Here is a 57,478-nt window from a genome sequence, read left to right as displayed (position 1 = left end):
AAGAGCGTCACGATAATCCCAACCGCTGCAATGCTAGGCATCGAAAATGAAACGCGCGCATCCATAAATTGAAGCAGCAGGGTAAAAACCGGCAACGTCAGCAACACAAACGCCACATTGATTGCGCTGAGATGAAAGATGGTTTTTTGAATCAGATAGATGGGCAAAAGGTGACCGACAACGACCAGCACCAACATAGGCAACACCCACTCTACGGTGAGGCTGTACGACACATCACTTAACGTAACAAATAGACTGCAGATCACAACTATCAACACGTTCCTGACCGCCAGGATTTCGTAAACCTGCCAATGGTGCTTAAATAATTTTTTGGACACAATCGTATAAAGCACCGTGCCCAATGCACACAATACGACACTGATAATACCGATAACTCTTTGCTCGACTGACATGGATGAAATACCACTTTCCCCGAGAAATGAGTTGAAAAGCATGATAGCGACCGACAACAATACAAGGATGGCGATAATTATTTCTACACTACGAGCCCTGCCCATGCCTTTTATAAATGAAGAAACAATCAAGGTTAATGCCGGCCCACACGCCACTGATGCAACCCCAACGACTGCCGGCTCCAGAAAGCGTAATGCATAAAACAGGCCTCCCCAATTCAACAGCACCGAGATGTTTGCCACTACGATTAATGGCCAATGCTGTTGACACTTGATTAATAACGAGTGCCTGCCCCGCCACAGGCTACACCCAAGAAACACCAGCATGGATGAGACAAAGCAATATAAAATCACCACCAGAGTATCGAGAGTTTGCGTCACAAAGGCGACGTACACATCAAACGCAGCACTGATAAAACAGAATAACAACCCGAGCAGCACACCTGTTTTTATTGGATGCATAACCAATACCACTATGATAACTGGTTAACCGATATCAACCCAACACATTGACTCGATTTTCCATCAATGTGATCTTCATCAGTGTTTTAACTGTAATACCGGTCTTATCGAGCACATGACGACACCCCATATTTTGAACCTTTTCCACCGCACAAACTACGTCAACAACTTCAGCACCACTTTTCCTTACAGCATTTACCAGTGAAATGACGGCACCACCCGTACTTAGCGTATCATCAACAATAGCTACCTTATCGCCAGGCTCAATACCATTGAGATAGAGTTTTCCTTCATAATATTCGGAGCGAATATCCACACAGACATCATTCACTTCGTCAAGGCTGTATGAGTACCATCGCGCCATTGCCAAGGGAATACCCGTCAAAATGGATATCGCCGTTGCCAGCGGAGCACCTTTGTCCTCTTCCGTTACGATTTTATCGACACTCAGATCCATCAGCCTTATCACAGCATGAGCAACGTCCAAAAGTACCTTTGGACGCAAGGCGGGCAATTGATCCGTGAATTCATTTACCGTTATCAAAATACCCTTCGCACTCACAACTTTGGCGTTTTCGTATACTTCTTTAAGGAGCATCATTTTATCTCCACGTACTCAGGATACACTCCACCCCAACGACTTTTGTACTTCCAGGCATTATCAAAAAAAACAGTAACTATGTTTTTACCCTGATTTAATTGCGCAAGATGCTCGCACACTATCAGATTGGCTCCACAGGTGGGACCAATATCAAACTCATCTTCGACTACAAACGCTTTCATCCTATCCCAAGCAGCATCGCCTGCAACTACCACTACATCATCAATTAATTCAGTCACCGTATTGATGGACACCTCCCCTGCACCCAACCCCATTAAATTATGAGGACAGTGCTCGAATTCCAACCCTCGCCTGGCGGAATACAACGGTGCAGAACTGTCAACCTCAATGCCGACAGTCTTGATCATTGGGTAATCCCGCTTCAACACCTCAGCAATACCACAAAACGTCCCGCCCGTGCCGATTGAACAAATAAAATAATCGGGCGTCATAGAGACTCTATTCAAGGCACTGACAATTTCTTCACCACAGGCATGCCAAGCAAATTTGTTTAGCAACGTACTGGATTGATCTAGAAAGAACATATGCCCGTCAGAATGACGCTGGACATACTCCCGAGCAGCATCGGCAGCTCCGATTAAAAAAGTTTCTTTCGGCGTTTCAATAAAGCTTGCGCCATAAGCATGTATTTGATCCTTACGCTCCTGCGTCATCCCTTCAGGCATGAATATTTTAACCTTATACCCTTTCTCCCTACCTATCCAGGCAAGTGCGGCACCACCGTTCCCAGTGGAGCAATCAACAAGGGTCATACCTTTATGAATAGCCCCTTCACCTTCCAACACCGTGACAATATTTAAGTACGTCCTGTCCTTATGACTACCTGAGGGATTCATATGTTCACACTTGGCAAACAAGCGACCTCCGTTTAAGGCAAGCTTCGTTAGCTCCACCAGCGGTGTATTACCGATACTGGCCAAATTCATTTCAACCTCCGAGCACCTAGCAGAAGATCGATATAGAACATTCAAACCACAACCAATCATTACAATCAGCGCACCAAAACCTACCCCAGCACAATAATTAATACAATAATAAATATATAGAAACGCCCTACACCAGACTACACACCTAGCCTTAAGACACACTTAAATCACTGTTCAGACGAAATATTTAATCAAGAACATTTAGTTTAATTTTAAACACAGGAAACAATCCGTAAAACTTATTCATCAGCAATCAAAGTATTAATAGAGTGTTGGGCATAAATCGCCTCCTATCACTGAGTCGCCTCTAAGGAAGGTCTGAAGTAGTCAGCGATTTTTGATGCCCTCCTTGGTTGAGGTTCAAAAAACGCTGGCTTGGTCAGAAATCAGACCTTTCCTGTTCTTAACTCATCGTTTCACCCTTGAACAACGCCTTTTCAAGGCGCTTTTCCCGCATTACAGGCGCACCTCTCCCGCAGCCAGCAGCCGTTTTCGCATCATCCACAGGTTCGACAGGGCAAATAGCGTGGCCTGTTGCGCGGTGTTTTTCATCAGGCCGCGAAAGCGCACTTTCGTATAGCCAAACTGACGCTTGATGACCCGAAACGGATGTTCAACCTTGGCGCGTACTTGGGCCTTGGCGTATTCGATCTTGCGCCGCAGACTACCGATCAAACTCTGTTTTCCGTGCTTTTTGTAGCTGCTGGGCCGCGCCGCAATCGACCAGATCATCTTGCGATTCTGATGCTCAGGACGCTTGTCCACGCCGGTGTAACCGGCATCGCCAGACACGTAAGACTCCTCGCCATGCAGCAACTGATCGACCTGCGTCACGTCCGCCACATTGGCCGCCGTGCCCACCAGGCTATGCACTAAGCCGGATTCGGCATCAACGCCGATATGCGCTTTCATCCCGAAGAAATACTGATTTCCTTTCTTCGTCTGGTGCATTTCGGGATCGCGCTTACCGTCCTTGTTCTTGGTCGAACTTGGCGCATGAATGATCGTCGCATCGACCACCGTACCTTGGCGCAGCATCAAACCACGGTCGCCCAGATAGCCGTTGATGACCTGCAAAATCCCGCCGGCCAGCTCATGTTTTTCCAACAGACGTCGGAAGTTAAGGATCGTGGTTTCGTCAGGAATCCGATCCAGATGCAGCCCCGAAAACTGGCGCAAAATCGTCGTCTCGTAAAGTGCTTCTTCCATCGCCGGATCGCTGTAGCCGAACCAGTTCTGCATCAGATGAACCCGCAGCATGGCCATCAACGGATACGCCGGACGACCACCGTCGCCCTTCGGATAATGCGGCTCGATCAAGGCAATCAAACCCTTCCAGGGCACGACCTGATCCATCTCGATCAGGAAACGCTCGCGGCGGGTCTGCTTACGTTTGCCGGCGTACTCGGCATCGGCGAAGGACATCTGTTTCATCGGGGCTCAGCCGTTCAGTTCGTGTGAGGCGTGTATTTCACCAGAGATGGAAGTCTTTTTCAGAGTTTCCCTAAGGAAGGTCTGAAGTAGTCAGCGATTTTTGATGCCCTCCTTGGTTGAGGTTCAAAAAACGCTGGCTTGGTCAGAAATCAGACCTTTCCTGTTCTTAACTCATCGTTTCACCCTTGAACAACGCCTTTTCAAGGCGCTTTTCCCGCATTACAGGCGCACCTCTCCCGCAGCCAGCAGCCGTTTTCGCATCATCCACAGGTTCGACAGGGCAAATAGCGTGGCCTGTTGCGCGGTGTTTTTCATCAGGCCGCGAAAGCGCACTTTCGTATAGCCAAACTGACGCTTGATGACCCGAAACGGATGTTCAACCTTGGCGCGTACTTGGGCCTTGGCGTATTCGATCTTGCGCCGCAGACTACCGATCAAACTCTGTTTTCCGTGCTTTTTGTAGCTGCTGGGCCGCGCCGCAATCGACCAGATCATCTTGCGATTCTGATGCTCAGGACGCTTGTCCACGCCGGTGTAACCGGCATCGCCAGACACGTAAGACTCCTCGCCATGCAGCAACTGATCGACCTGCGTCACGTCCGCCACATTGGCCGCCGTGCCCACCAGGCTATGCACTAAGCCGGATTCGGCATCAACGCCGATATGCGCTTTCATCCCGAAGAAATACTGATTTCCTTTCTTCGTCTGGTGCATTTCGGGATCGCGCTTACCGTCCTTGTTCTTGGTCGAACTTGGCGCATGAATGATCGTCGCATCGACCACCGTACCTTGGCGCAGCATCAAACCACGGTCGCCCAGATAGCCGTTGATGACCTGCAAAATCCCGCCGGCCAGCTCATGTTTTTCCAACAGACGTCGGAAGTTAAGGATCGTGGTTTCGTCAGGAATCCGATCCAGATGCAGCCCCGAAAACTGGCGCAAAATCGTCGTCTCGTAAAGTGCTTCTTCCATCGCCGGATCGCTGTAGCCGAACCAGTTCTGCATCAGATGAACCCGCAGCATGGCCATCAACGGATACGCCGGACGACCACCGTCGCCCTTCGGATAATGCGGCTCGATCAAGGCAATCAAACCCTTCCAGGGCACGACCTGATCCATCTCGATCAGGAAACGCTCGCGGCGGGTCTGCTTACGTTTGCCGGCGTACTCGGCATCGGCGAAGGACATCTGTTTCATCGGGGCTCAGCCGTTCAGTTCGTGTGAGGCGTGTATTTCACCAGAGATGGAAGTCTTTTTCAGAGTTTCCCTAACAGAAACTGCCGAGCACACCCAAACAGTTGCCCTCAACCGGGTGATTGGGATCAGTCATCACCAAACCTGTAACCGCTGCCGCAGGGCCTTCGCTTTTGGTCAAGGAGAAGGGTTCTGCGCAACCCGTCGCAGCCTCGCTACGCTCCTGAGCGGCTACACAAGATGGCGCAGTAGATGCGCACCAAACAGGTCGGCCGCCTCGGCGGGATTTTGATCTACCCGCCCCTCGGGAGGCCGAGAGGAGGTGCTGCGTAGTGGGTCGACCGGCATGGATGCCGGGAGAGCCGTGTTGGGCCATGGATGGCCCGTCACGGCGGGCCCACGGAGCGGGGCCGGAACGAGGGAACCTGAGCGCAGCGAGGGCCGTACGCCAGGGCAAGGCCTTTTTGGTTCCTTTTGTGGCTGTTTGACAAATCGGCATAGGGGACGGCCATCTGGCCGCGCCCCTGCCACACCACCCGGCATGCGGGTCCGCACCGGGCGGTTCGAGAAGTTGAGGTCAGCAGAGTCGAGGTAGACCCAACCGGTCGGACCACGCCACCGTAAGCACTCCATGGATCAGACCGACACTGTTGTGCCAGAACCTGTGGCTGTTGCTGGCTATCGCCGCTGCCAAGTCAGGTCCTGCTCCAAGTTTGCGTAGCTCACGGTACGTCCTCCTTCCGGTTCTCCATTGTTTGAGCTGGATAGCCCTGAGTCGTCGGCGGATCCATTCATCGAACCGGTGCCAGAGGCGAGGCGTTTGCGATAAACCGAAGTACGCTTTCCAACCCAGCAGGTACAGTCTCAGACCTTCCACCACCTGCGACATGCTTCGTCCTCCATTACGAGAAGTCAGCTGACGGATGCGGCTTTTGAACGCCTGTAGCGCTTTGCTTGCCACCCAGCGTTTGACCTCGCCTTGAGCAGACAGCCAAAAGCCGTAGCCCAGAAACTTGCGGCCAAACGCACTGGCAATCGCACTCTTGCTCTCGTTCACTTGCAGTCTAAGTCGATCATAAAGGCGACGGAGCACTGCCATTACCCGTTGACCGGCCTTCAGGCTGCGTACGTAAACGTTCGCATCGTCCGCGTACCTGACGAAGCAATGGCCTCGTCGCTCCAGCTCCTTGTCCACCTCGTCCAGCAATACATTGGCCAGTAATGGTGAGAGTGGGCCGCCTTGCGGCGTCCCTCGTTTACTGGCTACCACTATGCCGTCGATCAACGTCCCGCTGTTCAGGTAGGCCCGGACCAGACGCAGAACGCCTCGGTCGGTTACCCTTCTGCTCAGTCGAGCGATCAACAGGTCATGATCAACGCGATCAAAGAACTGCTCCAGATCAACGTCCACCACAGTGTCCCGCCCCGAATCAATATATTGCTGCGCTGCCAATACCGCTTGATGAGCGCTGCGACCGGGACGAAAACCATAGCTATGATCACTGAATACCGGGTCCAACAGAGGCTGCAAAACTTGTAATAGCGCCTGTTGAATCAATCTGTCCGTCACCGTTGGGATGCCCAGCTTGCGCTCGCCTCCGTCGGGTTTGGGAATCAGAACTCTACGCACCGGACTTGGCCGGTACGTTCCCGCCAGCAACTGCGCCCGTATCACGGGCCAGGCCGTTAACAGATGCTCGACCGTCTCATCGATCCCAAGACCGTCGACGCCCGCAGCACCTTTATTTGACCGGACTCGCTTGAGCGCTAATTGCAGGTTTTCTCTGGTCAGGGCTTCTTGCAGAAGTCCTGACCCCATGTGGTTCGGGTCATGACGCGGACCGCCGGCTTCATCGCTGGACGCTTCGCGTCGGGTTTCACCCGTCGCAGCTCCGTCCCGCCCCGGTTTCCCGGGCATCTGATGCAAGGCCTGCTGTATCGCCATGGTGAACCTCACTCCTTCTCGTTTGGCCCTTCACTGCAACGCAGCTACTACGGCCTCTGCTGACTTCTCGCTCCGGCTTGCGCCGTCGCCCTTTCAGGCATGAGGCGAGATCTCCCCAGGTAAGAACGCCATCCTTCACCGCACAACCGCCGCATTTACATCCCCGGTGCTTTGGCCACAAGAGCTTCGCAGTCACTTGCCTGCTCGCCCTGACCAGAGATGCCTCAGATGCGGTTTGTGTACCTCGGCTCGCGGTTTATGCTCCACGCTTCCTTCCCACACTTGGTCACCCTCATGCAGTTGCGCTTCGCTTCATTCGCTGTGGCCAGCTCAAGAGAGGACTTTCACCTCTAGGATGGCGCCCATGCTGGGCGCACAAGGGCCTCGCCGTAAGGGCGAAACCATCATTTCAGTTAACCGCGAATGCCGGATATGTACCCCGTGTGCCAGTTGTTTTGCGATGCCCCACACCTATGCCGAGTACATATCCATTCGATGTGTCACGACTTTCTACGGGGTTCGCCCTTACGGCGAAGCACTTGTTCCAGACGCGAAAATGCACCCAAAAAGGCTTGCCCCTCGAAGATTGCGCACCGAGGCGGCCGACCGGCCTGGTGGGTGCTACTCGCGATCCGTAGCAGCTGACGACGAAACCAAGCCGCTGCGACAAGGGCCGCAGGGCCTTCTCTTTTGGTCAAGGAAAAGGGTTGCTGCGCAACCCGTCGCAGCCTCGCTACGCTCCTCAGCGACTACAAAAAACTATTTGTTCGAAGCCGCCAACATGGCTTTAAGCAGGACCGCGCACCCCGCTGCCAGATCCCCGGGGTCGGCGTTTTCGATTTCGTTGTGGCTGATGCCACCTTCGCATGGCACAAAAATCATGCCCGCTGGCCCAAGTTCGGCAAGGAATATGGCGTCATGCCCTGCCCCACTGACAATATCCATGTTGGACAAGCCCAGTTCGTTGGCCGCCTCACGCACGGCGTTGACGCAATCAGGGTTGAAGTACAGCGGCGGGAAATCCGCCGTAGGGGTGAGCTCGAAGCTCAGGCCATGTTGCTGGCACGTGGCTTCAATCACCCCGCGAACCTGTTCAATCATCGAGTCCAGTCGCTCAGGCAGCAGATGCCTGAAGTCCAGGGTCATGCGCACTTCTCCGGGGATCACGTTTCGCGATCCCGGGTATGCCTGCAGGCAGCCTACCGTGCCGCAGGCGTGGGGTTGATGGCCAAGAGCGGCGTGATTGACCGCTGCAACCACGGCAGCCGCACCGACCAGTGCGTCTTTACGCAAGTGCATGGGGGTCGGCCCGGCGTGGGCCTCGACGCCGCGCAGGTTGAGGTCGAACCATTTCTGCCCCAGGGCGCCCAGCACTACACCAATGGTTTTGCGCTCGTCCTCAAGAATCGGACCCTGCTCGATATGGGCTTCGAAGTAAGCCCCCACCGGATGACCGCTGACTTTGCGGCTGCCCGCATAACCAATGGCAGTCAAGGCTTCGCCGACGGTCACTCCCTGGGCATCGGTTTTGGCCAGGGTTTCTTCAAGGGTGAATTTCTCTGCAAAGACCCCCGAACCCATCATGCACGGCGCAAAACGCGAGCCTTCTTCGTTGGTCCAGACCACGACCTCCAAGGGGGCCTGGGTCTGGATATTGAGGTCGTTGAGCGTTCGCATCACTTCTACCCCGGCAAGTACGCCGAAGCAGCCGTCGAACTTGCCACCCGTGGGTTGGGTGTCGATATGGCTGCCGGTCATCACGGGCGGCAAGTCGGGATTGAGGCCGGGGCGGCGGGCAAAAATATTGCCCACCCCATCCACGCTGACGGTGCAGCCCGCGTCTTCGCACCAGCGAACGAACAGGTCACGTGCCTGACGGTCCAGGTCAGTCAGGGCCAGGCGACACACGCCGCCTTTTACCGTAGCGCCAAGCTGTGCCATTTCCATCAGCGAAGCCCACAGGCGGTCGCCGTTGATCGATTGCAAGGGTTGCTGCTGAAGGTCGTGCGATGCGTTCATGGTGTTTTCCCCAGGCAGTTTTATAAGAGTCGTTTTTAAACCGTGCCTTTGACGGTCTCTGTTTGCTGGCTGCCCAAGCGATGCAGCCCGTAATAAATGCCGGCGCCGAGCAATGACCCGGTGAACCAGCCAAAGTCGTAGAACCAGCTGAAGGCGCTGCTACCCAACGACAGCAAGGTCAGCACCACCGGCACGCCAAACGCGATAAAGCCGTTCCAGTGCCACGCCGGGTACACCCCGTCCTGGTAAAGCCCTGCAAGATCGAGTTTTTGCCGACGGATAATGAAATAGTCGACCACCATGATCCCGGCAATCGGCCCCAGCAGGCTGGAGTAGCCCAGCAGCCAGTTGGAGTACACGGTTTCCAGGCTCACATCCGACACCAGCAAACCCAGTTTTTTGAGCAGTTCGTGGGCCATCAGCGCAAGCCCCACGAGGCCGGTCAGCATCACCGCCTTGGTGCGGTTGATCAGCTTGGGCGCTATGTTCTGGAAGTCATTGGTAGGCGACACGATGTTGGCGGCGGTATTGGTCGACAGGGTTGCGATGATGATCAGCGCCATCGCCAGCGCCACCCAGCCCGGGCTTTGAATATGACCGATCAGGCTGACCGGATCGGACACCGTGACACCCACCAGTTTTTCCGACGCGGCGGTCATCACCACACCCAGGGCCGCAAACAGGAACATGGTCAGCGGCAGGCCAAAAATCTGCCCCTGTATCTGGTCCTTCTGGCTTTTTGCGTAGCGGCTGAAGTCAGGAATGTTCAGGGACAAGGTGGCCCAGAATCCGACCATCGCGGTCAAACCGGCAAAGAAGTAGCCATACACGCTGGCGCCTTCGGGACGCTTGGGTGGCTGGGCCAGCAGTTCGGTCATCGACACATTGGGCAATGCCCACACCAGGAGGCCCAGGCCGACCAGTACCAGCAAGGGAGCAGACAGGGTTTCAAGCCATTTGATCGACTCGGCACCGCGCAATACCACCCACAGGTTCAGTGCCCAGAACACCATAAAGCCGATGACTTCTCCGGTGCCGCCCAGGCTTTTCCAGCCCTCGAACACAGAGCCCAGAAACAGGTGAATCGCCAGGCCGCCAAACAGCGTCTGGATACCGAACCAGCCGCAGGCCACCAGGGCACGGATCAGGCAGGGGACGTTTGAGCCGATGATGCCGAAGGAAGACCGCAGTAAAACAGGAAAGGGAATGCCGTACTTGGTGCCCGCAAACGCGTTGAGGGTCAGCGGGATCAGCACCACGATATTGGCCAGCAAAATCGCCAGCAGCGCCTCGCCGACCGAAAGTCCGAAGTAGGCGGTCAGTACCCCGCCCAAGGTGTAAGTGGGTACACAAATGGACATACCGACCCACAAGGCCGTGATATGCCATTTGTTCCAGGTGCGTTCGTGAACTTTGGTGGGGGCAATATCGTGGTTGTACCGGGGGCTATCGAGGACCTCAGGACCAGCGTCCAATTCGTACAAACCGTTACGTTCGGTGACTCGGGATCTGCTCGGTTGCATATTCGATCACTCTCTTGTTGTGGTGCTCTTGGTTGCGCTTTGAGGCCCTGCGTTTAGACGCAGAGCGGCTCCCTTGCCTGGACACTGCTGTATGGATCGGCCCGTCCGGTTGTGGCAGCGACAATCAAGAACTGTGCCGTGTTACTTGCCTCGCCCCCGCACACTGGCTGTTACTACTTGCAACGCCCTGGTTTAAAGCTGTTTTAAATAACGAACCGAATGACTCTCATTCCTATTGGGGGCGTTCACCGCTCACTTACTGTTTTTTGATATAGCAAAACGAAACAACACGGTGCACGCTTATTTATTTTTATTGCGTTACCTCCTCTCCCCTACAGGCTCAAGCGCCTGATTTAGCATAAGAAACTTCGCCTATATTTGAATCCTGTCAAGTGCGTCAAAATGGTGAGGCCGTGCCACATTTTGGTGATGTTTAAATAATTTATATATAAATCAATTAGTTACACTAATAACAACTCAACAAAAATAAAGTTTGATCATTTTTCAACAACCCTCTAGATTTCATTCCTGACACCAGTGACAGGAACCAACCTGTGCGCTAACTTTAATAACAACATTTAGAACCGGTTATAGCCGGTCAGCCTGCGAGGAACTCGGTATGTCACTGTTAATCCGTGGCGCTACGCTTGTGACCCATGATGAAAGTTATTGTGCTGATGTTTATTGTGCGGACGGTCTGGTCCGAGCGATTGGTACTGATCTTGATGTTCCGCCCGGCTGCGAAGTTCTCGATGGCAGCGGTCAATATTTAATACCCGGCGGAATTGATCCGCACACTCATATGCAACTCCCCTTTATGGGCACCGTGGCCAGCGAAGACTTTTTCAGTGGTACGGCCGCCGGTTTGGCGGGTGGCACAACTTCCATTATCGATTTCGTCATTCCCAATCCTCAGCAGTCCTTGCTGGAGGCTTTTCATCAATGGCGCGGCTGGGCCGAGAAGTCGGCGTCGGACTATGGTTTTCATGTCGCCATCACCTGGTGGAGCGAACAGGTCCGAGAGGAAATGGCCGAGTTGGTCAGCCAGCATGGCATCAACAGCTTCAAACACTTCATGGCTTACAAAAACGCGATCATGGCCGCTGATGACACCCTGGTGGCGAGTTTCGAGCGCTGCCTGGAACTGGGCGCTGTACCCACAGTGCATGCCGAAAACGGCGAACTGGTGTACCACCTGCAACGCAAGCTCATGGCCCAGGGCATGACGGGGCCGGAAGCTCATCCGCTTTCACGCCCTTCCCAGGTTGAGGGCGAGGCTGCAAGCCGGGCAATCCGCATCGCCCAGACCATTGGCACACCGTTGTATCTGGTGCATGTGTCGACCCGTGAAGCACTGGATGAAATCACCTACGCCCGCAGTCAGGGGCAGCCGGTGTATGGCGAAGTGCTGGCCGGTCACCTGCTGCTCGATGACAGCGTGTATCAACATCCGGACTGGCAAACAGCCGCCGGTTACGTGATGAGCCCGCCCTTCCGTCCGCGCGGGCATCAGGAGGCGCTCTGGCATGGTCTGCAGTCGGGCAATCTGCACACCACAGCCACTGACCATTGCTGCTTCTGTGCCGAGCAAAAAGCCGCCGGGCGCGACGATTTCAGCAAGATCCCCAACGGAACCGCAGGCATCGAAGACCGCATGGCAGTGCTCTGGGATGAGGGCGTGAATACGGGACGCCTGTCGATGCAGGAGTTCGTCGCACTGACCTCTACCAACACTGCCAAAATATTCAATCTGTACCCGCGCAAAGGCACGATCCGGGTCGGCGCCGATGCCGATCTGGTGCTATGGGACCCGACAGGGACACGCACCATCAGCGCCAAGACCCACCATCAAAAAGTCGATTTCAATATTTTTGAAGGCAAGACCGTGCGTGGTGTCCCCAGCCACACCATCAGCCAGGGCCGTGTGGTGTGGGCCGATGGCGATCTGCGGGCAGAACGCGGTGCAGGCCGTTATATCGAACGCCCGGCCTATCCAGCCGTGTTCGATTTGCTGAAAAAGCGCGCTGAGCATCAACAGCCCGTGGCCGTTAAACGCTGAGTTGCAAACCACTGCCCGACAGAGGCAGGACGCCCCCCACAACCGTGAGGCAATCACCGTGATCAAGTCCCTGAATCATTTACCGCACCCCCATGAAAATGCGCAGGTGCTGGCGAGTCACTTTACCGATCTGGCGCCCCCCCTGAGTGCCCGCCAAGCCATACTGGAGAGCTCGCGCTGCCTGTATTGCTACGACGCACCCTGTGTCAATGCGTGCCCCAGCGACATCGATATCCCGTCGTTTATTCGCAACATCCAGCAGGAAAACGTCCAGGGTGCTGCGCAGAAGATTCTCTCGGCCAACATCCTCGGCGGCAGTTGTGCCCGGGTTTGCCCTACCGAGGTGCTGTGCCAGCAAGCCTGCGTGCGCAATAACAGCCAGGAATGCGCCCCGGTGCTGATCGGTTTGTTACAGCGTTATGCGGTCGACAACGGGCAGTTCAGCGAGCACCCCTTCACGCGGGCTGCACCCACGGGCAAGCGCATCGCCGTGGTCGGTGCAGGCCCAGCCGGTCTGGCCTGCGCCCATCGCCTGGCGCTGCACGGCCATGAGGTGGTGATTTTCGAAGCTCGGGAAAAATCCGGCGGGCTCAATGAGTACGGGATTGCCAAGTACAAACTGGTGGATGACTTCGCCCAGCGCGAAGTGGAATTCGTCTTGCAGATCGGCGGCATCGAGGTGCGCCACGGTCAGCGCCTGGGCGACAACCTGACCTTGAGCGAACTGCATCAGCAATTTGATTCGGTGTTTCTGGGGTTGGGCCTGGCCGCCAGCCGGTTGCTCGGCCTGCCCAACGAAGATGCACCTGGACTGCTGGCCGCCACTGACTACATCCGCGAGCTGCGCCAAAGCGATGACCTGACCCAACTCCCCCTGGCCGAACGTTGCATTGTGCTGGGCGCGGGCAATACCGCGATCGACATGGCCGTGCAGATGGCCCGCCTGGGTGCCCGCGAGGTCAGTCTGGTGTATCGCCGGGGGCTCGAAGACATGGGCGCCACCGGGCACGAACAGGACATTGCCAAGGCCAATCAAGTGCGACTGATGACCTGGGCCCAACCACAAGAGGTGTTGCTGGATGAGCAGGGCCGCGTACGCGGTATGCGCCTTGCCCGCACCCGCCTCGAGGAAGGGCGCCTGGTGAGTACCGGTGAAAGCTTCGAACTGGCGGCTGACGCGGTGTTCAAGGCTATCGGCCAGACCTTTGATGATGGGGCCCTGGGCGATCCCCTGGCGCAGAAGCTTAAACGGGTGGGCGACCGGATTGAGGTGGACGAGCACCTGCGCACCAGCATTCCCGGAGTCTATGCCGGGGGCGATTGCACCTCCCTGGGGCAGGACCTGACCGTACAGGCCGTGCAACACGGCAAGCTGGCCGCAGAAGCCATGCATGCCCAACTCATGCTTGATCAGGAGGCTGCGTAAATGGCCGATCTCTCGATTGTTTTCGCCGGTATCAAAGCGCCCAACCCTTTTTGGCTGGCGTCTGCGCCACCCACCGACAAGGCCTACAACGTAGTGCGCGCCTATGAGGCCGGCTGGGGTGGGGTGGTCTGGAAAACCCTGGGGGAAGACCCGGCGGCGGTCAACGTATCGTCGCGCTACTCGGCGCATTTCGGGCCTAACCGTGAAGTCATGGGCATCAACAATATCGAGTTGATCACCGACCGCTCCCTCGAAATCAACTTGCGGGAAATCACTCAGGTCAAAAAGGACTGGCCGGACCGTGCCTTGATCGTGTCCCTGATGGTGCCCTGCGAAGAGGCGTCATGGAAGTTCATCCTGCCGCTGGTGGAAGCCACGGGGGCCGATGGTATTGAGCTGAATTTCGGCTGCCCCCACGGCATGCCGGAGCGCGGCATGGGCGCGGCGGTGGGCCAGGTTCCCGAGTACGTAGAAATGGTCACGCGCTGGTGCAAGACCTATTGCTCGCTGCCGGTCATCGTCAAGCTGACGCCCAACATTACCGACGTGCGCCTCAGCGCCCGCGCAGCCCATCGCGGTGGTGCCGATGCGGTGTCGTTGATCAACACCATCAACTCGATCACCAGCGTCGACCTGGAGCGTATGGTCGCCTTGCCGATGGTGGGCAACCAAAGCACACACGGGGGTTATTGCGGTTCGGCGGTCAAGCCGATTGCTCTGAATATGGTGGCAGAAATTGCTCGCGACCCGCTGACCAAGGGCTTGCCTATTTGTGGGATCGGCGGCATTGGCAGTTGGCGTGATGCAGCAGAGTTTATTGCTCTGGGCTGTGGGGCGGTTCAAGTCTGTACTGCGGCAATGCTCCACGGTTTTCGGATTGTGGACGAGATGAAAGATGGTTTGTCGCGCTGGATGGACAGCCAAGGCTACACAAGCCTGGACGATTTCTCTGGACGCGCTGTAGGCAATACCACCGACTGGAAGTATCTGGACATAAATTATCAGGTCATTGCCAAAATCGATCAGGACGCCTGTATCGGCTGCGGGCGCTGCCATATTGCGTGCGAAGACACCTCGCACCAGGCCATCGCCAGCTTGAAACAGCCTGACGGGACACACCGTTATGAAGTGATCGAGGATGAGTGCGTAGGCTGCAACCTGTGTCAGATCACCTGCCCGGTCGAGGCATGTATCGAGATGGTCCAGCACAACAACGGCCTGCCGTTTCTGGACTGGAACCATGACCCGCGTAACCCGTACTGCGTGGCTTCATAGTTAGCTCGTAGTCGCTGCCGAGGCACGAAGGCTGCGAGCTCTTGTCTTGCAAAAGGCTCGCAGCCTTCGTGCCTCGGCAGCGACTACGAACCAGGTGTTTCAAGGCTCCAGCCCGATCCCCCTAAGGATCACGCTGGTAACGGTCTGCAGCGCCCGCTCAAACTGAATGTCGGACAATGGCTGGTGATCGTTGATGATCATCACTTGATGGTCGAAGTCGGCGTAATGCTGGGTGGAAGCCCAGATCATGTACAGCAGGCTGGACGGTTCCACAGGCAGGATTCGCTTGTCCTGCACCCATTGACGGATTTTGGCTTCTTTCATCTTCGCCCAGTCATACAGACTGGCATCCAGCGCCAGGCCCAGAGTCGGAGCACCGTGGATCATTTCATTGGCCCAGACCTTCGAGCCATGGGGCCGTGTGCGCGAGTGGTTCATTTTGGCGCGGATATAGCTGCTGAGCACAAGCCGAGGGTCGTCGTAGGTTTCAAAACACAGCGCATCCTGCTTCCACACCTCGAGCAACCCCAGCAATACGGCACTGTAGAGCTCGGTTTTAGTACTGAAGTAGTAGTGCAGGTTTGAGCGTGGCAGCTGGACTTGCGCCGCGATGTCCGCCATTGCCGTTCCGGCAAATCCTTTTTCGGCAAAAATCTTTTCGGCCCCGAGGAGGATTTTTTCGACATTGCTACGCCGAATTTCGATCTTGTGATTGCTCATGCCTGGTGCCCTTGCCGTCGTGCTTCTTTGATGTACGCCGAATGAGCAAATATTTCCTGCACAAAGCGTCGAATAACGCCTACGGCAGCTACGCTTAGGCGAATACGCGACGCTGAACCCGTTTATTGGGCAGCGGGCAACTCGATCACATTGGTTTCAATACCGTCGAGTTTGGGCTTGAGTTTCATTTTTTCCTGGGCTTCAAGTGCTTGAGCCTCAGAAGTAAACGGCCCGATGAGGAAGTGCTGAACACCGCCATTCTCGAAAATGTAAGGAGTAAAACCGTTGTCAAGAAGCCTTCCAGTGGTGTCGGGAATTGTCGCTCTCTGGCCTTCAGTGATCTCGAGCGCCCATTGCGCAACAGGCGCCTGGACCACTGTTGCTTCAGAAGCTGCTTTAGCCCGCTGGATTTTATCGTTAGACTCCTGACCGCAAGCCGTCAAGGCCAATATTGCTGTCATCACGATGACTTTACGCACTGCGTTTCCCCTGTCTGTTTGAATGGGTAGATTTTATCACTGGGACAGCGGCCTTTGCTCTCCTTGAACAAATCCAAAACGCCCCAATTTATGGTACATGCGCAAGAATTTTCCCCTTATAGGGAATCAAACATCTGGCCATGTCGTCTGTAATGAGCGGCGCATTTATACGCACTAAGCAGTATTCTGTAGTCATGACCGAAGCCGCACCGTCTCAGAGACGGGCCTTACAAAGCCATCAAGGAGAAAAAAATGCTGATACTCACCCGTAAAGTTGGTGAAAGCATAAACATCGGTGACGATATTACGATCACTATTTTAGGTGTCAGCGGACAACAGGTCAGAATCGGCATCAACGCGCCGAAAGATGTGGCCGTTCACCGTGAAGAAATTTACCAACGTATCCAGGCTGGATTGAATGCCCCTGAAAAGAACGATCAGCCGTAAGCCTGTGAGGTTTCAGCCCTAGGCTTGAGTGTCAGGGCTGCTCAGCCAGCCCTCCTCAAATCATCCGATACGTGCGCCTGCCAAAGCATCACCCCTCTTCCCTGCAGACCTCTCTCATTGCCAAGAGATATGTCCTGTCGACTTGACCGTTTCAAGGTTAGCGACCACGCTCACTCCTCGCAGAAGGCTCACATCTGAACCACTGCGCGCCAGGGCGTTTGCGTTGTGACGCCTTGAGAAACTCCTCCTCAATTCAGCCCGTCACCGGGCTGGACCTGTACCGTCAAGGAATGAAAGACATGTCCGATTTAATCGTAGTGGGATTTTCAGACACCGAAAAAGCAGATCGCGCCCTCACCAAGATGGTCTCGCTGAGTAAAGAGCACCTGGTAGAGCTGGAAGATGCGGTCATTGTTGTGCGCAATGCCGAAGGCAAAATCCACATCAAGCAAAGCGTGAACCTGACAGCCATTGGGGCGACATCCGGCCTGGTCACCGGCGGCCTGTGGGGCGCATTGGTAGGTCTGCTGTTTCTAAACCCGCTGGCAGGCTTTGCCATCGGTGGCGCGCTGGGCGCTGGCACCGGTGCCCTCTCGGGCTCGCTGAGCGATTACGGGATTGATGACGATTTTATCAAGTCGCTGAGCGAAACGATCCCCAACGATTCCTCGGCCCTGTTCGTCCTGCTGCGCAAGTTCCAGCCTGAAAAAGTCCTGAAGGAACTGGAAGACTCGGACTTCAAGGGCAAGGTATTGCGCACTTCCCTGTCTCCTGAACAAGAGCAGAAGTTGCAGGACGCACTGTCCAAAACCACTTCCGGCGCCACTTTGACCAAAACGATTTAAACCTGCACCGCCCCATTCGACCGCGTTGCGCGGTCGAATGCTTGCCCCTCAGTTCAAGCGCACTGCGGTGCCAGTGGCAAACACCACCAGCATCCCGCCTCGACCTGACGGCATGCTGATTTCAAAATCCAGTCCCACAATGGCATCGGCCCCCATGGCTCTTGCCCTGTCACGGATTTCATCCGTGACCTCTGCCCGCGCTTCCTTCAGGGCTCGCTCCAGCGTCTGAGAGCGCCCGCCAAAAAAGTCGCGCACACCGGTAAAAAAATCTCGCACCACGTTGATCCCGTGAACCGACTCGGCGCTGACAACGCCCACGTATTCCGTAATTTTTCGGCCATCAATGCTATGAGTGGTGGTAATAATCATCAGCCCGCCCTTTTCCTTTTCTGTTTCAGTGACTTGAAAGGTTACCTTATCGCTGTCCCGATCACTGCTGCTACTGTAGCCAGGGTGAACGGCAGGCTCTTCTAAATACATGACCAAAGGCTACTATGCTTAAAGCAGATGAATCTAAAGACGTAAGAGTTGGGACGCCTCGCTCGGCAAATCTGCACTGCTGACATGAACTCAATGGCTGCGCCAAGCAACTTTTCGACCCCGCTCAAGGAAGCCCGCAATGGTCCAAAGACAAGTCATCAACGCTTCAGTCAGCCCTAAGGGCAGCCTGGAAACACTCTCTCAACGCGAAGTACAACAGCTGAGCGAAGTTGGCTCAGGCACCAGCTACACGCTGTTTCGCCAGTGCGTTCTGGCTATTCTGAACACCGGCGCTCACGTCGATAACGCAAAAACCATCCTTGAAGCCTACCTGGACTTCGAGGTTCGAATTCATCAGCAAGACCGTGGCGTGCGCCTTGAACTGTTAAACGCTCCCGCCGATGCGTTCGTCGATGGCGAAATGATCGCCAGTACACGTGAAATGCTGTTCAGCGCCCTGCGCGATATCGTCTATACCCAGAGCGGCCTCGACAGCCCGCGTATCGACCTGAGCAGTTCGGCCGGCATCACCGATTACGTGTTCCACCTGCTGCGCAACGCCCGCACGCTGCGTCCGGGCGTCGAGCCAAAAATCGTGGTGTGCTGGGGTGGTCACTCGATCAACACCGAAGAGTACAAGTACACCAAGAAGGTGGGCCACGAACTGGGGCTGCGCAGCCTGGATATCTGTACCGGCTGCGGTCCCGGCGTGATGAAGGGCCCGATGAAGGGCGCCACTATTTCCCACGCCAAACAACGCCTGACCGGTGGCCGTTATTTGGGGCTTACCGAGCCGGGCATCATTGCAGCCGAAGCGCCGAACCCTATCGTCAACGAACTGGTGATCCTGCCGGATATCGAAAAGCGTCTTGAAGCCTTTGTCCGTGTTGGCCACGGCGTGATCATTTTCCCGGGCGGAGCCGGGACCGCCGAAGAGTTCCTGTACCTGCTCGGGATTCTGATGCACCCGGAAAACAGCGATGTGCCGTTCCCGGTGATTTTGACCGGCCCCAAAGAAGCCGCACCCTACCTGCAGCAACTCCATGAGTTTGTCGGGGCTACCCTGGGTGAAGAAGCCCAAGAGCACTACCAGATCATCATCGACAACCCGGCCGAAGTTGCGCGGCAAATGACTGCCGGGCTCAAGGCAGTGAAGCAGTTCCGTCGCGAGCGCAATGACGCATTCCACTTCAACTGGCTACTGAAAATCGATGAAGGATTTCAGCGTCCGTTCGACCCGACCCACGCCAACATGGCCAGCCTGCAACTGCGCCGCGACATGCCGCCCCACGAACTGGCAATCAATCTGCGCCAGGCTTTTTCCGGGATTGTGTCGGGTAACGTAAAAGAGAAAGGTATCCACCTGATCGAGCAGTATGGCCCGTACGAAATCCACGGCGACGCGGCCATCATGAAGCCGCTGGACAAACTGCTGCAGGCATTTGTCGAGCAACACCGCATGAAACTGCCAGGCGGTGCGGCCTATGAGCCGTGCTATCGAGTCGTAAGCTAACACCCATCCTCAAGGGCCTGCCAAGCGAACGCGTAGCGTCATCACGCACATCGCCTGGCATGCCCGCAGAGGAATCACGTCAAGGGTGCATGTTTTTTCACGGCCTCAATCCAGGCAGGATCCAGCCGGGTCTGCTCGGGGTCGATACCCAGCGCTTCAAGGCGCGCCTTGTGCAGATCCATCTCGAGAACCATCTGGCTCAACGCACTGGAGTTGGCGTCCAGTTGGTACATCTGGCTCACCCCAAGATGATAAAAACGCAGCAACTTCATCGCCGCACTATCCCCAGCCATCACCCCTGCCGTTACGTGATGCATGACGTTGGTCACTTTCATCAGGCTGCGCTTGAGCTGCCAGCCGTACGCGGCAGGCCGCATCCAGGGCTGTGACCAGAAGAGGTAGCGCACCAGCACAATGGTCGTGATCAGGGCCACAATGACTCCCGCCAGGTTCAAGCGAAAATTATCGCCGCCTGCAACGCCCAGCACCATGACCGCCAGCCCGGACAACAGCAACGACAGCGCGACAAACGTCAGCACGATGTACAGGGTGCTACGCCGGGTTTGCTGACGATAAATCTCGGGGTTCATCGGCTGTAATTCAAACATCACTGATCTATGACTCCAACATGGCTAAGGGCAAAGTGCGCGGGCATTATGGACCGATATCGCTGTCTGGCTGACTGAAATAAAACCGGTCAGGCCGTCTGCAATAAACTCAGTGCCTGGCGGTACAGCGCAACACGATGCACCTGGCCATTGAGCCCGCCATTGATAGCCTTCGTGACCCGCTCGAAGTCATCCCCGTCCGCCAGGGCATTCACGTTGCGCGAGTTCCAGTACCAGCCTGCGGACTCAACTGCCCAGTGCCACTCCTGCAATTGTTGCGGGGTGGCCAGTAATCGTTCATCGCCGAACAGTCCAAGGCTGCATTGTTGATAGTTGCTCTTGCCCGTGACCTGGATCAGCCCCCGACCACGATACCGCCAACCATCTCCCGACGCCTCGGAGCCATTGCCCAGGCGGTCACTGTAGACCCGGTTGGCGATTGCTTCTGGCCTGCGATGCAGCTTCTGCGCGTCACTATTGGGCAGCCGCCGTGCACGGCCGCCGTCCATCACGGTGAGGTATTGGCCAGCCGAATTTTTCTGCGCGAAACGTGAACCCCAGGTCGCGGCCAGACCATCAGCGCTGTAATTGAGGTTTTCGACAAGGACGGTGAAACCTGCACTTTCATGCCCGACCTGAGCTAAAAAGGCGGCCATGCGCCTGGGAGTATTGATCTGCCGCTGGCGAGTCATCGCCTGTAAAAAAGGCATATACACATCAACAAATGCAGCGCTTTTTGGAAAAACCTGCAACATGATTTCACGGGTCAACATGGCTACTTACTCTTAATAAATGAAATTAAAAGTGAACCATTTAAAACTTTTACCGCCTGCCAAATAACTACCACAAGACCAGGGCTACACCTTTTTCAGAACACATCTACAGCTCCATAATATGGCGGATGAAAAGTTCGCATACTTCACAGTTTTACACTCAATAACCGTCCTCAACCAATGACGGGGACCACTCGCCGCGGCTTGACCGACTTATAGGAAAAGCTCGAATAAATCTCCTTGACCGCAGGCAAGGCTTGCAGGACCTCACGGGCAAATTCGCCGAAGGACTCCAGGTCTTTGGCCACAACTTCCAACAAAAAGTCATAACGCCCCGAAACGTTATGACAGGCAATGATTTCAGGGATTTCCAGCAAGCGCTGCTCAAAATTCCTGGCCACCTCTTGTGAATGGGACTCCATCATCACGCTGACAAAAGCCGTGACTCCGTAACCCAGTTCCTTGGGCGAAAGAACAGCCTGATAACCCGTAATAATCCCGCTTTCTTCCAGTATTTTTACCCGACGCCAACAGGGCGAAGTCGTCAGCGAAACGCTCTCGGCCAACTCGGCGACGGTGAGTCGAGCATTACCTTGCAGTGCCGCGAGAAGGGCTTTATCCGTTCGATCCAGAGTTGTTGGCATGTTGTGCCTCTAAATATAACTTTGACTGGGTTTTGTTCTAATCCATTCAGTATTTGCAGGTAAATTTGGAATTTTTCACGTCTATTTAAAGCATAGCATTGTAGGAAATATCGGAGAGTTCAGCATGAACGATAAAAACAACAACTTCGGCTTTTCTACCCGCGCAATCCATCACGGGTACAACGCACTGGAGAACCACGGTGCACTGATCCCCCCTGTTTACCTGACGTCGACCTTTGCTTTTGCATCGGTGGAATACGGCGCGGCCTGTTTTGCCGGTGAAGAGAACGGGCATTTCTATACCCGTATTTCCAACCCGACCCTGGCCCTGCTTGAGTCGCGCATGGCGGCGCTGGAAAACGGCGAAGCGGGCGTGGCATTCAGCTCCGGCATGGGGGCGATTGCGGCAACGTTCTGGACCTTGCTCAGGCCTGGCGATGAAATCATCGTCAACCGCACGCTGTATGGCTGCACGTTTGCGCTGCTGCATCACGGCATCGGAGAGTTCGGGATCGTGGTCAAGCACGTGGACATGTCCAACCCGGCCGACCTCGAAGCGGCCATCAGCCCTGCAACGCGCATGATCTACTTCGAAACCCCGGCCAACCCGAACATGCAGCTGGTGGACATTGCTGCGATTTCAACCATCGCCCATGCACACAACGACCTGCTCGTGGTGATCGACAACACCTACTGCACCCCGTACTTGCAGCGCCCCCTGGAAATGGGGGCAGACGTAGTGGTGCACTCGGCCACCAAGTACCTGAGCGGGCATAGCGATATCACTGCAGGGATGGTGGTCACCCGCCAACACCTGGCCGACCGGATTCGCCTGCAGGGACTGAAGGACCTGACGGGCGCGGTCCTGTCGCCCAATGATGCGCACCTGCTGATGCGAGGCATCAAAACCCTGGCGTTGCGCATGGAGCGCCATTGCAGCAGTGCCCGGATCATCGCGCAGATGTTGGAGGATCACCCCGCCGTGGAATGGGTTGCCTACCCCGGCCTGCCCTCTTTCCCACAATACGCCCTGGCATCCCGGCAAATGAAACTGCCGGGGGGCATGATTGCCTTTGAACTCAAAGGCGGTATGGCCGCAGGTCAGCGGTTCATGAATGCCCTGCAACTGTTCAGCCGTGCAGTCAGCCTGGGAGGTGCCGAATCACTGGCGCAGCACCCTGCGAGCATGACCCACTCCACTTACACCCTTGAAGAGCGGGCACGACACGGTATTTCCGAGGGGCTGGTACGACTGGCCGTGGGGCTTGAGGATGTTGCCGATCTGCTGGCGGATATAGAGCAGGCGCTGAAAATCAATGCTTGAGCTCGCACAATGTAATCAGACGCCAGCAAGGTACATTCGAGATGAGCACCCCATTAACCCGGCGGAATCGTCGCCAAAATGCCAATACCGATGGTCAGCACCAGAAAGCCGCCCAAAAACCATGCCATTTTGTTCATGAAATTCCCCGTCAAACGTTCGTAATAAAACAGGCGCAGAACATCAGCCGACCACACGCGAGTGTTGCTGTGTACTCACGTCCTCGTCTGTCTCGAAAGGTTGACGGGAATTTTGCGCCGCAAACTGCATACATAACAGTCGCAGATAACGCAAAAAAATACGGATCAGATGCCGGGTAAAACAAAGTGTTCAGGGACAACGCTGCGCTGATACTCGGCCACCACAGCCTGACTGAGGCTCACCACCGCTTCATTCAATTCCAGCCCCGCCCCTGCCCGCCAGCTGGCGTACACCGCAAAGCCCGGTGCAGTTTCGATCCCCAGGGCGATCATCGCGCCGCTTTGCAGCTCGCGGCTGACCAGCACCGGTGGCAAGGCACCGATGCCGAACCCGTCGGCCACCAGTTTGATAATGGCCGCCACCGAGTTGATGCAACTGATGCGCGGGGCCACAATGTCGTGCTGATGCAAAAAATTGAGCATGTCCTGATGTGGCCGTGACAGGCGAGAGAAGGTCAGCAGCCGCTCCTGACACAAATCAGCCAGGCTCTCGTAATTGCGATCCAGGGCAGCATCCTTGGCAACGATCCAGCTCAGGGGATAACTGGCCAACTTCACATTGCGTACGCCATCGGCGCGCAGCAGGTCTGTTTGAAAGATCAGATCCAGCTGCCCCTTGAGCAGTTGCTCATTCAGGTTCAGCGCCGTATCGGCCGTCAATTCGACCTCGACCTGCGGGTAATCGCGGCTCAGCGCGCTGATCAGATCCCCCAGCCAACTGTGGATGACGGTGTCCATCACCCCGATACGCAAGCGCCCGGCGAAGCTGTCTGCCTGTCCCAGGGATTGAAACAGGCGCTGCTGGGTGGCCAGCATTTCCTCGGCATAACCCAGCACTTGATGGCCTTCACGGGTCAGATTGACCCCACGGGAATCGCGCTGAAACAACTGCACGCCAAGCTCGGTTTCGAGGACTGAAATGCGACTCGATATGGCCGCCTGAGTGCTTGAGAGTTTTTCGGCCGTGAGTCGAAAGCTGCCAAGGCGCGCCACCCAGACGAATGTCAGAAGAAATCGCATGTTCATTTAGGACGCCTCACCCAATCAAAACCAGGGCCGTACTGTAAACCCTTGCCGCAGCCGCAAGCCAGTCGGCTTAAGTCGGTGATTGGTAAAACTTTTTTGTTCAGCGGTGACAACTTTTATTGACTGGACGCACAACCCAAAGCCACCAACCATATCGGCCAATGACGCTCATCGGGCGTCAAAAATAAAAAAACACGCTGAGTCCGGCAGCGTACCGATTTTTCGAAAGTGTGCCTGACCGCTTTCGACTTGCTCTCACCAGCCTGCCCTGGTGCAGCGGCAATCAGCTAAAGGGATTCCCCCCTCATGCAAACCGTCGTAAATCTATGGCCCTTGATTGGCGTGTTCGTCATCATCATTGGCTTTGTGCTGCGCTTCAATCCACTGCTGGTGGTCAGCGCGGCAGCCATCGTCACCGGCCTTGCCGCCAACTTCCCGCTGGAAAAAATCATCAGCGAAATGGGTGAAGGCTTCCTGCAAACCCGCGCCCTGCAATTGATTCTGCTGTTGCCTCTGGCCGTGATCGGCCTGCTCGAACGCCACGGGTTGCGCCTGCATGCGCAAAACTGGATCGCCAGCTTCCAGCGTGCCACCGTCGGGCGTCTGCTGATCATGTATCTGTTTGTGCGCGAGACCACGGCAGCAGTAGGCCTGACCAGTCTGGGCGGGCATCCGCAAATGGTCCGTCCGCTGCTGGCACCGATGGCCGAGGGCGCCGCTGAAAACAAGTACGGAAAGCTACCTGCCCCGGTACGGCAAAAAGTCCTGGCCATGTGCGCGGCCACCGACAACATCGGCTTGTTCTTTGGCGAAGACGTGTTCGTCGCCTTTGGTGCAATCGCACTGATGCACACCTTCCTGCTGGGTTCGGGGCTTGATGTCGAGCCGCTGCACATTGCGTTCTGGGGCATCCCGACCGCCATTTGTGCCTTTATCGTGCACGCACTGCGCCTGTACCGCTTCGACCTGATGCTGTCACGCAGCATGGACGAAGTTGCCCGCGAAGAAGCTGACGCAACCCGGGAGCTGGCACGATGATTATCTCTATCGAGTACTTCTACTGGCTGGCCGGTGTGCTGTTGATGATCACTGCGGGCATGATCGTGTGTGACCGTACCCATCCGAAACGCTGGACCAGCGGCCTGTTCTGGGCGTTGTTCGCCTTGGTGTTCCTGATTGGCGATCGTCTGTCACCGTTTGTGGTCGGCGTTGGCGTTCTGGTCATGGCCGCCATTGCAGGCATCGGTGGCGTAGGCCGTGGCACTCACGCCGAGTTGCATATCAAGGCTGCGCGGGCCAGTGCCGGGCGCCTGGGCCACAAACTGTTCATTCCGGCCCTGTCGATTCCGCTGGTGACGGTGATTGGTTCCATCCTGCTGAAAAACACCCAGATCGGTGGCGTGCCGCTGCTCGACCCAAAAAACACCACGTTCGTGTCACTGGGCATCGGCTGCGTGGTGGCACTGGTCCTGGCGTGCATCCTGACCCGCGACACTCCGCTGCAAGGCTTGCGTGAATCACGACGCCTGACCGAAACCCTGGGCTGGACCATGGTGTTGCCGCAAATGCTGGCCATGCTTGGTCTGTTATTTAACGACGCAGGTGTGGGCACCGCTGTTGCCCATGTCACCACCGCGTACATCAACATGGATTATCGCCTGGTTGCGGTGATGGTCTACGTCCTGGGCATGGCGCTGTTTACCGTGATCATGGGCAACGGTTTTGCCGCATTCCCGGTGATGACCGGCGGTGTCGGCGTACCGGTACTGGTGGGCATCTACGATGCAAACCCGGCGGTCATGGCTGCAATCGGCATGTTTTCCGGCTACTGCGGTACCCTGATGACGCCGATGGCGGCCAACTTCAATATCGTGCCCGTTGCCCTGCTGGAACTGCCGGACAAATACGCCGTGATCAAGGCGCAAATGCCCACCGCGCTGATGATGCTGGTGGTCAATATCGTGCTTCTTTACGTGCTGATGTGAGGACTGTATGCGCACTGTACTGCTGACCGGCTTCGAACCGTTCGACCAAGACACCGTAAACCCGTCCTGGGAGGCCGTGCGCCTTCTGGACGGCACCTCCCATGGCGATGTGCGCATCGTCGGCCGCCAGTTGCCCTGCGCGTTTGCCCTGGCACCCGCACGGCTGCACCAGTTACTGGAAGAGTTTGAGCCAGAGCTGGTGATCGCAGTCGGGCTGGGGCCCGGCCGCGCTGACATCTGCATCGAGCGGGTGGCAATCAACATCAACGACGCCCGCATTCCCGATAACCTGGGCGCGCAGCCAATCGACACACCCGTGGTACCGGACGGCCCGGCCGCCTACTTCAGCACCCTGCCCATCAAGGCAATGGTTCGGGCGTTAAAGGAGGCTGGCATTGCGTCTTCGGTGTCGCACACGGCGGGCACCTTTGTCTGCAATCAGGTGTTCTATTGCCTGCAACATGCACTGGCCGGGTCTGCGGTGCGCGCAGGGTTTATCCATGTGCCTGCACTGCCGGAACAGGCGGAGCAATGCGGCGGACCATCCATGGCACTCTCAATCCAGACCGAGGGGCTGCGCATCGCGGTGATCACGGCGCTGGACACCTTCCACGATGTACGGGAAAGCGGCGGTCAGATCAGCTGACAACCCTCAAAACCCCGGCACGATCTGGCCTTTGTAACGGGTCAGGATGAACTCGCGCACTTGCGGCGAGTTCAGTGCCCGGGCCAGTTTCTGGATGGCCGGGCTTTGAATGTTGTCCGGGCGTGCGACCAGATACTCGACGTACAGATCCTTGCCCTTCTCCACAATCAACGCACTGTTGGTATCGATGCCCGCTTCCAGGGCGTAGTTGGCAAACACAAACGCCAGATCAACCTGATTCACCGACCTCGCCAGCAACGCGCCTTCCAGTTCGCGGATTTTCAGGTGCTTGGGATTCTCGGCAATATCCCGGGTCGTCGACAGAGAGTTGCCCGGATCCTTGAGTTTGATCAGCCCCGCATCATCCAGCAGCACCAGGGCACGGCCCGCATTGACCGGGTCATTGGGGATGGCCACCGACGCACCATCCTTCAACTCGGAGATCTGTTTGATCTTCGTCGAGTAAGCGCCGAAAGGCTCGATGTGCACACCAATCACTGGTACCAGATCGGTGTGACGGGTCTTGTTGAACTCATCCAGGAACGGTCGATACTGGTAGTAGTTGGCGTCGATATTTTTCTCGGCCAGTTGCACGTTTGGCTGGATAAAGTCGCTGAATACCTTGATATCCAGATCAACGCCTTGCTTGGCCAGCTCGGGCTTAACGAACTCAAGAATCTCGGCGTGGGGCACCGGGCTGGCGCCCACCACCAGCTTTTCACCGGCGTGAGCCGTGAGGGCAGCAAAAACAGCCGCAAGGGCAACAAGCTTTTTCATGGCAGAACTCCGCACAATATAAATGGGCCGTCTCAGCGACGGCTGTAGTGCAGAACCAGACGGTCACCGCTGACTTGCAGGCCCTGAACCAGCAGGACCAGCAGCGCCACAGTGATCACCATCACGTCAGTCTGAAAACGCTGATAGCCGAAACGAATCGCCAGATCCCCCAGCCCGCCACCACCGATCACCCCCGCCATCGCGGTGCAGTCGACCAGAACAATGGCGGTAACGGTGATAGCTGCAATCAGCCCGCCGCGCGCTTCGGGCAACAAGGTGTGCCGCACCACTTGCCAGGTACTGGCGCCCATTGCCTGGGTGGCCTCCACCACCCCGTGGTCGACCTCACGCAGGGCGGTTTCAACCAGCCGTGCAAAGAACGGCGTGCAACCCACCACCAACGGTGGAATGGCCCCCTTCACCCCCAAAGAGGTGCCCATGAGAAAAGCGGTCAGGGGGATCAGCGCAATCAGCAAAATAATGAACGGCAGGGAGCGGAACATGTTCACCAGCATCGACAGCACCCGGTACACACCGGGTTTGGCGTGAAGTTGCTGTTTGCCGGTCAGGAACATCAAGACCCCCAGGGGCAGGCCAAGCAGAGCGGTAAAAACCAGCGCCACGCCAAGCATGCTCAGCGTGGCAATGCAGGCCTGGCCGATTTCCGGCCAGTTGAGGCTGACCAGCAGCTCGACCATGCTCATGACCAGTCGTGACGTGGAGGGTTGATCCCGTTCAGCAGCCAGTTACCCACCACGTGGTACTTCCAGCGCACCGGGTCATGCAGGGTATGTACGCGAGCATTGCGCCAGTGACGGTCGTGGTTATGGCGGGCCAGCGAAGAGCGCGTACCGCCCAGTTCAAACAGGCGGGTACTGGCTTCCAGGGCAATTTCGGTGGTCAGTACCTTGGCCTTGGCCACCGCCACCGAGGCACGCGCCACACCGTCTTCATCGGGCGCCGCCCGTACGCTGTCCATCACTTTGCCTGCGCGTTCGAGCAAGGCTTCAGAGGCATCCAGCTGGATGCTCAGCCGGCCGATCTGGATGATGGTCAGTGGATCATCACTGGCCTTTTCCAGCCCCGAGTCGATCCAGGGCCTGGCGTGTTCGCGGACAAAAACCAGAGTGTCGCGCAACGCCGCACGGGCAATCCCGGCGTCAATGGCGGCCGTGGTGATCTGGGCAAAAGGACCGGCCAGGGTCGGGTTTTCATAGGAGCGGTAGGTTTTGAAGACATTGAACCCGGGCACCCGCAGATCCTGCACCAGCACCGTGCCACTGGCGGTGTTGCGCTGGCCGATGCTCGACCAGTCATCCACCACAGTGAGTCCCGGGCTGTTGCGCGGCACAAAGGCCAGATGCGCCCTGTCTTCGTCATCCAGCGCCAGCACACCCAGCCAGTGAGCATACAAAGAACCGGTGCAGTAACCCTTGCGACCGTTGACAAGCACCTCATCGCCGTCACGGACAAAGCGCGTCTGGATGTCCTGCACCGTCTTGCCGCCGGTCTCCGAGATGGCATTGGCAAAACGATTGCCCTTGAGCGCCAGGTCAAAAAAGAAAGCCTTTTGTTCTGGCGTCCCTTGCAGGCGGATATCTTCAAGCAGGCAGTAATGGTTCTGCGGGATCTGCCCGAGGGAAGCATCCGCAGCGGAAATAATGGTGATCACTTCGGCCAGCGTGGCGTATGACACCTGCGCGCCGCCGTACTCCCCGGGCACGGTGATGCCCCACAAGCCACTGTTGGAGAACACATCCACCACCTCGGCAGGCACCTGGCGCAGCCGATCACGTTCAGCATCACCCTCCAGCAGAAACGCCGCGACTTTATGGGCGACGTCGATGGCTTCAGCATCCGTGCGGATGACATGGGCATTGGCAACAGAAAGGGGGTACGGGGCATCGGCAGGGGCGTACGACATGGACTTCTCACTCGTTACTCATAATGGGTCGCCAGCAGGAGCGACCGTTAAATGAGTGAGAGCAGAAACCATGCCATCTATTTTCTATATAAAAATCAATTGCTTACGAAAAACCAGAAACATCCGGAGTTGCCAGGGCAACAGTCTGTGTTGCAACTGTTGCCTGGCCAACACCCTTGGCGGGGTCAAGGTATGACCAATGGTTATCGCCCAATCCACATTCGTCATTGGGCAGCCACTTCGACAAAAACTACAGTGGCCGCCTGAAGGAGCCTTGAGGGTTCCCTTTTGAGAGACCTGCGGCGCGATTACCTGATTCGCAGCTGGCACAAAAATCTTGTAGCACTGGCCTGAAGGGACATTGATATGACACGCATCACCGGACAGAACTTTATTGGCGGACACCGCAGCGGTGCTGGCACCGTGCACCTGCAAAGCGTGGATGCCAGCACCGGCGAAGCGCTGCCCTACCACTTTATCCAGGCCACCGAATCCGAAGTGGATGCCGCTGTCAGTGCGGCCAGCGCCGCGTTTCCAGCTTTTCGCAGATTGCCCGCCACCCGACGGGCCGAGTTCCTGGAGGCCATTGCCGAAGAAATTGACGGGCTGGGCGACGATTTCATCGCCATTGTCTGCCGCGAGACTGCCTTGCCAGCTGCGCGCATCCAGGGCGAACGCGGGCGCACCAGCGGGCAAATGCGCCTGTTTGCCAACGTGCTGCGCCGTGGTGATTTTTACGGCGCGCGCATCGATCAGGCGCTGCCTGACCGCCAGCCTTTGCCCCGTGCAGATCTGCGTCAGTGCCGAATGGGCGTAGGGCCGGTGGCCGTGTTCGGGGCCAGTAACTTCCCGCTGGCCTTCTCCACGGCTGGCGGTGATACCGCTTCGGCACTCGCGGCCGGTTGCCCGGTGGTGTTCAAGGCTCACAGCGGGCACATGGCAACCGCTGAATGGGTGGCGCTTGCCATTGTGCGCGCCGCCGAGCGCACCGGCATGCCTGGCGGTGTGTTCAACATGATCTACGGTGCGGGGGTGGGCGCTGTGCTGGTCAAGCATCCCGCGATTCACGCTGTCGGCTTTACCGGTTCCCTGTCCGGAGGCCGTGCCCTGTGCGACATGGCCGCAGCAAGACCCCAGCCGATCCCGGTTTTTGCCGAGATGTCGAGCATCAACCCGGTGCTGGTCTTGCCTCAGGCGCTGCTTGCCCGCGGCGAGCAGATTGCACGGGAGCTGGGCGGTTCGGTGATGCTGGGCGCAGGCCAGTTCTGCACCAGCCCGGGCCTGGTGCTGGGTATCCGCTCACCCGGGTTCAGTGCCTTTGTCCAGGCACTCAGCCAGTTCTTCAACGCTCAGGCCCCACAGACACTGCTCAATGCCGGGGGCCTGGTCAGTTACAGCAAAGGTATCCAGCGCCTGGCAGGGGTCGATGGTATCCGCCACCTTGCAGGCGCGCCGCAACAAGGCAATCAGGCCAGCCCGCAGTTGTTCCAGGCCAATGCCAGCCTGCTGATCGATGGCGCCGAGGTGTTGCAGGAAGAGGTCTTCGGACCGACCACCCTGGTGGTCGAAGTCGCGGACAAGGCGCAGTTGATGCAGGCATTGCATAGCTTGCATGGCCAACTGACCGCCACGCTGATTGCCGAGCCCGCTGACTTGCAGGCGTTCGCCGAGGTCGTGCCGGTGCTTGAACACAAGGCCGGACGGTTACTGCTCAACGGTTACCCGACCGGCGTCGAGGTGTGCGATGCGATGGTTCACGGCGGGCCTTATCCGGCGACATCCGATGCCCGTGGCACCTCGGTGGGCTCGCTGGCCATCGACCGCTTCCTGCGCCCGGTGTGCTACCAGAACTATCCGGACAGCCTTTTGCCGGACGCGCTTAAAAATGCCAACCCGCTGGGTATCCAGCGCTTGCTTGACGGCAAGCACAGCCGCGACGCACTGGCCAGCTGATCTGCGCGGGCCCCGTAATGGGGCCCTGCGTACAGGTCCGTCAGGCAATGTAATTTCATCTAAAGATCAATTTGTAGCCGCTGACGAGGTACGAGGCTGCGATAAGGACCGCAGGGCCTTCAAAAGCCGGGACACTTCGCGGTCCATCGCAGCCTCGTACCTCGTCAGCGACTACAACACGTAGTTCCGCGATATCAGGCAGTGCGGACCCAGGTGATTTCTGCCCTCAGGCCGCCGCGCATTATTAAACCCCCTCAAACTTGAACGCCGGAGTGACCTGAAAGCGGCTTGAGACCTCTCCGGAGTAAATGGTGCTTTGGTCCGGGCCCAGGTTCAGCTTTTTGACGGTGCCCGTTGCCTTTGAAAAATCGACCTTGTTCAAGTCCACCCAAAACGTGTTCGGGGTGACGGCCGATTCGAAAAAGTACAACCCCTGCTTGTGATCGATCACAGAGCGCCAGCGGGTCGAGGATATGTTCGGCTCGCCGGGCGTGGTAATGCCGTACGGTACTGAAACGTTGCGGATCACGCTGAATACGCTGGCCAGTGACAAGCGCGCGTCCTGATTCTTTGGCACCGCATTGACGTAAAAAGACGCCCGGGCAAAGCGGTCTGCAGAACGATTGGTGCCGGGGAGCATCACCGTCCCGCCAATGGATTGCCAATACGCATTCATTGCCAACTGCGCATCGAACGCAGGGGAGTTGGTCATGACCTGATAGCTGCGGTCGTGGTGAATCACTTGCTTGCCATCGATAAACTCAATGATCGCGCTGTCGCCCGAGGCATCGGACATTGAGAGGTGCAGCGTTGCCAAACGACTTTCACCCGGCACATTGGCGGTGACAACGGTGAAGGGTTCGGTCTTGAGTACATCGACCGCTTCGGCAACGGTGCTGAAGTTGTCCAGGACATACTGGGCCCAGGCAGAAATGCTCAACCCGGGTTTGTCTTTATTGACCGGCGGATATTCAGACTCCACCAGCCACAGCAGGTTTGCCGACAACCCGGCTTCGTTGACCCCGTCAGTGGTTGAAATGTCGTAGCCCGTGGCAATCACACTGCCGTATCTGGACGTCCACTTCAGCGAGCCCGGCCCTGCCTCCCCGGTGCGCTGCATACCCTGGGGGAAGATCCACAGATTGGTTGCCACGTCTGTCTTCCAGTCCATGGACCGCGCCGTGATCACCGTGTCGTTGTCACCCAGATAAACCAGACGGGTGCAGGCATTGGCGACCGGCAACGCGAGCATGAAGCCTGCCAGTGCCAACGTCAGATGTTGGGTGTGTTTGAGCAACTTCATTCACTTGAATCCTCAATACGGGTTTAGAAGCGCATGGACAAGCCAAGTACCGGGCCGCGCTGGGTCACGTCGTACTTGAACTTGTTGCCGGTAAAGTCGGTGGTTCGATAGTCCTGAGCCAGCACCCGATAACCGACACGAATGATCGTGGGGTGATCCGCCAGGAACATCCGGTAACCCAGATACCCTTGGGCGTTCCAGGTTTTTTTGGAAGACGTATCCAGCCCGCCGGTGTCGGCTTCGCCGGAGAGCAGCCAGCGGTCCGTCAGGTCGGCCTGCATGCGCAAGCCCACGAACGGGTCTGTCCACTCAGTTTTTTTCTTGGTGCTGAAACCCACAGAGTCGACGCTCAGTTTTGTCGACAGCTTGGTCCAGCGCACACCGACCGTGGGCTCGACGCGCCAGGCGCGAGGTTCGCCAAAAATCGTGGAGCCGCCAAACTCATACTCATAGACACGGTAATACGCACCCACCGCAAGGGTGCTTTGGGCGATTGCCAGACCTACCTTGCGCCCGAACACCCTCTCGGACTGGTGGGTTTTCGCATACACGCCATCGACATAAAACCCCAGCGTGCGATTGGTCAGTTCCAGATTACCCATGAAAACCGAACTCAAATTTTCCATCACATCCGAGAACGGTACATCCACTTTTGTATTGACCCCGCCAAGCGCCGCTTGCCCGGTCATTGACGGAGCCCACACAAAGGGGCTCGCCAACAACAACCATTCCGAGTCACGGGTATTGGTGGTTGCTGGCGACTCACTCCCTTGCGCCATCTGCAGGAAAAACACCAGCGGCAACGCCGCAGACGCACATCTGACAGTCTGTTTTCTCATTGCCCTGATTAACCGGTCATGGATTCAACCAGTAGGTATAGCAGGTATCCCCTGAAAATCTGCTGTCAGGTGCAGTCATTGCCGGCGCCAATAAGTCTTTACCCCATAAGGCATTTACAAAAACCAGCGATATTCCCGGGCACTGATTTCTTGCATGAAAGCCAGATGGTCCTGACGCTTGTTCTCGCAGTAAACATCGACAAATTCGCCGCCCAAGCCTTCGCGCAACTGAGGCTGGTGCTGCATGCCCCGCACGGCTTCAAGCATCTCAAGCGGGAAAGCGATACCGCTGTTGCGGTCTTCGTTAAGCGGCAAAATCGGCTCTTTACCCGCCTCAAGCCCATGCTCCAACCCGACCAGAATCGCCGCCAGCACCAGATAGGGGTTGGCATCGGCGCCCGCAAGGCGATATTCGATCCGCAGGTTTTTTGCATCAGACTCCGGAATCCGCAAGCAGGCATCCCGGTCTTCATAACCCCAACTGGCCTGGGTAGCGATATTGGTCGTGCCGCCCAGTCGGCGAAACGCGTTCTGGTTGGGAGCAAAAATCGGCATGCTCGCGGGCAATAATGCCAGGCAACCCGCAACGGCATGCCGCAGCGGCTGCTGCTGATTGAGTGCCAACAGGTTGTTGCCGTCAGCGTCATACAGGCTGACATGCACATGCATGCCGCTGCCAGGATGCTGCAGATAGGGCTTGGCCATAAAGCTGGCGCGATAGCCGTGCTTGAGGGCAACGCCCCGGGTGCTGCGACAAAACAGGGCCGCCCAGTCCGCCGCACGTAAACCGTCGTCGAGATGACCAAAATTGATTTCGAATTGCCCCGGCCCCAGTTCGGCCGTGATCACGGTTGCTTCGATCCCTTGGGCCTGCGCCGCATCGACCATGTCATCAAGCACTGGAGAAAAGCGCGACAAGCGTTCGATGTGCATATTGGGCTGGTCATCGGCATCGTCGCTCAACGGATCACGAGGAAACTGCACCAGACCCTCACGCAGTTGCTTGTCGAACAGGTAAAACTCCAGCTCGAACGCCACCACCGGGTGAATGCCCTTTCGCGCCAGTCGGGCCAACACCTGGGCGAGGACTTCCCGGGGCTCGAAGACAATCGGTTTTTCGGTGCCATCGGAGGTAATCAGCATCTGGCCCAGCGGCTTGCCTTCCCAGGTCACCGGCTTGAGCGTGCCTGGCACCAGGCGTCGGACGGCATCCGGGTCGCCGTCGTTGAAGCAGTAGTCGCCAATTTTGAACAGCCCGCCCTGTACACCCAGTAACACGCAGTTTTGCGGCAATTTGAGCACGCTGCCCGCCGCCACTTTTTCAAGCATGTCGATGGGGTAGCGCTTGCCGTAGAAATGCCCGGGAATATCCAGGGAAATCAGATCGACATAACGCACCTCGGGGTTGTGCTGGCGAAAGGCACGCACTTCGGCCAGCAAATCGGAGCATGCAGCATCCATCATGGGAGTTCCTTTATTGTTATCAGGTGTAGACCCACAGCACTCGCGTGAGCTGCGATGTCAGGTTGGCGTAGCGACAGCGCGTGTGGCTGTCGAACTGAAAACTGTCCCCGGCGTACAGGGTGGCGGGCTCATCATCGTCGCCCAGCCACAGGGTCAATTGACCTTCGATCACGTAACCGCCCTGCTCCGAGCTGTCCGTCATATGCCGCTCGCCGCTGTTGGCGCCAGCTTCCAGCAAACTCTCGAGCATGGAGAACGAGGCGCGGATTTTTGGCGAGACCAGAATGTCGGTAATTCCGTTGCCCAGATACAACGTGCGGCGCTCATCGGGACGGGTCACCCAGGGCAACTGCTTGGGTTTTGGCAAGCTGTAGAAATAGGTAGTCGGCACGCCCAGGGTTTCGCTGATCGCTGTCAGGTCAGCCACTGTCGGCTGCGATATCCCGCGTTCGACCTGGGACAAAAAACCCACCGAGCGGCCGATTTTGTCCGCCAGTTCCTTGAGGGTGTATTTCTTGTGTTTGCGCAGGTCGTGGATAAGGATCGCCAACGCGGCCATCTCTTCTTGCTTGTTCATCCCGGGCCGCCGTGAAATTTTAGTAATTTAATTTCATGAAAAACTACAGGTTAAATTTCACAAGTGCAAGGCAGTTGCTCTGCTCGCATCCGCCAACGTCTTCACAGGGGAGTTTTGTTCAATACGCCAAAGTGCCCGCCCATTAACCTTCTGGCACACCCCTGAACGGAGCACAGTAACGATGAGCGTGTTGATTTCGATGGCGGCGTTTGCCCTGGCAGCATCCATCTCACCCGGACCGGTCAATGTCGTCGCCCTGAGTTCCGGCATGCAGTTTGGCCTGGGCCCCAGCCTGCGCCATGTGCTGGGCGCAACGGTCGGTTTTGTCGTGCTGCTGCTGTTTACCGGTTTCGGCCTGCATGAAGTGCTCAAGCAGTGGCCGATACTGACCGACCTGATTCGCTGGGCAGGCATGGCCTTCCTGCTTTACCTGGCCTGGAAGCTGGCGATGGATAACGGCCGGATCGAGTTCGAGGGTGACACGCAACACCCCTCATTTTTAAAAGGCGCGGCCATGCAGTGGCTCAACCCCAAGGCCTGGCTGGCTGCTGTTGCGGGCATGGGCGCCTTTGTCGCCGGCGGTGAGGCCGTGCTGATCTGGTCGTTCGCGCTGATCTACTTTGTCGTCTGCTACGCGTCCGTGGCTTGCTGGGCCTGCACCGGGGCATTCCTGAGCCGTTATCTGCGCAGCGCCAGGCGCATTCGCCTGTTCAACCGCAGCATGGCGGCCATGCTGGCGGGCTGTGCGGTCTCTTTGCTGTGGTTTTAAGTCTTGTACTGGCCGGGCGTGGCGGCGAGATATTTTTTGAATACCCGCTGAAAATGCGCCTGATCGGCAAAGCCGGTCTGATGAGCGATATCGGCGATCAACGCACCTTCGCGCAACTGCGTCTGCGCATGTTGAATCCGCCGGTTGATCAGATAGGCGTGGGGCGTCATGTGGAAACGCTGCTCGAATGCGCGAATCAGGTAAGCCTCTGACAGGCTGGCAGCTTCACAGATGTCCTGCAGTCGAATCGTGCGCAGGAAATGCGCATCAATATAGTCGGCGGCCCGCTCCACCCGCACATTGGCGCTCTTGCGCAGCGCCACCGAACCGCCCAGCTCTTGCTGCATCGACGAAAAAAACAGGATCGCCGCCTCATGCTTGGCCAGCACCTCTAGCCGAGGGTCGACCAGTTGTGCATAGAGGGCGGTCAGGCCGTTGAACAATGCTGGGGATTGGGTGTGAGTGGCCGCGACGGGATGAAACACCCCGCTGGCATCCGCCTCAAAACCGTGCTGAATACCTGCCAGCCAGTGGGCATCGACATACAACATCACGTATGACCACAGCTGATCCTCGACCGGATTACAGGCATGAACATCCCCCGGATTCATCAGCACCACCGTACCTGCGCTGATGGTGTGGGAGGTTTTTTCATGCAGGTAATTGCAGCAACCTGAAGTGATTGCACCGATTGAAAATATCTCGTGAGAGTGCCGCGCATAGCAGACCTTGCGGCCATCGGCGATTGAGCGCGCCTCGATAAAAGGCAACTGCGCATCCCTCCAGAATTTCGGAGTTGCGCAGCCTGGATCGACGGCAAGGGTACTGACCTGATTGCTTGCGGGCATGGTATCGGGACCGGGAAGATCATGGGCCACGATGGATTTCACGGCCTTTGTCTGCCTGCCAGCCTAGCACTTGAAGCTAGGTCACACGAATGACAACCTTGCCTTTGGCCCGGCCTTGCTCGACATAACTCAACGCCTGCGCTGTGTCGTTGAACTCAAACATCCGGTCAACCACTGGTTTGATCACACCAGACTCAATCAGCGCGCTGATTTCACGCAACTGCTCGCCATTGGCCCGCATGAAAACAAATGAATAACTCACACCCTGCTTGCGGGCTTTGCGGCGGATGCCATAGCTCAGAAGGCCCATGACCTGCTGCAACCCCCAGTTCAGCCCCTGAGCCTTGGCAAACTGCGCAGTAGGTGGGCCGGAGATCGAAATCAGCCTGCCTCCCGGTTTCAGCACCTTGAGGGATTTTTCGAGGGTGCCAGCGTCAAGGCTGTTCAGCACCACGTCGTAGTCGTGCAGTAACGTGTCGAAGTGCTGCTGCTTGTAGTCGATCACAACATCGGCCCCGAGGGCCTTCACCCATTCAACGTTGCGGGTGCTGGTGGTCGTGGCCACTAAAGCGCCCAAGTGCCTGGCCAACTGAATGGCAATACTGCCCACCCCGCCGGAACCTGCGTGAATGAGCACCTTCTGCCCTTTTTTCAGTTGCGCGGTTTCTACCAGCACCTGCCAGGCCGTCAGCGCGACCAAAGGGATGGACGCTGCCTGCGCCATGTCGAGGTTGACGGGTTTAAGCGCAAGCGCATCCCGGGACACCGCAATAAGCTCAGCGAAAGTCCCCATGCTGTCCTCGCTGGGACGTCCATAGACCTCGTCTCCCGGCTTGAACTGGCGAACATTGTCGCCCACACGCAGCACCACGCCCGCCAGATCGTTACCCAGAACCAGTGGAAACCGATAGGGCAGGATCAGTTTGAACTCGCCCTTGCGGATTTTGGAGTCCAGCAGATTGACGCTGGCGGCATGCACCTTGACCAGTACTTCGTCGGGTCCAACGTCAGGGTCGGGCAAGTGCCCTATCCGTCCAGTGTCCTTGCCATATCCATCGATAAAAAAAGCTTTCATAGCAGGCGGCTCCGGGTTGAGGCACCGAGCGGCAACTGCCCCCGGTGCGGCAACCCCGCATCAATCAGTTTTTATAGCGATCGGCAGCATGGGCCATCCGCAGATCCCCCAGCAGCGCCTGACGGGCGCCATCCAGCGCATCCCAACGGGCAGCGTCATGCAAAGGCGGAATGGTCACTCGCTCACGGCGGTCGAAACCGACCAGCGCGGCATCGACCAACTCACCCACCGCCATCACCTCAGGCAGGACGTTGATATCGATACCTGCGCGCTCCCAGATTTCGGTGCGGGTTGCGGCAGGCAAAACCGCCTGGACATAAACCCCCTTGGGCGACAACTCGTGACTCAACCCTTGTGACAGCAACTGCACAAACGCCTTGGTTGCAGCGTAGACCGACTGGCCGAACTCAGGCGCCAGGCCTACGACCGAACCTATATTGACGATCGCCCCCTCACCGGCCTGCACCAGCCGTGGCGCAATCGCGCTGGCCAGTCGCGTCAGCGCAACAGTGTTGAGCGCAATAATTGTCGTGAGGCTCTGTGCTGTCTGCTCCAGAAAACCGCCCGACTGGGCAATGCCCGCATTGTTGATCAGGATGCCTATGCTGGAGTCGTAACGCAGCCGCGCTTCAACCACCTCCAGATCACTGGATTGGGTCAGGTCTGCCTGCAACACATCGACGGCAACACGGTATTGCTGGCGCAAGTGTGTCGCCAGGGCTTCCAGTCGCGCCTTGTCGCGGGCAACCAGCACCAGATCGTGGCCACGGCGAGCAAAGCGCTCGGCATAGGTCGCCCCGATACCGCTGGAAGCGCCCGTGATAAGGACTGAGGAATGAGTAGTCATGGAGGCGCTCTCTCAAGAATAAATCCAGCCGCGGGATGCGGCCTGTCGATCGAAGAGGCTTTATGATGATTATCATAATCTAAATCGTCAACTATTTTGATGATGGTCGACATCCATGTATATTGGGCGCTTGATTGTCAGTGGTTTGAACGAGGCATAAAGCGATGAGGGTCACAAAAGCACAGGCGCAGGCGAACCGGGCACACATCGTCGAAACGGCTTCCAGGCTGTTTCGCGAGCGTGGCTATGACGGTGTGGGGGTGGCGGATCTCATGGCCGCGGCCGGCTTTACCCATGGCGGGTTCTACAAGCACTTTGGCTCAAAGGCTGACCTGATGGCTGAAGCTGCCGCGTGCGGACTGGCAAGCTCGCTGGAAAAAAGCGCAGAGCACGATATTGCCGGGTTCTTTGACCAGTACCTCTCCCGCCAGCACCGTGATGCGCCGGGAGAGGGTTGCACCCTGGCGGCCTTGTGCGGGGACGCAGCGCGACAGCCTGAAGAGGTCAAGACAACCTTTGCCCAAGGGCTCGAAAACATGCTGGCCGCCGTTGAGCGCTCAGGTGCCACGTTCGCCGGCGTTGAGCCACAGGACATGCGGGCCAGGATAATAGACACCATGGCCCATGCCATTGGTGCGATCGTGCTGTCCCGGGCCTGCCCTGATAACAGCGCGCTGGCAGATGAAATTCTCGAGGTTTGCCGCAAGCAGATTCTCGGCCCCATGGGCCCCCGCGACTTGTAGTCGCTGAGGAGCGTAGCGTGGCTGCGATTGATCGCGAAGCGGTCGCAAAACCGGAACACGCGGTGTGCCTGAAAAACCGAAGAGGCTGACTTTACGACTGCTGCGTCTCAGTGGCGCACCAAACCTGACGCAGCCTCGCACGGCTCGTCAGCGACTACAGATTCGCCACCAACTCTTGTTGTAGTCGCTGACGAGTTGAACGAGGCTGCGATCGATCGCAAAGCGGTCGCAAAACCGGAACATGCGGTGTGCCTGAAAAATCGAGGAGGCTGACTTTACGACTGCTGCGTCGCAGTGGCGCACCAAACCTGACGCAGCCTCGCACGGCTCGTCAGCGACTACAGATTCGCCACCAACTCTTGTTGTAGTCGCTGACGAGTTGAACGAGGCTGCGATCGATCGCGAAGCGGTCGCAAAACCGGAACACGCGGTGTGCCTGAAAAACCGAGGAGGCTGACTTTACGACTGCTGCGTCTCAGTGGCGCGCCAAACCTGACGCAGCCTCGCACGGCTCGTCAGCGACTACAGATTCGCCACCAACTCTTGTTGTAGTCGCTGACGAGTAGAACGAGGCTGCGATCGATCGCGAAGCGGTCGCAAAACCGGAACACGCGGTGTGCCTGAAAAACCGAAGAGGCTGACTTTACGACTGCTGCGTCGCAGTGGCGCACCAAACCTGACGCAGCCTCGCACGGCTCGTCAGCGACTACAGACCGGCGATTTACAACAGCCTGATCACGTCGCTGTAAGGCGTTTGCAAATCACGTTCGGGGATTTCCCAGATCACAAGCGCAGGGGGCGTCTGTTTGAATGCCGGGTTATTGAAGTAGTTGTTGGCACCACCGGAAAACTCGCCTCCATCCTTGGCAAAGTCACCAATCGGCGCACCCAGGGCCTGTTGCATAAACCCGGCGAAATTGGAGTTGCGAGAAAACGAAGTGCCAATCAGTGCCACATTCGGCAGGTTATCGTCGCCAAACAGGTCATCCAGACTGTCTGCATCACCCTGCGATTCCCCGGCTTTCTCACTGAACCGGCTCGCCGCCACAGACTCGGCTGCGGGTTGCAATCCTGCTGGCAACCATTCAAGACCGGCCAGGCGAACCAGATCTCCCGGGCGACGCGCCGGGTCTTGCAGTGCCGTTTCATAATCCTTGTGGGGTGTGGCAGTGATCCCCATCGCCTGTACCCGCACAGCGATGGCCTTGGCCGCCGCCGAGGCGCCCGCCTCACTCCAGTGGGTGTCGGTGCGCAGGTAAGCTTCGCTGCCCAGTGATTGCAGGGCTGGCGCCAGATCCAAAGCACTTACCCCTGCCTTGTTCAGCGCTTCAACCCAGGCCACTGCGCGATTGTGCAACTGCACCGGCCGACGCAAATCGCACAGCTGCCCGCTGGCAATACGGCTCTTGTCCGGCACCACGGCCACCAGCAAGCGGATGCCTCGCAACGACAGTTGCTGCTGGATATCACGCACCGCCGCCGCCTTGATCTGTGCATTGGCCTGAGCATGACGGTTGATGCGCATTTCATCGGTCAAGAACAACCAGCCATCACATCCCGGACGGACCCGTGCGCCGGTGTCGTGCAGCATCAGCCAGCTCGCGCCGCGTTCCAGATCTGCCGCCTTTCGCGGCACCCCAGCCTCTGACAACTGCTTGGCGATCTTGTGGGTGACCTCGCCATGCAGCACCGCGTCGCGGGTCAGGTCGGGGGGCAGCATCTGGACCTTGCCGCTGATCAACAGCCAGAGCGACGAGGCAAAACTGACGGCCAGAAATACGACAAACACAACGCCGCCCAACCTGCTGACACGGGCGGTGAGTTCAGTCGGTACAGCCGGTTGGGGCGTTGAAGAAGACATGGGCGCGGCCATCAGAACTGGAAGTAGAGGAAGGGCACCGCCTCGCGGCTCGCGATCAACGCGAACGAGAGCAGAAAACCCGCCACCGGCCACAGGGCCGCTATAGGAACAAACCACACTTGAGTACCAAAACGCTGCTCAACACGGTCCTTGAACAGCGGCGCGATAATGCATGCCACGCCGAGCAGCGCCGCCAGGCCGTGAGCCGAGCGCAGCGTCACGGCCAACGCGTCGCCCAAGGCAAACCCGTGCAAACCGAACTGGCCGGCATACATAGTCAGGGCCGATGCAAAATCCGGCGCACGGAACAGGGTCCAGGCCATGAACACAAACAGCAGTGTCAGGGTATGGGAGAACAGTGGAGGAATACTCGGCAGGTTCGATCGCGACCACAACCGGTCCACACACAGCGCCACCCCGTGAGCGGCCCCCCACAGCAGGTAATTCCAGCTATCGCCGCCATGCCAAAGCCCGGCAATGGCCATGGTCAGGAACAGATTGCGATAGGTCTTCCAGGCCCCGTTACGGTTACCGCCCAGGGCGATATACAGGTAGTCGCGCAACCAGCTGGACAAGGACATGTGCCAGCGCCGCCAGAAATCCTGAATGCTGCTGGCCAGGTAAGGCTGGTTGAAGTTTTCCGGAAAGTGAAAGCCCAGCATCAGGCCGAGGCCGATGGCCATGGCGCTGTAGCCCGCGAAGTCGAAAAACAGTTGCAACGAGTAGGCCAGGCAACCGATCCAGGCGTCGACAAAGGACGGATTATCCAGATGGAACGCCACATCCACCAATGGCGACAGAGTATCTGCCACCAGCACTTTCATGCACATGCCGACCATGAAACGGCGTGCGCCCAGAGAAAAATTCTGCCAGTCGAAATAGCGCCGGGTCAGCTCACGACGCACCCAGTCATAGCGAATGATCGGACCTGCTATGGAGTGGCCGAACATCGAAATATAGGTGGCGTAGTTGATGAAGCTGCGCTCCACCGGCACCGTATGGCGGTGCACATCCACCAGATAGGAAATGGCCTGCAGCACGATAAACGACAGCCCTGCCGGCAGCGCCACCCGCTGCCACTCCAGGGGCATCGCGCCCGGCCAGGTAATCCATTCCATCCAGGTTGCAGCCAGGATATTGGCGTACTTGTACCAGCACAGCACTGCGGTGTTGAACACGATCAGCGCAATCAACAGCCGCACCCTGCCCTTTGAGTCTTCGCGGGAGCGATCAATCAGCAGCCCGCCGACCCAGGCAACGATGGTCAACGCCACGTGCAACGCGAGGAACATCGGGTTCAGCCAGCCATAGAACAACCAGCTGCCGATCAACAGAATGACGTTACGCCACTGGGGCTTGCCCAGGGCGTAAATCAGCATGAAGGCTGGCAGAAACAGCGTCAGGAACTCGAGTGAGGCGAAGACCATGGCAGCGGCAGAATCCGATCAGTGGGACAGAGTGTCCGTTGCGCTCAAAAGACGTGGCCCGCTGGCAGAAGGCACCAGCAGCACGCTGTAGCGTTCCCCCGCCTTGAGCATGCCCAAATCCAGCGCAGCACCCACATTGGCGTTGGCGCACACCAGTTGCACCGAAAGGTTCACCGGATTGATCGAGCGCCGTTGCAGGCTGGCGACGGGCACCGCCTTGAACAGATCGGCGCTGCGCCCGGCAGGACGCAGACTGGCATCGCTGCAGGATTTATCGACGTTAACGAACGCCAGCGAAGCCTTGAGGCCGTTGAAATCGTCAGGTGTCTCACGCACGGCGACTTGCTCGATACCCGCACCCTGCGACACGACAACAATCGTCGCGAACTCCCCGGGCTCAACCTTGAGATCCAGCGCCAGCTGTTGCCCGCCACTGACCAGAGAACCCTTGACCGGACTGGTCGAGTCCACCGGGAACAATAGCGACGCCGGCTGCGCCACTTCAAGGCGCAACGGCGGCTGTCCTGCCTGGCCGATGACGTCCAGGGGCGCCGTGGTGGCGTTGACGAAGCGGATGAAGGCTGCGTCCTGGCTGGGGCCGGTGGGATACAGGGCAAAATCGGCAGCCAGGGTGCACATGCTACATAACAGTGTCATCGCACCCGTCAGTGGACGAATCACTTCTTCTCTCCCTTGGCGCTGACCGCTTCAGGTGGCAGTTTGCCCAACGCATTGCCGATGGCATTGGCCCAGGACTTGTAGCCCGCAACAGTAAAATGCTGGCCGTCAGTGGTCACCCACTGCCCGGGCTTGGAGAACTCCAGGGAGTCGATGTAGGTACAAGGCGCGACGTTGGTTGCCAAAAACGCGGATATCAGTTTGGTGCGCGCATCGTTTTTCTTGTACATGCCGCCTTCTTTGCCCCACGCCGGGCCTACCCATGCGCATTTGGCACCGTTGGCGGTGATTTCCTTGGCCAGTGCAGACACGTTCTGCCACGCCCAGGCCTTGGGAAATACCGGCTTGTCGTACGAGGCCATGGTGTCGGCAATCACAAGCACCACCAGGTCCGGCTTGTCGGCGGCAATCAAGTCCTTGATTGGGGTTGTAGTCGCATCACGCCCCTTGATCACAATCTTGCCGTTGCCTTTTTTTTCAGCCCCACAATCGACTTTTTTGGTGATAAGCCAATCGCCAGCGCTGGCCCCGCACGCGCCAATCGAATGCACATTCGCGCCTTGCTGGGTCAAGTTGGCGTGCAGTGGTTCCATCAGGTGATTGGCCAGGCTCATGTGACTCTCCCCAAGAACAAGAAGGGTCATACCGGCTAGAACAGATGAAGGCATTTAAAGTCTCCAGGACATCAATTGGAATAAGGGGAACTGTAAGGGCTGACGGGCAGCGCCATCGGGCCGTTCATGTCCTCAAACATGTAACGCAAGTACATGGCACCCGTGACTTGCTGGTAGTCCTGGGCATTGTCCAGACCAAGATTGGCCCCCAGAAAAAAGTTTGAACCAAACTTGTACTCACCGGCTGCGGAGAGACTGTAACCAACCCCAGCCTTGCTCTCGCTGGAGTAGCGCTGGTCGTTTTCAGCTTGCAGCGTGCTGTCGCCAGGGAAGTAGTCCGCACCCGCCTGATGGGAGTACTGGACACCCACCGAACCCTTGACCTGATAGCTGAGGCGCTCGGTGCGCTGCGACCAGGCCACCGGCACCCCAAGGGCAAAGTAGCTTTGCGGGCTGAAATAGCCGCCGTGACCGTAGGTAAAGAAGTTCTGGTTATTGTCGAAGCTCATGCCAGTGGCGCTCAGGCCGAGGGTCAGCTTGCTGTCTTCATCATTTTGCAGATACCAGTAAACACCGGCGCCCAGTTCGGCACGGCTGTTGGACTCTACGTTATGGCCCAACAGCTTGTGCCACGCGCCGTAGCCATAGGCGCCAATCGCCTGGTCGTCGTAGCTCAGTTGGCCACGACCGCCGTTAGCCGTCACACCGCCCCACGACTGCCCGCTACGTTCATCGGTAGTACCGGCGAACGACGTCACGCTGTCGATTACCGGACGGCGCGAGACGTTGACGCCATAGCGCACATTGGAATTGCTGGCGAGCGGGCGATCCACACTCACACCACCGGCGACGGTGCTGTATTGAAAGCCGATTGGCGTAGTGCCGATGTCAGCCTTGATGCCTTCATCCGGACGAGCGAAGCCAACGCTCACACCCACACCACTTTCACGCTGGGCACCAATACCTTCGGTTGACGCGTTGCCACTGCCGAAGCGTTCAGCGGCATACACACCCACCCGTCCTGCGTTCAGGGATACCGGCGTCACACGCACAGCGAGACGGTTGTCACCTGCCGGGAAATTAATCTCCAGCGGCGTCTCGATATCGGTCATCTTGCCCAGGCCCGGCTCGCTGTCATTGGTGCGCACGGTCACACCCTGAGTCACGTAAGCACTGCGTTCCTGAAGGATGCTGTCCAGTGCACGCTGGGCAGAACTGGCCTGATCTACCGCTACATTGACCGTGCCTTGCGGCGCGAAAGGATTGGCCCCGGCATTGCCAAATCGCCCGGAGGGCACGGCCGCACGGCTCGGGATTGCGGCTGCCACGCGGGCTTGTTGCTGACCTGGATAGACGTCTTGAGGCAATAACGAATTGCTGCCTGCGCTATACGATGCCGAATCCAGCACGGCTTGCGCCGGAGCAGGAATCCCGTCGATCGCCCCGCGGCCAACCTGATTACCCGGCCCCGACAAACCTGCAAAAGGGTTGGGCGCCGCGCCCGTACCGGCAGCCTGCGTCGCCAGGCTGCGTTTTTTCTCGGTCTGCTCGATGTCTACGGCCTTGCGCAACAGGTGGGTGGCTTGAGCAGACTTGCCCATGCTGCGGTAGATCCGTGCCGCTTCGGTCAAGGACTGCGGGTCGTAGTTTTGCAGCTTCACGAACTGCTCCAGCGCACGTTCGGCGTAGCCGTTATCACGGGCCAGAACGGCGGCGTCCGCTGCATTGAGCAAGATCTGCGGGTCGTTTGGCTGACGCTGCAGCAAGGGTTTGTACAGCTCGAATGCCTTGGCATTGTCACCGCTGCTGACATACATGCGCGCCAGTGCCGAAACCGCACCCGCATCCCCGGGGCGTGACGCCAGCGCCGGTGCCAACGTGTCATAAGCGCCTGCCAGATCACCGCCTTCACGCAGCAGGTCTGCCTGACGAATACGATACTGGTAAAGCAGATCATCGAAGCGCTTGCGTGTAGCAAGGCTCATTGGCTGATTTTGCAGGCCCCGCAGAATCGAATTGACCTGAGCATCATTGCCCGTCTTCAACAGCAGATTGGCGTACTGCAACATCAGGTCGGCGGACGGTGTCGGTGTCTGGTTAATGACGTCGCGCATCATGGTCAACGCACGTGTGGCGTCACCGGTGTCAACATAGGCCGACGCCAGCGTCGCCATCCGGTCCGGGCTGCGGCTGGCCATCGGTTGCAAACGATCAAGCAGGGCCAGGGCTTCCTGACGCTGGCCGCGCTTGGCCATGGTAGCGGCGAGTTTGACTTGCACCGTCAGGGTAATCTGGTCGGCCAGCTCGCTCATATCGGCGGTGCGGCGGCCCGCAGGAATGCGACTGATGGCGGCCTGGGCAGCGTCCCACTGCTCCATTTCCACCGAGAGCAAAGCGCTGGTGTAAAGCGCGTCAACGTCGGTCGGATGCGCCTTGAGGTAGCTGTCGATCAGGTCTCGGGCTTTTTGTGGCTCGCCGGTCTTGAGGTAAAGGCGGGAGAGGTCAAAACGGGTCCAAACGTTATCCGGGTCGTCCTTGACGGCTTGCACCAACGCCTGTTGCGCACCACGGGTATCACCCCGCTGTTCGGCCAATGCAGCCGCCTGGGTGGAGCGCAGCGCACGCAACCGACCACCGCCGCCCATTTCGGCCTGCTGGGCTGCAGTCAGGGTATCGAGCAAGCGCAATGCCTCATCGGCCTGCCCCGATTGCGACAGCACATTCACAAGCCCTTGTACGGCCTGCGCATTATCTCGCTGCACACTCAATACTTGGCGATAACTGGCCTGGGCTTCATCCAGTTGACCGTTCTGGGCCTGGAGATCTGCCAGGGCCAGGCGCGCTTCGACGCCTTTAGGGTTAAGACGCATGGCCTGTGCAATGTTCTGCCGGGCCTTGTCGGGTTGAGCCTTGGCCTGGTTGCGCGCCTGTTGCAGCAAGGCCCAGTAGCGCACGTTGTCCAATGCGGGCTTCCATCGCGCCCCCCCATTGCCAATGGCACGGTTGAGCAACTGCTCAGCCTCAACCAGACGATTCTGTTGTTGGCGCACAACACCAAGACCACCCAGTGCATCAGGGTCATTGGCCTTGTTTTTCAGGCGTGCGGCGAAAGCTTGCTCGGCACCTGCCTGATCGCCTTTTTCAAGGGCTTGCAATCCACGTTCTACCAGTGGATCTGGTTGCCAGCTCGCTACCCGGCCAGCAGTGCTGGCTTTCGATTTACCTTTGTTCAGTAGATCGCGTATTTCCTGATCATCCGGATGAGCCTTCAAAAAAGCTTCGAACAAAGGTGCCTGGGCAGCGCTCGGAGGACCGGACCACACCAGCGCCAGACGCCAGCTCTCGTCAGCGTCACCACCGATGTCGGGCCGCGTCGACAGTTTGGCCAGGGCACGAATACCTTCGGGACGAGTGTCTTCGTGACGAACCAATTGCTTGGCAAGAAACAGCGCCAGAATCGAGTCATTCGGCGTTTCGTGCAGCAAACGCTCCATGCCTTTGCGAGCTTCCGGCCAGCCTGCAGGGTTGAATGCAAGGTTGTTGTAATACTCTCGGCCTAAAGTGCCTGACGGTGTGCGCCCGGCAAAGAGTTTGCGAAACACCTGAGTCGCCTGGTCACGCTGGTCGCTATCGACCAGACGGCGAGCCTCGGCTTGAAGCGCGATGTTCTGCGGCTCGGTAAGGGCCAGGTCCTGTTCCAGCTGCGCAGCCAACCAAGGGCGGGGCGACAAAGCCTGCAGGCGTTCCAGGTATTGCCTGGCTTGCGCAGACTTTTTCTGCTTGATGCTGGCAAGGCCCATACCGTAAAGGGCGTCGACTTGATTGGGGTCCAGACGCAACACTTTTTCCCAAGCTTCAGCAGCTCGTAGTGAATTGTCACGGCCCTGCCAGTACTGGCCCTGCTCGACCAACTGCGATTGCACGTCCCTTGTGTCGGCGTGGACGGCAGTGCTGATCATGGCGGTTAAAAAACCTATGGCTAGCGAGTGGCGGTGCGGACGCATGACGTCTCCCAAGACAATTTGAGTGTTCCGTCATCACGAAACTGAAAACGATTTTCAGCCCAGCCGAGTGCGAACAAGCTGAGCATGAGGTTGTAATACAAAGGTTCGGTACGCTCGCCGCCGACAGTGGCCAGTGCCTTGTCCAACGCTTGTACGGTTCGACGTTGCTGGGCCTGTGCCAGCCAGGGCTGACCTTTGGTCTGGAAGTACGGGATCAGCGCAGCCGAGAACCCGAACGGTCCCTGACCCTCGAGTGCACCGCTGATGACCTGGACTTTTTCCGGTGGAATACCGGTGGACGCAGTACTGTTTGACATACCGTCCAGCATCGCCAGCAAGGGGGCTGCCAGTGGATCGGACTTGGGCGTCATGCCTGCCCACAGGTACACGCGAATCGCGTCATAACTGCCCTGCTCGCCTGTGATCGGATCAACCACGAACAAACCGGCTTTCGGCCCGGTGGCACGGTAACCAACCCAGTCGGCCACATAGCCTTTGGGGCTGGAAGCCTTGATCATTTTCACCGTGTTTTCGGCTATTTCTTTCCAAGGTCCGGCCGGTGACTCCTTGGCCAGTCGACGCAGCAGCGGCAATGGCAGGTAGCTGGGATTCAACCGCCACAGGTGGTCGGGCTGCACGAAACCCTGTGGCCCCGGCAACACCATTTTGCCCAAACCGGGCAAGCTCACTATCAGTTGGGTTTCTATGTTTGCAAGCAGCTGCAACGCAGCTTCGCGATAGTCCGGCCGCTGCCACAAACGCGCTGCCTCCAGCAGCGAATAAGCGATCCACAAATCCGAATCGGACGCCGAGTTCGCGTCCTGCAATTGCCATGTGCCGTCCTTGCCCTGCCCCCACAGCCAGCCCGGCAGGCGCTTGCTCACATCGGCACCTGCCATGTTGGCCAAGGTCCATTGCCACAGCTTTTCAAAGCGCGCCTGATCGTTGCCTATCAGTGCGAAAAGCATCCCGTAGGATTGGCCTTCGGAAGAGCTTTGATTGACCTGCGCACTGGACTCCAGCATCCGGCCGTCAGCCTGCACAAAATGCGAGGCATAGGTCTGCCAAAGCGGCCACTGAGCATTTTTGCACGCCTCGTCTTGAGCCACCGCAGGCGTCAGCGTGAACGTTACGAAAGCACAGGCAAGCAAACGAAGCGCCGTATGCAGGCGCCTCGTTGAGGTTTTATTGCGAAAGATCGCGAAGAAACTCATGCCCTGTCAGCCGCCCAGACGCTTGTTGGCACGCGCGCGCAATGCCAGATAGGCCAGACCGCTGAGCAGGATCACACCCAGGCCGGTCAGTATCAGCGCCAGTACCACGTGGCGCGACATCAGCCATTGCAGGTATTTGATCGGGCCCAGGCTACCGACGTAGTACTGCTCGTCCGCAACCAGTGGCTCGATATTTTTACCGCGTACCACCACCAGGCTGCCCTGGATCGACTGGGTGTAATCCTCACCACCGATCAGGGCATTGGTCGCGTCGGCCAGGCCCTGGGGCTGACCACTGGCGATCACCACGACGCTGCGACCGTTTTTGAGCGGTGACTCGAATCCGGTGAGGTAGGTACTGCGCGCACCACCGGAAAATGCCATCGCCAGCCGGGTTCTGCGCAGATTGGCTTCAGGGTCGGGGCTGAACCAGTCACGTACCCGCATTGGCAGGTCGGACAGATGAAAACTCTGCAGTCCTTCGCCATCGGCAGCGGGCAGACGATCAGCCCATTGCGTCAGCAACGGCTGATTGGCACCGGATGCCAGCACAAGCAAGTCCTTGTCCGCAGCGCTCCCAACCTGCGCGGCCTGGATCACCTGTACGCCGGTGGCCGGGTAACCCGTGGAGCTGCCGAAACGACCAAGTACAGTCAGGTAGGCATCCAGGTCCGCGGTGCCTGCGTTATCCGGCAACACCACGGCTGTTTGCGACAAGTCGGCCAGGCGGGTGAACGGGAATCCGGCATCCTTGAACACGCCAAGGTTGGGCATGGCGATAAAGTGGTCGTAGCCGCTCACATCGATGGTCGACTCGGGGTCAATGGCCCCACGCATGTTGTCGATGATGATGTCGTTACATTCCCCCTGCTTGATGTAATCGAACATGTATCGCAGCTGCAGCCGTGACTGCAGGGCAGTCGAGTTCAACGCCAGCATCACGGTGGTTTCGCGGCCAAGGCTGTCGTCGGACTTCAGCGCGCTGAGTACGCCGCTCGGAAGCTTGTCCTGGGACGGCAGGTTCTGCGACTGAATCAGCGCATCGTTGAAACTGATGATGAACGATGAGTTGTTGGACTTCTCTTGAGGCGTGTAACGGTACTTGAGGTTCAACGGCGCACCGCCTTCGCGCCAGGTAAACAGGTCCGGGGCAAAGTTGAGCGGTACGGTAATGTCGCCCGGGTTGTAGCCGGACACCGCCAGTTCCTTGGCTGGCAACAACTCACCCAGTTTTACCGGGCGATCACTGGGCAACCAGTTCGGTGCGTCATAGGGTTTGCGTGGCTGCACCACATCCAGGCGGTCGATGACAACGCTATTGCCCGACAAGGCCTGATTGCCCAGCACCAACGCCGTTGCTGCGCGCTTGAGCTCAGCTCCGTCGCGACCGCTGACGACCAGCAACTTGCCATTGGCGTCATTGGGGTTGGTCATTACGGTCAGGGTCGGGCCCTTGGCGGGCGGCAGGCTCAGGCTGTCGATCTGAAGGGCATCCGGGCCACTGACCAGCACCACGGCATTGCCGCTGGCCGGAATCCGGTTGTAACCCGATGAGAACCGCGCACCACGATAGCTGGCCTGGGCACCCAACCACGACGACAGGGCTCCGGCGGCTTCCAGCGTGGCATTGTCGGGCGCAGCGGCGAACACGAACGGCAAGTCCAGGGGACGGGCATCGCGACGATCAAAAAACGGCAGCGGGATAATCGACAGGTCGTCAGGCAAGGCCAGCGGCGATACGTCGATGCCCAACTCCGAAGCATTGCTGATCTTGGCCCACAGGCTGGAGTGCTGGGGGTCCTCGCAGCTCATGGTGTAGTGCCCGATAAATTGCAGGCTCAGGCGGTTGAACTCGGTAATCAGATGAGCCGGGATCTCTACAACCTGTTGCTGCAGTTGCCCGGCCTTGTCCTTGGGCAATGGCAGGCTTGCGGCCACTTCATCGTTGACCAGCACGTTGATTTGCGACAGCTCCGCCAGCAGCGCCGGGGAGTAGGAGTACTGCAGGTTCAGCCTGGCGCCGGTGACGATCGAGTCGGCCCGCACATCGAAGCTGACGCTGTCTGTCGCCTCCACTCCACGCAGGTTCATCGGATAATTGCGGCCCAATTGCTTGAGGGTAACGGTGTAGCTTTTCGCTCCGGGCGCCGTGGCCGCAGACAGGGTTTGGGCACTGGCAGCGCCAGCGCTGAAAGCCAGCAAGGCGCACGTCAGGCGGGCCAGCGCGCGGCGCAGATCGCGCAAGGCGGCGAAGGCTGAAGACGTTGAATTCATCACTTGTCCAGGACATTGTCTAGCGTGGAAGGGGTGACGCGGCGACGGCGCAGCAAGCTGCGCACTTCCATGGCCGAGGCTTTGAAAAGTTCGTGGATACCGCGCAGGCCGATACGACCGACCTCACGCAAGGCGACAAGCGGGGTATCGACCTGCCCGCTGCCCCAGGTCGAAGCCCAGGTGTCGGCGCGGGAGAATGTAAGGCGTACCAGGTCACTCTGCTGACGCAAGGTCAGGGCATCAAACTGCACGCCCGCCAACTCGCCGCGACTGAACACGACCACTGCCGGGAACACACTCGAGTGTTGATTGCGAAACAGGGAAATCTGTACCTGCTCACCCTGAGGCAAGCTGACGCCTTCCGGCAAAATCAAACCCATGCCTTTTTGCGAAAAGTCCTGGGTTACACCCTCTATCACACGGCCATCGGCACAGGTCAGGCGCACAGGCAATTTGGCTGCTACCCGCGGCTCAGCACGTACCTGTCGGGTTTCGCTGGCCACTGCCACTGCAGCACTGGTGATGATGACGTTGTAGAGCGTCCACATCAGGTTGATCAGCACCGTGGTTGTGGCGCCCTCCTCCCCCATTGCCAGCCGCGCGATCCCGTAGGCCATGCCCGCGAGGTTGAGGGTCAACAGCACGATGTATGGGCGGGCGAGTTTCCAGTCGAAGAATTTCTCGTCGATGATCCCGCCCTTGTCGGTCACGTTGAAACCACCATGCTTGGGATCGACCAGCGCCACCAGCACCGGCCCCATGATGTACCAGGCCAGTACGGTCTCGTAGACCTCGTTCCAGAACGAGTGGCGGAAGCGCCCCTGAATGGTGGAGTTGGTCAGGCTGGCATGGAAGATATGGGGCAATGCATAGGCCATGATCATCAACCCCGCGGCGTGGAAAATCTGCGCGTCGAAAAACAGGAAGGCCAGCGGCGCCGTCAGAAATACCAGGCGCGGCAAACCATAGAAGAAGTGCAGCATCGCGTTGAGGTAGCACAGGCGCTGCCCCAGGTTCAGACCCTTGCCGAACAACGGATTGTCGGTGCGGAAAATCTGCGCCATGCCCCGGGCCCAGCGAATGCGCTGGCTGATGTGGCTCGACAGACTTTCCGTCGCCAGGCCCGCCGCCTGGGGAATGGCCAGATACGCCGTGTTGTAGCCGGCGCGATTGAGTTTGAGCGCGGTGTGGGCATCTTCGGTCACGGTTTCTACTGCGACCCCGCCAATTTCCATCAGCGGCTTGCGCCGGATCACAGCACATGAGCCACAGAAGAATGTGGCGTTCCACAGGTCATTGCCGTCCTAGACCAGGCCATAGAACAACTCGCCTTCGTTCGGTACCGAGCGGAAGGTATCGAGGTTCTTTTCGAACGGGTCCGGGGAAAAGAAAAAGTGCGGCGTTTGCAGCATCGCCAGCTTCGGGTCTTTCAGAAACCAGCCAATGCTCACTTGCAAAAACGAACGGGTCGGCACGTGATCGGCATCGAAAAACGCCACGAACTCACCGCTGGTGATCTGCAACGCTTCGTTGAGATTCCCGGCCTTCGCATGCCGGTTGTTGTCACGGGTGATGTAGTTGACATTGATCTGCTCGCAGAACTCGCGAAAGTCTTCGCGACGCCCGTCATCGAGCACGTGGACCCGCAGCTTGTCCTGCGGCCAGTCCATGGCCTGGGCGGCAAAGACAGTCAACTTCACAATATCGAGGGCTTCGTTGTAGGACGGGATGAACACGTCAACTACCGGCCACTCGCTGGGCGGGCTTTTGAGCAATACCGGTTGGCGGCGCAGCGGCCATGCCGTCTGCAAGTAACCGAAGATCAGCACCACCAAGGCATAAAGCTCGGCCAGTACCAGGCCGTAGCCGAACGCGATGTCGATCCACTCATCGAAGTCCAGGGTCGCCGTCAGACGCCAGTACATGTAGCGCAGCGAAGCAGTCAGCGACAGGCAGATCATGATCAGGATGGTCAGCCGGCCAGGGATCCTGCGCAATATCAGCGCCGCACCAAAGCAACCGAGTGCAAAGATGCACTGGGCATAGAAATCAAACGGGGCGGTGACGATCAATAAGCCCACAAGCGTGCAGAACGCTATCGTGCCAATGGTCAGCGCGCGGCGTGCCACAACGGGCCATCGTTCAATACGATCAGCCACGGACTGCGCCCAACGTTGCAGACGGTTTTGTACAACGGGCGGCTCAGTGCTGGTCTTGATCACAGCGCGGACATCGCTGTAGCAGAGCCGTTCTCAAACCCGGCCTTGAGTTGTTTACCCAGCCATGCCATATCCTGGCAGGCTGCAGATGCGTTCGGTGAAGCCAGCGGGTTACGACCATAGGCCAGCGACTCGCCCAGGGTGTTATCCAGTGCAACGACTCCGAGCATCTGCCCGCCCAAACGACGTTTGAGGACCTCAAGCATGTCCCGCGAAAACTCGCGGGTGGCATCGAACTGATTGACCACGTAGTTGCAGGCCGGGGACTCAGGACGGGTGGGGACGGAGCCCATCAGGCGATCCATCTGATCCAGGGCAACAAAGCTGGCAGCGTCGGCGGTGGTGACTACGATCACTTGATCAGCCACATCCAGCGCTTGCTCCAGATACATCGAACGGCCGGTCGGTGTGTCCAGAATCACCACGTCGTTTTCATCCAGATTCAGGCGAGCCAGCTGCCGGGCCAACCAATGGCGATCATGGCTCATGTCCCGTTCCAGGGCACAACGTTCGTCATCGCTCAATACGCCGTACGGCAGCACTTGAGCACCGTCGAAACCCTGCTGAAGTTTGTCGGCCCAGGTGGTGCCATCCTCGCTCGTAGTGCCCATGCCCCTCACACCGGATTCAATCCCGAGGTGGTAGTGCAACGCATTTTGCGGGTCAAGATCGATGGCGATGGCTTTGCATGCGTCCAGACACAAGCTGCTGGCCAACCCGGCGCCCAGAGTTGACTTGCCTACGCCACCCTTGGCCGAAACCAGCGCCACGATATGTGCCTTGCACTTCGGCACACGAGCCCCAAGCTGTGCCTGGGCGTGCATCTCGGCCTGGCGGGCAAGGGCGACTTCGGCGAGCAGATTACGCAACGGGGTTGCAACGTCCCCGGAGGTCATCAATGGTGCTTCAGGCTGGGGGCGCGCTGACTCAACGACTGGCATTGCAGATTGCATGACGGGTTGCGCTCCCGGCGTAACCACCGAAAACGGTAACGACCGGAATGGCGCCTGTTCAATTTTCGGCTCGGCCGCCATGTTCTCGATTACTTGAGCCACAACTTCAGGCAAAGGCGCTGGCTCGGCAGGCAGCGGCATCTTTTGCGGTGCTGCGCACGGGTAGTCGAACGGGGTTTCGAACTCGTGATAGCTGTCTGAAGTCGCGCCAAATCTACTGAATAGATTTGATATGTCGTCTTTGTGGCTCATAGGAAGGCTTCCTGCTTTCTGACTGTTAACGACCCATGACCAGCCGCAGCGCGCCAAAATAAGCCATCACAATGGCATCGTCAATAAATTGAACGAAATAGGATTAGTATCTTGGTAAACACGTAACAAATAAACTTATTAGCCATTTAATTGACGCGAATCAGGATTTATATTTGGCGCTGCTGACGCTGTGTAAATCACCAATACTCCGACCCGACTGCCCCGGCCTGGTGCAGGCAGACGGATGGACCGGGATCCGGGTTCTGAGCACTTCACGCGGGCACCGATCCTTCTACACTGGATAAAGTTGTCGGAAAAAGTGAAATGCGGATCAGAAATAAGGAGAACAGTATGTCTGAGCACTTCAAAGGCCTGAGGGGAGATACCCCCTTTGGCGCCGCAAGCCCGCAGAGCCAACGAGAACTGGCTGTTGCCGCGGCTTTAACCTTGATCCAGTCCAAGGTTCTAAATTCAAGCAGTGCCGGGCAGCTTCAATCAGAGCTCAATCGGCTGAGCAAGTATGCTGATCAGATTCAGGCCGCACTTGAGGTCAAGTGAAGGGAGGCTTTCATACGGCTGACATAAATCCCTCACCTTGCGCTATTGCTGTTCACTCAAGAGCAACGCTGCCACAAAGACTGGAACCTGTCGCCGCAATAGCTTGTTACAGCTTTATCAGCCACAGTGGTTGCCAACATAGAACTTGGGGGTTATCGCCCCGTCTATATTCTCAGGCATCCCTAATGTAGCGGGTGCACTGATTACTGCCCATTGAGGTATATAAGATGCGAATGACACTACCTGCGCTAGTTCTGGGCCTTTTGTTTGCACAAGGAGCAATGGCTGCCGGTGACGGAACCGCCGCTGTCGGAGGCGGTGTTGGCGGCGCGTTGGGTAATATCGTGGGCCAACAGCTGGGGGGGTCCACGGGGGCCGCCGTTGGTGCCGGGGTCGGTGGCGCTGCAGGGAGTGCTATCGGCGCGCCACGAGGCAGCAAAACCGAAGCCGCCATTGGTGGCGGTCTCGGATCGGCCGGCGGATCGGTCATCGGCAACAGACTGGGAGGCTCTACTGGCTCCACCATCGGCGCGGGTCTTGGCGGTGCCGCTGGCGGGGCGATAGGCAACAATCTTGCCGACGATGGCAGCAAGCACAACTCCGGTGGCAAGCATCACAAGAAAAACAAAAACAAGAAGAACAAGCACCGCCGATAAACCAGGCTCAATGTCGCAATGCTGTTCAAGTGTGGGAGCGACCTTGCTCGCTCCCACAAAGTCAGGAATCGCTTAAGTCACAACTTTGCAACTCAGTGTCAGGCTTTTTCAAAGTGCTCCTGATGCTTCACCCATTCCTCATGCACCTCCAGATAGCAAAACCCTCTCCTTGATGGCTTCAGGTGGCGAATGCACGCCAGCCCGTCGAAATCCGACCAGAATAAATTGCGCCTTTATGCCGAGGTTGCTTGCTCAAACACCCCCTGGATCCAGCCCTTCATTTCTCCTGCCAAAAAACGCGTCACGTCTTCTGCAAGGGCCGGTGCACGGCACTTATGCCTCCCGAAATGGCGTATTCGAACAGCTTTAAACCATGCGTTTTTTTGATTAATGCCATGCACATTGAGCATAGGGTAGGCATTTACAGCATTAGACGGCGCCCTCCGGCATTGGAATAGTCGCGCCGCCTGAGCGGTCTGCCAGTGAGCGACAAGCACCACTTCCAAGCGATCTATCCCGGCTATTTACACAGATTTTTCGGTAAATGAACGTTCCTGTTCAGGCAATTACCTACATCAAACTGAAGTAAAGGTAGAAAAAAAATAATATGAAGAAGGCAAAACTTAGCCTCGCCTGGCAGATCCTGATTGGTCTGGTCCTCGGG

50 protein-coding genes and 1 pseudogene (2 of these 51 running past the window's edge) are annotated in these 57,478 nt (G+C 57.7%); 16 read left to right on the top strand and 35 right to left on the bottom strand.

Annotated features, from left to right (window positions below; genetic code table 11):
* The 8 genes from V6P94_RS12900 to V6P94_RS12865 form a co-directional block, all read right to left on the bottom strand.
* On the bottom strand, nucleotides 1-875 hold the 5' portion of the coding sequence (locus tag V6P94_RS12900) for a DMT family transporter (protein WP_338646795.1). Its footprint begins 52 nt before the window's first position; 875 of the gene's 927 nt are visible here — the first part of the coding sequence; its start codon is at nucleotides 873-875; its stop codon lies off the left edge, out of view.
* 34 nt (nucleotides 876-909) lie between these two features.
* The gene (locus V6P94_RS12895; protein ID WP_338646793.1) at nucleotides 910-1,476 is read right to left on the bottom strand and encodes a phosphoribosyltransferase family protein; all 567 of its coding nucleotides are present in this window, start codon (nucleotides 1,474-1,476) and stop codon (nucleotides 910-912) included.
* Nucleotides 1,473-2,423 (bottom strand): pyridoxal-phosphate dependent enzyme, encoded by a 951-nt coding sequence (locus V6P94_RS12890; RefSeq protein WP_133078223.1) that lies wholly within the window; start codon nucleotides 2,421-2,423, stop codon nucleotides 1,473-1,475. The genes V6P94_RS12895 and V6P94_RS12890 overlap by 4 nt, the downstream gene beginning before the upstream one ends.
* Nucleotides 2,424-2,879: 456 nt before the next feature.
* Nucleotides 2,880-3,857: an IS5 family transposase gene (locus V6P94_RS12885; protein ID WP_338646790.1), complete on the bottom strand. Its 978-nt coding sequence runs from the start codon at nucleotides 3,855-3,857 to the stop codon at nucleotides 2,880-2,882.
* A gap of 219 nt (nucleotides 3,858-4,076) precedes the next feature.
* Complete coding sequence (locus V6P94_RS12880; RefSeq protein ID WP_338646790.1) at nucleotides 4,077-5,054, bottom strand: IS5 family transposase; 978 nt, start codon at nucleotides 5,052-5,054, stop codon at nucleotides 4,077-4,079.
* 574 nt (nucleotides 5,055-5,628) lie between these two features.
* Entirely contained in the window at nucleotides 5,629-6,996 is a 1,368-nt protein-coding gene (gene ltrA / locus V6P94_RS12875; protein ID WP_326397458.1) for a group II intron reverse transcriptase/maturase, read from the bottom strand.
* Nucleotides 6,997-7,755: 759 nt separating this feature from the next.
* Nucleotides 7,756-9,015 carry a Zn-dependent hydrolase gene (locus V6P94_RS12870; protein WP_133078221.1) on the bottom strand — a complete coding sequence of 420 codons (1,260 nt, stop codon included), beginning with the start codon at nucleotides 9,013-9,015 and terminating at the stop codon, nucleotides 7,756-7,758.
* 35 nt (nucleotides 9,016-9,050) lie between these two features.
* Complete coding sequence (locus tag V6P94_RS12865; protein WP_133078220.1) at nucleotides 9,051-10,538, bottom strand: NCS1 family nucleobase:cation symporter-1; 1,488 nt, start codon at nucleotides 10,536-10,538, stop codon at nucleotides 9,051-9,053.
* A 619-nt stretch (nucleotides 10,539-11,157) separates the two neighbouring features.
* Here V6P94_RS12865 and hydA point away from each other — a divergent pair.
* From hydA to preA, 3 genes are read left to right on the top strand one after another with little or no spacing between them, the layout of a single operon-like run.
* Nucleotides 11,158-12,597: a dihydropyrimidinase gene (gene hydA, locus V6P94_RS12860; protein WP_133078219.1), complete on the top strand. Its 1,440-nt coding sequence runs from the start codon at nucleotides 11,158-11,160 to the stop codon at nucleotides 12,595-12,597.
* A 58-nt stretch (nucleotides 12,598-12,655) separates the two neighbouring features.
* A complete protein-coding gene (locus tag V6P94_RS12855) occupies nucleotides 12,656-14,023 on the top strand; it encodes an NAD(P)-dependent oxidoreductase (RefSeq protein WP_338646776.1) in 1,368 nt (455 codons plus the stop codon).
* Complete coding sequence (gene preA / locus V6P94_RS12850; protein ID WP_133078217.1) at nucleotides 14,024-15,298, top strand: NAD-dependent dihydropyrimidine dehydrogenase subunit PreA; 1,275 nt, start codon at nucleotides 14,024-14,026, stop codon at nucleotides 15,296-15,298.
* Between the two features lie 99 nt (nucleotides 15,299-15,397).
* Here the strand turns inward: preA and V6P94_RS12845 are convergent, their stop codons facing one another.
* Nucleotides 15,398-16,018, bottom strand: coding sequence for a TetR/AcrR family transcriptional regulator (locus tag V6P94_RS12845; protein ID WP_133078216.1), 621 nt, complete (start codon nucleotides 16,016-16,018; stop codon nucleotides 15,398-15,400).
* 122 nt (nucleotides 16,019-16,140) lie between these two features.
* Entirely contained in the window at nucleotides 16,141-16,497 is a 357-nt protein-coding gene (locus V6P94_RS12840; protein ID WP_133078215.1) for a hypothetical protein, read from the bottom strand.
* Between the two features lie 252 nt (nucleotides 16,498-16,749).
* Here V6P94_RS12840 and csrA point away from each other — a divergent pair, with 252 nt between their 5' ends.
* Both csrA and V6P94_RS12830 read left to right on the top strand, forming a co-directional pair.
* The gene (csrA, locus tag V6P94_RS12835; RefSeq protein ID WP_019828915.1) at nucleotides 16,750-16,944 is read left to right on the top strand and encodes a carbon storage regulator CsrA; all 195 of its coding nucleotides are present in this window, start codon (nucleotides 16,750-16,752) and stop codon (nucleotides 16,942-16,944) included.
* 299 nt (nucleotides 16,945-17,243) lie between these two features.
* On the top strand, nucleotides 17,244-17,789 hold the full coding sequence (locus V6P94_RS12830; RefSeq protein ID WP_133078214.1) for a DUF1269 domain-containing protein: 546 nt from the start codon (nucleotides 17,244-17,246) through the stop codon (nucleotides 17,787-17,789).
* 48 nt (nucleotides 17,790-17,837) lie between these two features.
* Here V6P94_RS12830 and V6P94_RS12825 read toward each other — a convergent pair whose 3' ends face one another.
* A complete protein-coding gene (locus V6P94_RS12825) occupies nucleotides 17,838-18,158 on the bottom strand; it encodes a YbjQ family protein (RefSeq protein WP_133078213.1) in 321 nt (106 codons plus the stop codon).
* A 250-nt stretch (nucleotides 18,159-18,408) separates the two neighbouring features.
* Here V6P94_RS12825 and ppnN point away from each other — a divergent pair, with 250 nt between their 5' ends.
* The gene (gene ppnN / locus V6P94_RS12820) at nucleotides 18,409-19,782 is read left to right on the top strand and encodes a nucleotide 5'-monophosphate nucleosidase PpnN (protein WP_133078212.1); all 1,374 of its coding nucleotides are present in this window, start codon (nucleotides 18,409-18,411) and stop codon (nucleotides 19,780-19,782) included.
* Between the two features lie 74 nt (nucleotides 19,783-19,856).
* On the opposite strand, the gene V6P94_RS12815 is transcribed toward ppnN, so the two are convergent.
* The 3 genes from V6P94_RS12815 to V6P94_RS12805 all read right to left on the bottom strand — a co-directional run bounded on the left by V6P94_RS12815 (nucleotide 19,857) and on the right by V6P94_RS12805 (nucleotide 21,807).
* Nucleotides 19,857-20,390: a DUF3087 family protein gene (locus V6P94_RS12815; RefSeq protein ID WP_133078211.1), complete on the bottom strand. Its 534-nt coding sequence runs from the start codon at nucleotides 20,388-20,390 to the stop codon at nucleotides 19,857-19,859.
* 89 nt (nucleotides 20,391-20,479) lie between these two features.
* Nucleotides 20,480-21,163, bottom strand: coding sequence for a glycoside hydrolase family 19 protein (locus V6P94_RS12810; protein WP_133078210.1), 684 nt, complete (start codon nucleotides 21,161-21,163; stop codon nucleotides 20,480-20,482).
* Between the two features lie 173 nt (nucleotides 21,164-21,336).
* A complete protein-coding gene (locus V6P94_RS12805; protein ID WP_133078209.1) occupies nucleotides 21,337-21,807 on the bottom strand; it encodes an Lrp/AsnC family transcriptional regulator in 471 nt (156 codons plus the stop codon).
* Nucleotides 21,808-21,931: 124 nt separating this feature from the next.
* Here V6P94_RS12805 and V6P94_RS12800 point away from each other — a divergent pair, with 124 nt between their 5' ends.
* Complete coding sequence (locus V6P94_RS12800) at nucleotides 21,932-23,131, top strand: methionine gamma-lyase (RefSeq protein WP_133078208.1); 1,200 nt, start codon at nucleotides 21,932-21,934, stop codon at nucleotides 23,129-23,131.
* Between the two features lie 53 nt (nucleotides 23,132-23,184).
* Here the strand turns inward: V6P94_RS12800 and V6P94_RS12795 are convergent, their stop codons facing one another.
* Both V6P94_RS12795 and V6P94_RS12790 read right to left on the bottom strand, forming a co-directional pair.
* Nucleotides 23,185-23,325, bottom strand: a complete 141-nt coding sequence (locus V6P94_RS12795) for a hypothetical protein (RefSeq protein WP_019828905.1) — start codon at nucleotides 23,323-23,325, stop codon at nucleotides 23,185-23,187.
* 108 nt (nucleotides 23,326-23,433) lie between these two features.
* Nucleotides 23,434-24,354, bottom strand: a complete 921-nt coding sequence (locus V6P94_RS12790; RefSeq protein ID WP_338646764.1) for a LysR family transcriptional regulator — start codon at nucleotides 24,352-24,354, stop codon at nucleotides 23,434-23,436.
* A 306-nt stretch (nucleotides 24,355-24,660) separates the two neighbouring features.
* On the opposite strand from V6P94_RS12790, the gene V6P94_RS12785 reads away from it, so the two are divergent.
* From V6P94_RS12785 to pcp, 3 genes are read left to right on the top strand one after another with little or no spacing between them, the layout of a single operon-like run.
* Entirely contained in the window at nucleotides 24,661-25,392 is a 732-nt protein-coding gene (locus V6P94_RS12785; protein ID WP_133078206.1) for a 5-oxoproline transporter, DUF969 family subunit, read from the top strand.
* Nucleotides 25,389-26,339 carry a 5-oxoproline transporter, DUF979 family subunit gene (locus V6P94_RS12780; RefSeq protein WP_133078205.1) on the top strand — a complete coding sequence of 317 codons (951 nt, stop codon included), beginning with the start codon at nucleotides 25,389-25,391 and terminating at the stop codon, nucleotides 26,337-26,339. Before V6P94_RS12785 ends, V6P94_RS12780 begins: the two co-directional genes overlap by 4 nt.
* 7 nt (nucleotides 26,340-26,346) lie before the next feature.
* Nucleotides 26,347-26,985 carry a pyroglutamyl-peptidase I gene (pcp, locus tag V6P94_RS12775; protein ID WP_133078204.1) on the top strand — a complete coding sequence of 213 codons (639 nt, stop codon included), beginning with the start codon at nucleotides 26,347-26,349 and terminating at the stop codon, nucleotides 26,983-26,985.
* A 6-nt stretch (nucleotides 26,986-26,991) separates the two neighbouring features.
* Here pcp and V6P94_RS12770 read toward each other — a convergent pair whose 3' ends face one another.
* Genes V6P94_RS12770 through V6P94_RS12760 form a run of 3 tightly spaced genes read right to left on the bottom strand, consistent with a single transcriptional unit; the run spans nucleotide 26,992 to nucleotide 29,686 of the window.
* The gene (locus V6P94_RS12770; protein WP_133078203.1) at nucleotides 26,992-27,762 is read right to left on the bottom strand and encodes a MetQ/NlpA family ABC transporter substrate-binding protein; all 771 of its coding nucleotides are present in this window, start codon (nucleotides 27,760-27,762) and stop codon (nucleotides 26,992-26,994) included.
* A 32-nt stretch (nucleotides 27,763-27,794) separates the two neighbouring features.
* Nucleotides 27,795-28,460, bottom strand: a complete 666-nt coding sequence (locus tag V6P94_RS12765) for a methionine ABC transporter permease (protein WP_338649445.1) — start codon at nucleotides 28,458-28,460, stop codon at nucleotides 27,795-27,797.
* Between the two features lie 2 nt (nucleotides 28,461-28,462).
* On the bottom strand, nucleotides 28,463-29,686 hold the full coding sequence (locus V6P94_RS12760) for an SfnB family sulfur acquisition oxidoreductase (RefSeq protein ID WP_133078202.1): 1,224 nt from the start codon (nucleotides 29,684-29,686) through the stop codon (nucleotides 28,463-28,465).
* 366 nt (nucleotides 29,687-30,052) lie between these two features.
* On the opposite strand from V6P94_RS12760, the gene V6P94_RS12755 reads away from it, so the two are divergent.
* Entirely contained in the window at nucleotides 30,053-31,639 is a 1,587-nt protein-coding gene (locus V6P94_RS12755) for an aldehyde dehydrogenase (NADP(+)) (RefSeq protein ID WP_133078201.1), read from the top strand.
* A gap of 244 nt (nucleotides 31,640-31,883) precedes the next feature.
* Here the strand turns inward: V6P94_RS12755 and V6P94_RS12750 are convergent, their stop codons facing one another.
* From V6P94_RS12750 to V6P94_RS12735, 4 genes are all read right to left on the bottom strand, one after another.
* A complete protein-coding gene (locus V6P94_RS12750) occupies nucleotides 31,884-32,942 on the bottom strand; it encodes a linear amide C-N hydrolase (RefSeq protein ID WP_133078200.1) in 1,059 nt (352 codons plus the stop codon).
* A 23-nt stretch (nucleotides 32,943-32,965) separates the two neighbouring features.
* Complete coding sequence (locus tag V6P94_RS12745) at nucleotides 32,966-33,781, bottom strand: hypothetical protein (protein ID WP_405046674.1); 816 nt, start codon at nucleotides 33,779-33,781, stop codon at nucleotides 32,966-32,968.
* Nucleotides 33,782-33,895: 114 nt separating this feature from the next.
* Nucleotides 33,896-35,242 (bottom strand): glutamine synthetase family protein, encoded by a 1,347-nt coding sequence (locus V6P94_RS12740; RefSeq protein ID WP_133078266.1) that lies wholly within the window; start codon nucleotides 35,240-35,242, stop codon nucleotides 33,896-33,898.
* Nucleotides 35,243-35,264: 22 nt separating this feature from the next.
* On the bottom strand, nucleotides 35,265-35,822 hold the full coding sequence (locus V6P94_RS12735) for a helix-turn-helix domain-containing protein (RefSeq protein WP_133078199.1): 558 nt from the start codon (nucleotides 35,820-35,822) through the stop codon (nucleotides 35,265-35,267).
* A gap of 181 nt (nucleotides 35,823-36,003) precedes the next feature.
* On the opposite strand from V6P94_RS12735, the gene V6P94_RS12730 reads away from it, so the two are divergent.
* Nucleotides 36,004-36,591, top strand: coding sequence for a LysE family translocator (locus V6P94_RS12730; RefSeq protein WP_133078198.1), 588 nt, complete (start codon nucleotides 36,004-36,006; stop codon nucleotides 36,589-36,591).
* On the opposite strand, the gene V6P94_RS12725 is transcribed toward V6P94_RS12730, so the two are convergent.
* From V6P94_RS12725 to V6P94_RS12715, 3 genes are all read right to left on the bottom strand, one after another.
* Nucleotides 36,588-37,439 carry a helix-turn-helix domain-containing protein gene (locus V6P94_RS12725; protein WP_133078197.1) on the bottom strand — a complete coding sequence of 284 codons (852 nt, stop codon included), beginning with the start codon at nucleotides 37,437-37,439 and terminating at the stop codon, nucleotides 36,588-36,590. The two genes, V6P94_RS12730 and V6P94_RS12725, sit on opposite strands and share 4 nt — an antisense overlap.
* A 76-nt stretch (nucleotides 37,440-37,515) precedes the next feature.
* Nucleotides 37,516-38,514, bottom strand: a complete 999-nt coding sequence (locus V6P94_RS12720; RefSeq protein WP_133078196.1) for an NADP-dependent oxidoreductase — start codon at nucleotides 38,512-38,514, stop codon at nucleotides 37,516-37,518.
* Between the two features lie 64 nt (nucleotides 38,515-38,578).
* The gene (locus V6P94_RS12715) at nucleotides 38,579-39,361 is read right to left on the bottom strand and encodes an SDR family oxidoreductase (protein ID WP_338646754.1); all 783 of its coding nucleotides are present in this window, start codon (nucleotides 39,359-39,361) and stop codon (nucleotides 38,579-38,581) included.
* Between the two features lie 164 nt (nucleotides 39,362-39,525).
* Between V6P94_RS12715 and V6P94_RS12710 the strand changes: the two genes are divergently transcribed.
* On the top strand, nucleotides 39,526-40,104 hold the full coding sequence (locus V6P94_RS12710) for a TetR/AcrR family transcriptional regulator (RefSeq protein ID WP_133078194.1): 579 nt from the start codon (nucleotides 39,526-39,528) through the stop codon (nucleotides 40,102-40,104).
* A gap of 721 nt (nucleotides 40,105-40,825) precedes the next feature.
* On the opposite strand, the gene V6P94_RS12705 is transcribed toward V6P94_RS12710, so the two are convergent.
* The 9 genes and pseudogenes from V6P94_RS12705 to bcsQ form a co-directional block, all read right to left on the bottom strand.
* The gene (locus V6P94_RS12705; protein ID WP_133078193.1) at nucleotides 40,826-41,965 is read right to left on the bottom strand and encodes an alginate O-acetyltransferase AlgX-related protein; all 1,140 of its coding nucleotides are present in this window, start codon (nucleotides 41,963-41,965) and stop codon (nucleotides 40,826-40,828) included.
* Between the two features lie 11 nt (nucleotides 41,966-41,976).
* Entirely contained in the window at nucleotides 41,977-43,392 is a 1,416-nt protein-coding gene (locus V6P94_RS12700) for an MBOAT family protein (protein WP_133078192.1), read from the bottom strand.
* 18 nt (nucleotides 43,393-43,410) lie between these two features.
* A complete protein-coding gene (locus V6P94_RS12695; RefSeq protein WP_326399101.1) occupies nucleotides 43,411-44,049 on the bottom strand; it encodes an alginate O-acetyltransferase AlgF in 639 nt (212 codons plus the stop codon).
* Between the two features lie 20 nt (nucleotides 44,050-44,069).
* Entirely contained in the window at nucleotides 44,070-44,738 is a 669-nt protein-coding gene (locus V6P94_RS12690; RefSeq protein ID WP_338646749.1) for an SGNH/GDSL hydrolase family protein, read from the bottom strand.
* A 17-nt stretch (nucleotides 44,739-44,755) separates the two neighbouring features.
* The gene (locus tag V6P94_RS12685) at nucleotides 44,756-48,688 is read right to left on the bottom strand and encodes a cellulose synthase subunit BcsC-related outer membrane protein (RefSeq protein WP_326398227.1); all 3,933 of its coding nucleotides are present in this window, start codon (nucleotides 48,686-48,688) and stop codon (nucleotides 44,756-44,758) included.
* Nucleotides 48,664-49,902 (bottom strand): cellulose synthase complex periplasmic endoglucanase BcsZ, encoded by a 1,239-nt coding sequence (gene bcsZ / locus V6P94_RS12680; protein WP_133078188.1) that lies wholly within the window; start codon nucleotides 49,900-49,902, stop codon nucleotides 48,664-48,666. Before bcsZ ends, V6P94_RS12685 begins: the two co-directional genes overlap by 25 nt.
* A gap of 6 nt (nucleotides 49,903-49,908) precedes the next feature.
* Nucleotides 49,909-52,176, bottom strand: a complete 2,268-nt coding sequence (gene bcsB, locus V6P94_RS12675) for a cellulose biosynthesis cyclic di-GMP-binding regulatory protein BcsB (protein WP_133078187.1) — start codon at nucleotides 52,174-52,176, stop codon at nucleotides 49,909-49,911.
* Nucleotides 52,176-54,398 (bottom strand): annotated as a pseudogene (gene bcsA / locus V6P94_RS12670) (UDP-forming cellulose synthase catalytic subunit). The gene bcsB and the pseudogene bcsA overlap by 1 nt, the downstream one beginning before the upstream one ends.
* The gene (bcsQ, locus tag V6P94_RS12665) at nucleotides 54,395-55,600 is read right to left on the bottom strand and encodes a cellulose biosynthesis protein BcsQ (RefSeq protein ID WP_326398229.1); all 1,206 of its coding nucleotides are present in this window, start codon (nucleotides 55,598-55,600) and stop codon (nucleotides 54,395-54,397) included. The pseudogene bcsA and the gene bcsQ overlap by 4 nt, the downstream one beginning before the upstream one ends.
* A 351-nt stretch (nucleotides 55,601-55,951) precedes the next feature.
* On the opposite strand from bcsQ, the gene V6P94_RS12660 reads away from it, so the two are divergent.
* From V6P94_RS12660 to gltP, 3 genes are all read left to right on the top strand, one after another.
* Nucleotides 55,952-56,158 (top strand): hypothetical protein, encoded by a 207-nt coding sequence (locus tag V6P94_RS12660; protein ID WP_133078185.1) that lies wholly within the window; start codon nucleotides 55,952-55,954, stop codon nucleotides 56,156-56,158.
* Between the two features lie 227 nt (nucleotides 56,159-56,385).
* Nucleotides 56,386-56,814, top strand: coding sequence for a glycine zipper domain-containing protein (locus V6P94_RS12655; RefSeq protein ID WP_133078184.1), 429 nt, complete (start codon nucleotides 56,386-56,388; stop codon nucleotides 56,812-56,814).
* Between the two features lie 607 nt (nucleotides 56,815-57,421).
* On the top strand, nucleotides 57,422-57,478 hold the start of the coding sequence (gltP, locus tag V6P94_RS12650; protein WP_338646743.1) for a glutamate/aspartate:proton symporter GltP. Its footprint extends 1,275 nt past the window's final position; 57 of the gene's 1,332 nt are visible here — the first part of the coding sequence; the start codon lies at nucleotides 57,422-57,424; its stop codon lies beyond the right edge, outside the window.

This window comes from Pseudomonas sp. ML2-2023-3 (assembly GCF_037055275.1).
Lineage (GTDB): Bacteria > Pseudomonadota > Gammaproteobacteria > Pseudomonadales > Pseudomonadaceae > Aquipseudomonas.
This window is presented reverse-complemented; position numbering and strand designations above follow the sequence as displayed.

Excerpts from the sequence above, each read along its gene's own strand:
- V6P94_RS12895 (WP_338646793.1), bottom strand. The coding sequence starts at position 1,476 with ATGATGCTCCTTAAAGAAGTATACGAAAACGCCAAAGTTGTGAGTGCG.
- V6P94_RS12890 (WP_133078223.1), bottom strand. The coding sequence starts at position 2,423 with ATGAATTTGGCCAGTATCGGTAATACACCGCTGGTGGAGCTAACGAAG.
- V6P94_RS12885 (WP_338646790.1), bottom strand. The coding sequence starts at position 3,857 with ATGAAACAGATGTCCTTCGCCGATGCCGAGTACGCCGGCAAACGTAAG.
- V6P94_RS12880 (WP_338646790.1), bottom strand. The coding sequence starts at position 5,054 with ATGAAACAGATGTCCTTCGCCGATGCCGAGTACGCCGGCAAACGTAAG.
- ltrA (WP_326397458.1), bottom strand. The coding sequence starts at position 6,996 with ATGGCGATACAGCAGGCCTTGCATCAGATGCCCGGGAAACCGGGGCGG.
- V6P94_RS12870 (WP_133078221.1), bottom strand. The coding sequence starts at position 9,015 with ATGAACGCATCGCACGACCTTCAGCAGCAACCCTTGCAATCGATCAAC.
- V6P94_RS12865 (WP_133078220.1), bottom strand. The coding sequence starts at position 10,538 with ATGCAACCGAGCAGATCCCGAGTCACCGAACGTAACGGTTTGTACGAA.
- hydA (WP_133078219.1), top strand. The coding sequence starts at position 11,158 with ATGTCACTGTTAATCCGTGGCGCTACGCTTGTGACCCATGATGAAAGT.
- preA (WP_133078217.1), top strand. The coding sequence starts at position 14,024 with ATGGCCGATCTCTCGATTGTTTTCGCCGGTATCAAAGCGCCCAACCCT.
- V6P94_RS12845 (WP_133078216.1), bottom strand. The coding sequence starts at position 16,018 with ATGAGCAATCACAAGATCGAAATTCGGCGTAGCAATGTCGAAAAAATC.
- csrA (WP_019828915.1), top strand. The coding sequence starts at position 16,750 with ATGCTGATACTCACCCGTAAAGTTGGTGAAAGCATAAACATCGGTGAC.
- V6P94_RS12830 (WP_133078214.1), top strand. The coding sequence starts at position 17,244 with ATGTCCGATTTAATCGTAGTGGGATTTTCAGACACCGAAAAAGCAGAT.
- V6P94_RS12825 (WP_133078213.1), bottom strand. The coding sequence starts at position 18,158 with ATGATTATTACCACCACTCATAGCATTGATGGCCGAAAAATTACGGAA.
- ppnN (WP_133078212.1), top strand. The coding sequence starts at position 18,409 with ATGGTCCAAAGACAAGTCATCAACGCTTCAGTCAGCCCTAAGGGCAGC.
- V6P94_RS12815 (WP_133078211.1), bottom strand. The coding sequence starts at position 20,390 with ATGTTTGAATTACAGCCGATGAACCCCGAGATTTATCGTCAGCAAACC.
- V6P94_RS12810 (WP_133078210.1), bottom strand. The coding sequence starts at position 21,163 with ATGTTGACCCGTGAAATCATGTTGCAGGTTTTTCCAAAAAGCGCTGCA.
- V6P94_RS12805 (WP_133078209.1), bottom strand. The coding sequence starts at position 21,807 with ATGCCAACAACTCTGGATCGAACGGATAAAGCCCTTCTCGCGGCACTG.
- V6P94_RS12800 (WP_133078208.1), top strand. The coding sequence starts at position 21,932 with ATGAACGATAAAAACAACAACTTCGGCTTTTCTACCCGCGCAATCCAT.
- V6P94_RS12790 (WP_338646764.1), bottom strand. The coding sequence starts at position 24,354 with ATGAACATGCGATTTCTTCTGACATTCGTCTGGGTGGCGCGCCTTGGC.
- V6P94_RS12785 (WP_133078206.1), top strand. The coding sequence starts at position 24,661 with ATGCAAACCGTCGTAAATCTATGGCCCTTGATTGGCGTGTTCGTCATC.
- V6P94_RS12780 (WP_133078205.1), top strand. The coding sequence starts at position 25,389 with ATGATTATCTCTATCGAGTACTTCTACTGGCTGGCCGGTGTGCTGTTG.
- pcp (WP_133078204.1), top strand. The coding sequence starts at position 26,347 with ATGCGCACTGTACTGCTGACCGGCTTCGAACCGTTCGACCAAGACACC.
- V6P94_RS12770 (WP_133078203.1), bottom strand. The coding sequence starts at position 27,762 with ATGAAAAAGCTTGTTGCCCTTGCGGCTGTTTTTGCTGCCCTCACGGCT.
- V6P94_RS12765 (WP_338649445.1), bottom strand. The coding sequence starts at position 28,460 with ATGGTCGAGCTGCTGGTCAGCCTCAACTGGCCGGAAATCGGCCAGGCC.
- V6P94_RS12760 (WP_133078202.1), bottom strand. The coding sequence starts at position 29,686 with ATGTCGTACGCCCCTGCCGATGCCCCGTACCCCCTTTCTGTTGCCAAT.
- V6P94_RS12755 (WP_133078201.1), top strand. The coding sequence starts at position 30,053 with ATGACACGCATCACCGGACAGAACTTTATTGGCGGACACCGCAGCGGT.
- V6P94_RS12750 (WP_133078200.1), bottom strand. The coding sequence starts at position 32,942 with ATGAAGTTGCTCAAACACACCCAACATCTGACGTTGGCACTGGCAGGC.
- V6P94_RS12745 (WP_405046674.1), bottom strand. The coding sequence starts at position 33,781 with ATGAGAAAACAGACTGTCAGATGTGCGTCTGCGGCGTTGCCGCTGGTG.
- V6P94_RS12740 (WP_133078266.1), bottom strand. The coding sequence starts at position 35,242 with ATGGATGCTGCATGCTCCGATTTGCTGGCCGAAGTGCGTGCCTTTCGC.
- V6P94_RS12735 (WP_133078199.1), bottom strand. The coding sequence starts at position 35,822 with ATGAACAAGCAAGAAGAGATGGCCGCGTTGGCGATCCTTATCCACGAC.
- V6P94_RS12730 (WP_133078198.1), top strand. The coding sequence starts at position 36,004 with ATGAGCGTGTTGATTTCGATGGCGGCGTTTGCCCTGGCAGCATCCATC.
- V6P94_RS12725 (WP_133078197.1), bottom strand. The coding sequence starts at position 37,439 with ATGCCCGCAAGCAATCAGGTCAGTACCCTTGCCGTCGATCCAGGCTGC.
- V6P94_RS12720 (WP_133078196.1), bottom strand. The coding sequence starts at position 38,514 with ATGAAAGCTTTTTTTATCGATGGATATGGCAAGGACACTGGACGGATA.
- V6P94_RS12715 (WP_338646754.1), bottom strand. The coding sequence starts at position 39,361 with ATGACTACTCATTCCTCAGTCCTTATCACGGGCGCTTCCAGCGGTATC.
- V6P94_RS12710 (WP_133078194.1), top strand. The coding sequence starts at position 39,526 with ATGAGGGTCACAAAAGCACAGGCGCAGGCGAACCGGGCACACATCGTC.
- V6P94_RS12705 (WP_133078193.1), bottom strand. The coding sequence starts at position 41,965 with ATGTCTTCTTCAACGCCCCAACCGGCTGTACCGACTGAACTCACCGCC.
- V6P94_RS12700 (WP_133078192.1), bottom strand. The coding sequence starts at position 43,392 with ATGGTCTTCGCCTCACTCGAGTTCCTGACGCTGTTTCTGCCAGCCTTC.
- V6P94_RS12695 (WP_326399101.1), bottom strand. The coding sequence starts at position 44,049 with ATGACACTGTTATGTAGCATGTGCACCCTGGCTGCCGATTTTGCCCTG.
- V6P94_RS12690 (WP_338646749.1), bottom strand. The coding sequence starts at position 44,738 with ATGCCTTCATCTGTTCTAGCCGGTATGACCCTTCTTGTTCTTGGGGAG.
- V6P94_RS12685 (WP_326398227.1), bottom strand. The coding sequence starts at position 48,688 with ATGCGTCCGCACCGCCACTCGCTAGCCATAGGTTTTTTAACCGCCATG.
- bcsZ (WP_133078188.1), bottom strand. The coding sequence starts at position 49,902 with ATGAGTTTCTTCGCGATCTTTCGCAATAAAACCTCAACGAGGCGCCTG.
- bcsB (WP_133078187.1), bottom strand. The coding sequence starts at position 52,176 with ATGAATTCAACGTCTTCAGCCTTCGCCGCCTTGCGCGATCTGCGCCGC.
- bcsQ (WP_326398229.1), bottom strand. The coding sequence starts at position 55,600 with ATGAGCCACAAAGACGACATATCAAATCTATTCAGTAGATTTGGCGCG.
- V6P94_RS12660 (WP_133078185.1), top strand. The coding sequence starts at position 55,952 with ATGTCTGAGCACTTCAAAGGCCTGAGGGGAGATACCCCCTTTGGCGCC.
- V6P94_RS12655 (WP_133078184.1), top strand. The coding sequence starts at position 56,386 with ATGCGAATGACACTACCTGCGCTAGTTCTGGGCCTTTTGTTTGCACAA.